Raw genomic sequence first — 57671 nt, forward strand, 5'->3', positions numbered from 1 at the left:
AACGAGTGAGCGGTCTGCCGGAATTTTATGCCTCAACCCTGGATTTGCCCTTTAACCGGGCCTGTCTCTACAGTCAATTTGTTCTGGAGAGTCCCACTGTTGATCCTGGTGGTATGGGTTATGGCCTGTTGCTGCGCGGCAATATGCTGTTGGTGGAAAAAACTCCGCAGAGCGCCAAGCTTCCTTATGGAGAATGGGGCGAGTATCCGTCAATCTACCTCGGCCTTTGGCAGGGCAAACCCTGTCGATTGATTGCTCTCGAAGGTGGCGTCCCCATACCTGAAGGTCTTGAACCCTTAGGTTTGCTGGATGACAAACCACTCCTGCCGATTGAGTTGCTTTCTCTCGGTGGTATAGGGCGCATGATTTTGCACTGGCGGGCGCGTAGCAGCTTTTGTGGCTACTGTGGCCAGCCGACTGATTGGATGTCTGGCGAGTGGGGGCGCAAATGTAATAGCTGCGGTGCACACACTTTCCCTGCCATCCATCCCTGTGCCATCGTTCTCGTTCGCAGGCCGGGGCAAGTCCTCTTGACCCGCAAAGCGGAGTGGGCGCCCAATCGTTACAGCCTGGTGGCTGGTTTTCAGGAGTTTGGTGAGTCTCTGGAAGAAACAGCGATTCGCGAGATTGCCGAGGAGACCGGGATTGTAGCCAACAATGTTCGCTATGTTGGCAGCCAGTGCTGGCCTTTCCCGAGCCAGGTGATGGTTGGGTTCGTTGCCGATTATGTCGGTGGAGAAGTCGAAGTCGATACGACAGAACTTGACGACGCGCGCTGGTTTTCTGTTAATAACCTGCCGGCGCTACCGCCCAAACGCAGCATCGCCCGTTATATCCTGGATACCGCGATGGAGCAGTCATGAGCCCGGACAAGGTGTTCAGCAAGCGTTATTTTCAGATGCCGCGTGCCGAGATCGGTCATCTGCGTTTCATTCTGGAAAGTTACGATGGCTTGGCTTTCGCGCGGACGCTTGATAACCAGCGTGCACTCGTGGAGATCGCCTATCCGCCAAGTCGCAGACATGATGTTGAGCCGTTGCTCGAGGCGCTTGCTGTTGAGATTGGTCTACAGGCAGTGGCTGCTCCAGCTGTTGTGCCGCCACTTTAAACCATTTTGAACCTGGTCCAGAAAGCTTTCAACACGGAGGCAAAGAGCACACAGGGAAAAGCATGGTCTTGGGCTTGCGAGAACGATCACTGTTTGCTGCGGAGAGCTGAGAAAACTAGAGTGTAATAAGCTCAATCTCCGGTGTGTCGAGCAGCGCTTTCTTGACCGCACACTGATCGGTGGCACGGATAATTGCGCTGCGGTATTTGTCAGGGAAGTCTTTCGGCAGCTGCATGGTGATTTCCACCCGGTCGAGTCTTTTTGTCTCGGCGTCGTGTTCGGCCGTCAGTTGCAGGCGCAGGCCCTCCGTTGATAGGTCCCGCTGCTGACAGAAACGCAGAGCGAAAAATCCGGCACAGGTGCCGAGGGAGGCGAGAAAAAAATCGAAAGGCGAGGGTGCCGAATTCTGGCCACCATTTTTTTCAGGTTGGTCCGTAGCGATCTCGAAACCATTGAATTGTGCATTAACCTGAACGCCGCCGGGAAAAGTGATTTCCATCATTGCTGTAAACCTCCGTGCCTATTACGATGGAGCCCTTCGTTGCTGTTTTGTGAAAAGTAATGCTAGTATGTCGCCATTCTAAATGCTGCCTCTGGTCCTTGTGCACAGATGCAAAGGCGCTGACTCGCTGATCTATCCAGGTAGACAGGTTGACTCATGAAGCCCATTCTTGATTTTTTCAGCTCGGTAAAACTGACCTTGGCCTTGTTGCTCGGTCTTTCAGCTGTTGCTGTTTTCGGTACGATCTGGCCGGTCGAGCAAGGTACGATACTGCGTTTCGAACTATATTTCCAGTCTCTATGGTTTCGTCTACTGCTAGGCCTCTTGGCACTTAACCTTTCAGCTTGTACCTGGCAGACATTTGTCCGGGTTTTGGGTGAGAAAAAACGGCTGCTTGGCCAGTTGAAAAACGCTGACCCTGCCATGCAAAAAACGGATCACGACCTTGTTTCTCAGGACATTGATGAGCTGTCCAGCCGCTTGCAGGAGCAGGGCTATAGCGTGACCCTCACGGGTGACAGGCTGCTCGCTCGCCGCGGTGTGATTGGACGTTGGGCTTTGCCGATCCTGCATCTCTCGATTCTGGTGATCATGGTCGGGGCTCTGGCGGCTCAACTCGGCTTTGTCGGTACCCTGAATCTCTATGTAACTCACCAGAGTGAAGAGTATTTTGATTGGGCGAGCGAAACGGATGTGCCGCTCGGTTTTACTTTTCGCCTTGATCATTTTGAGCCTCAATATTATCCGATTGATCTGCGTTTTGCCACCTACGACAAGAAAACCCGAAAGCAGCTGCAGGAGTTCACGACCCGTGAAGGGGAAAGGGTGGACATCTCTCCCGGGTTAAGTGTGCAGGTGCAGCGTTTTTTCCCTGATGAACAGCATCTTGTCCTCGGCGTTTTGCGAGAAGGTGTTCTGGTCGGTGAGTACCATAGTTTGAGCGGAGAGCGGACTTATCCCAACAATATTGATCTTGGTGTCGAGATCAAGCTGACAGCTTTCCGTGACCCACTGCTCAAGCAGTTGCACTGTGAAGTCTCCATTCTGGAGAATGACGAGGTCGTGCGGCAGGGGATTATCGAGGTCAATACACCTCTGGTTCACCGTGGCGTGGCGATTTACCAGACGGCTTACAGCCGTGATGCCTCTGGGTTCTGGACCTGTGGCTTCCAATTGTCCAAAGACCCGGGTGAACCCTTGGTCTGGTTGGGAAGCGTTGTCTTGACCTTGGCGATTCTTCTGGTTTTCTTTGCCCGCTTTTCTGCCGTGGGGGTTGTGCCGATTGGACATGCTTTTTGTTTGCGGCCTTTGGCGGGTTTTCGTGGCGAGGTTGGTCAGGAAAGGTTGCGCGGGTTGGCTGCTGCGATCGGACGGCAGGCTCCCAATGATTGAGACGGACATGTGAAGTGATTCGAGAGCGTCGGGCTGACCCGCCTCTATCCGCTGTAACGTAAAAGCGCCCCGAAAACTTCCGGGGCGCTTTTAATTTCTATATGTGTCTGTGCGATTCCCGTCGTGGGAATCAGTATCGGGTCACCCTGTTGCTGTGGCCCGTGTTTTGTCTAAGGTTTTTTGGATGGGAATTCCCTTGAGTAGCCTGGTGGATCAGAGATCAACATAAAATCTTCCTCCTTCTGTGTATCCAAGAGACCTCTTCCTTCATTTGAGGTCTCACTAACTATACCACATAAAAGGATCTGTAAGTCTATGTTTGGGAAAGATTTTTTTGTTGGTTACCACTTTTTATCCCCAGGGCCCAATCTCAGCTGCTCGGCACAAGCCTGGCCGAGGGCAACCGGATCGGTTGAAGCGAGAATGCCGATATTGGGAACGCTCGGGGCGTCGGAGTGGCCGTAACAGCCACAAGACGGAGAAACCCGGGCGATAAAATTGACAAAGAGAGCCTTTTTCTCTTTGCCGGTTATTACCCCCAGAGAATATTCCGCCATTTTTTTCGTTAGACGGAAAGATTCCCGTTATGAAGTGGTCCTACTGCCCTGTTTGTGATGTTTGCTTGCCAAGCTGACCATAAGCTTCAACTTTGCCGTTGACAATGTGAACATAGTAACGCTCCCAAAACCGGTTGGGAGGGATGTACCAAAGGTATTCTTCGCTGCCGCTGCCGGAGGCGTTGCTCGGTTTCCCCATTTGCTGCATGACTTCAGCTTTGTTCATGCCGAGTTCAATTTTGTGCATGCCGATCCACGGTGAACAGCCGCCAAGCAGCAGGAGCAGTCCAAGCAAAAGTATAAACTTGCGCATTCTTTTCCTCCCTCAAATGAGTACAAAGTGTACAGACAATGTCATAGATTTTCGGTGATGGCTTCCGTCTCTTCCTTGCGCAGGTAAACCGTTGTGCTCGGGAAGGCGATCTCCAGTCCCAACTCTTCCAGGGTGTCCATGATTTTCAGGCAAACGTCCTCGCGGGCATCAAGATAATCTCCCCAGACGGTTGTGGTGGTGAAGCAATAGACCATGATGTCGAGAGACGAGGCGCCGAAGTCGGTAAAGTTGACGAGGAAAAAATCTTGGTCAATGGCCGGGTGAGCTTTTAGTAGCTCTCGAATCCGGCTGATCGCTTCACGCATCTGACTGGGCGTGGTCTCGTAGGTGACACCGACGGTGAGTCGAATCCTGCGTTTCGGCATGCGGCTGAAATTGTCGAGAGCCATATTGGCGATAATGTTGTTGGGTACGGAAATCAAGGTCTTTGCGAAGGTGCGGATTTTGGTGGATCGAAAGCCGACTTCTTCTACAGTCCCTTCCATATCCCCGGCCTTGACCCAGTCGCCGACATGAAAAGGCCGGTCAAAGATGATCATCAGTGAGCCGAAGATGTTGGAGACCGTGTCTTTTGCCGCAAGGGCGAAGGCTAACCCGCCGATGCCGAGAGAAGCGATGATCCCGGTTACCGGGTAGCCAAAAGTCTGGATGGCCATGAGTGCGGCCATGATAACAATAAAAATGCGCAGGCTTTTCCGTAGCAGGGGGGCGAGATGGTCGTCGAGGGCCGACTCGGTGCTCTCGGCCCACTTTGTCAGGTAATGATCGACCATGTCGACAAGGTTGAAGAAGAACCATGCGACGTCGAAGATAACCAGTGCTTTGAGTATTGAGGTTGCCAGACCGTCGACATCAAAGGGCTTGCCGGGGAGTTGCAGGATTTCGACGGCGATGAAAAGCCCGATCAAAAAAATGAGAAATTCTGAGGGCTTCTGAAGGCAGATTAAAAAGCGGTCGTCAAGCTCTCGTTTGGTCTTTTGCGTTAGCGGCAGAATGACCTTGATAAGAAAATAGGCGAAGACTTTTTTTGCGATATAGGCAACCAGAATAATGCCAAACGCCGTGACATATTGGCCGATGGTGATACCCAGGATCTGATTGTTCATCCACTCTGGCATTGTGCCCTCCCTGAAGGCTAACAAATCAACTAATTCAAGGCCTTAAGCTATCAGATGAAATACTCAAAAGCAAGGTTGTGAAGACTCCCCTAAAAAAACTCCATGACGCAAGTGATTCTGTATGTTTATGGTAGAATGGTTACGATAGAAAATAGTGAATATTGTATATGGTTAGAGTGAAGGGAGAGAATACGTTATGAGTAACGACAGTTTGAACAGTTTTAAGAGCCGTCAAAGCCTCGATGTGGACGGTGCCAGCTACGAATATTACAGCCTCGAAAGTTTCGCTGCAAAACGCGGCGAGGTCAAGCGTTTGCCACTTACGCTCAAAGTGCTTTTGGAAAATCTTTTACGCAATGAAGATGGTGATTCGGTGACGGAAAAAGATATTAATGCCGTGGTCGACTGGCTCGATCAACGCAGCTCCGATCATGAAATTGCCTTTCGTCCAGCGCGAGTGCTGATGCAGGATTTTACCGGTGTCCCAGCGGTCGTTGATTTGGCCGCGATGCGCGATGCAGTGACTCGTGTTGGCGGCGACCCGCAAAAGATTAACCCCCAGATCCCGGTGGACCTGGTCATCGATCACTCGGTTATGGTCGACAAGTATGCCATGCCGGAAGCCTTTGCCTATAACGTTGATAAAGAGATGGAGCGTAATCGTGAGCGTTATGCTTTTCTGCGTTGGGGCCAGCTGGCCTTCGATAACTTCCGTGTTGTGCCACCTGGCACAGGTATTTGTCACCAGGTAAATCTTGAATACCTAGCCCGCACGGTCTGGTCGGAAGAGCGAGATGGTAAGAAGGTCGCTTATCCTGACACCCTGGTGGGCACTGACAGTCACACGACGATGATCAATGGCCTGGCCGTTCTCGGCTGGGGGGTTGGTGGTATCGAAGCCGAGGCGGCGATGCTCGGTCAGCCGGTGTCGATGATTATCCCCGAAGTCGTTGGTTTCCGTATGACCGGAAGTTTGAAAGAGGGTGTTACGGCAACGGATCTTGTCCTGACCGTGACCCAGATTTTACGCCAGTTCGGCGTGGTTGGGAAATTCGTCGAATTTTTCGGTGACGGTCTGGCGAAACTGCCTTTGGCTGACCGTGCAACGATCGCCAATATGGCTCCTGAGTATGGAGCGACCTGTGGCTGGTTCCCGATCGATGATGTCACTCTCGATTACCTGCGGCTTTCCAACCGTGATGATGCAACAGTGGCTCTGGTTGAAGCTTATGCTAAAGAGCAGGATTTGTGGCGTTACGAAGGCATGGCTGACCCTGAGTACACAGCCGTTCTTGAACTTGATCTGAATACAGTCATGCCAAGTCTTGCCGGGCCGAAGCGGCCCCAGGACCGTGTTGATCTCGAAGCGATGAAAGAAGCTACGCATGCTGTTATCCCGGCGGAGGCCGTGGCCAAGACAGCTCCTGTTGAGGATGCTGACTTTAGTTTGAATCAGGGAGATGTTGTGATCGCGGCGATCACCTCATGTACCAACACCTCCAACCCGGCGGTGATGATGGGGGCGGGGCTGGTCGCAAAAAAAGCGGTTGAAAAAGGCCTTGTCCAGAAGCCCTGGGTTAAAACCTCGCTGGCGCCCGGTTCCAAGGTCGTGACCGACTACCTGGAAAAAGCCGGCCTGCAAACTTACCTTGATCAGATCGGTTTTCACGTGGTCGGCTATGGGTGTACCACCTGTATCGGTAACTCCGGGCCCTTAACCGGACCGATTGCTGACGCGATCGCAGACAATGACATGACCGTCTGCTCAGTTCTTTCCGGCAATCGCAACTTTGAGGGTCGTGTTCATTCGCACACCAAGGCCAACTGGCTGGCGTCCCCGCCGCTGGTGGTGGCTTATGCCCTGGCCGGTAACACCTGCATTGACCTGACCAAAGACCCTCTGGGGCAAGATCCGCAAGGGAATGATGTCTATCTGAAAGACATCTGGCCAAGTGATGAAGAGGTGGCCGAGATGGTCAAGCTGGTTTCAGCTGACATGTTCCGCGAAAAGTACGCCGATGTCTTTGCCGGTGAAGAGAGTTGGCGTAGTCTGCCGGTCCCGGAAGGTGAGACTTATGACTGGGATGACAAGTCCACTTATGTCAGGGAACCCTCGTTTTTCGAGGTCCGCGACGAAATGGCCATCGGTCTGGAAAGTTTCTCCGGGGCACGACTTCTGGCCCTGCTCGGTGACTCGATCACCACGGATCACATCTCGCCGGCCGGCACAATCCTGGCGAGTAGCCCTGCCGGTGTTTATCTTCGTGAACGTGGCATAGGTCCGGCGGATTTCAACTCGTATGGCTCGCGGCGCGGCAATCATGAAGTGATGATGCGTGGGACTTTTGCCAATATACGTTTAAAAAATGAATTGGTGCCCGGCGTTGAAGGCGGCTTTACCAGGGCTTTGCCTGATGACGATCAAGTCAGCATTTTTGATGCTGCAATGACACATGCCGAGGCAAAGACGCCTCTGATCATTATCGCCGGCAAGGAATACGGCACTGGATCCAGTCGCGACTGGGCCGCCAAGGGCACCCTCCTGCTCGGCGTGAAAGCGGTGGTCACGGAGAGCTACGAAAGAATTCATCGATCCAACCTGGTGGGCATGGGGATTGTGCCGTTACAGTTCAAAAACGGTGACAGCCGCAAGACTCTCGCCATCGATGGCAGTGAAACTTTTGACCTCGTTGGTCAGTCTAACGAACTTGAGCCAGGACAGGATCTCACCTTACGTATCAATCGTGCTGATGGCAGCAGCCAGGATGTTGTTGTGACCTGTCGGATTGATACGGTGAATGAGGTGCAATATTTCCAGAGTGGTGGGATTTTGAATTATGTGTTGCGCAATTTGATGCAGTAGATGCGGTGTTGCGAGTGGAAGAACTTGCACTTGAGAATGGTATCGACAAGAAATGCAAGGGCAACAGGTTTATCGCCTGTTGCCCTTTGCCGTAGCGTTGTAGAAATTGATTACGCAGATAATCGATCGAGAAACTCCACAATCTTCGGCGTAAACTTCTCCGGCTCCACCAGGAATGAATCATGCCCGTATTCTGAATGAATCAGATGATACTCAGCTGGTTTGTTCTGTTTGTGCAGTTCCGTAATCAATTCTTCCGTCTGGTAGGGAGCATAGAGCCAGTCGGATGTGAACGCAAACCATAGTGATGGACACTCCAGGTTGCTTAATGCTTCTTCCAGGCTGTCGAAACCCCAGCTGATATCGTAAAGGTCGAGGGATTTGGCCAGATAGAGGAAGCTGTTGGTGTCAAAACGGTCAACAAAATTGCGACCGTTGTAAGTCAGGTAGCGTTCAATCTCAAACTGGCCGAAAAAATCAAACTGACCATCTCGGGCGGAGAATCTGCGACCGAACTTGAGGTTCATCGATGGGTCGGAGAGGAACGAGATGTGGCCCACTGCACGAGCCAGGGCCAGTCCCTCTGCAGGTGGATGTTCAGGCTTGTAGTTGCCTTTGCGCCACATGGGGTCGTTATAGATCGCCTGACGGGCCAATGCGTTCAGGGCAATGGCCATGGGCGAAGGCTTTCCGGTTCCGGCAATCGGTATAATGGAGCGAACCCGCTCGGGGTAGTGGACGCCCCACTCCATCGCTTGCATCGCGCCCATGCTGCCACCGACAACGGTGAGCAGTTTGTCGATGCCGAGGTGATCCAGAAGCAATTGTTGGGCACGCACCATGTCACGAACCATGATGACAGGAAACTGCAGATTATAGGGCTTGCCGGTTCTGGGGTTGGTGCTGGTCGGGCCCGTTGAGCCGAAACAGGAGCCGATAACGTTTGAGCAGATGATGAAATAGCGGTCGGTGTCGAGTACCTTGCCCGGGCCGATCATGTCATCCCACCAGCCTGGTTTGCGGTCTTCCTGGGTGTGACGTCCGGCAGCGTGGGCGTCTCCGGTCCAGGCATGGGCGACCAGGATGGCGTTGCTCTTATTGCTATTCAGCTGGCCATAGGTCTCGTAGGCAAGCGTAATCGGCCCGAGAAGGCGACCGCTCTCCAGCCGTAGTTCGACATCGAAGTTAACCTGATGCTTTTTAACGATGCCCAATTCGCTCATGTTCTGCCTGAAGTCATGCAAATAAAAAGGCCCCTTCCATAAAAATGAGAAGGGGCCAGCGGATACATTGAGTTGTGGTATCGCGGGCTCCGTCCTCATCTCCCCCACCGGAAAATTCCGACGAGTTGGATTTAGCACCTGACACCCCTTCGCATGTCGCTGCGACGGGTCGGTTGCTGTGGCTTCAAAGGGCCTGTCCCTCCACCACTCTTGATAAAGACGTGTTGCTATGTTGGCGAAACTCTAACGAAAAGTGTCTACTTTGTCAAACGGTTTGCTTCGTCAGTCCGGGTCAGGACTTGAAAGAGCCGATCTCCTTCTCCAGGACATGGGCCTGCTCTGTCAGGTTCTCAACCACCTTATCCAGCTCCGCGGTGCGGGCAGCGTTGCTTTCGGCAACCTGGCGAACCGCAGAAACCGCCGCGACAACTTGCTGGCTACGGGTCGACTGTGCTTTGGAAGCTTGGTCGATCTGCTGCATCATGGTGCGGATATTTTCCATGCTTGCGCTGATCTGATGGCTGCCCTTGGCCTGCTCACCGGTGCTGAGTTTAACCTGAGAAGAAATATCCTTCATCGATTCAGCCGATTGTGCCAGTTGCTGGATACCGTCTGACTGCTGTTTTACCGCCGAGGATATCTGCTGCAACATGTTTGCAACCTGGTTGACGGCTTCTGTGATCTGACGGCTGCCGCGAGATTGCTCCTGGGTGGCCCGGACAATGCTTTTAACCTGCTCGGAGGAGCGCAGTGAGCTTTCCGTCAGCTTATCAAGAGCGACTTCGGCGACCTTCGAGCGTTCTGCTTCTTCATGAACACGCTCGCTGCCAACCTGCATCGCTTTGACCGCTTCGACGGTTCCGGTTTGCAGTCGACGGATAATGGTTGAAATCTCCTGGGTCGACAGGGCCGTACGCTCTGCCAGTTCGCGAATTTCGTCAGCGACTACGGCAAAGCCTTTGCCATGTTCGCCGGCCTGGGCTGCAATGATCGATGCATTCAGAGAGAGTAGACGGGTCTGGTCGGCGACATCGTCAATAACGGTCAGAATCGTACCAATCTCACCGGATTGTTTGCCCAACTCCTCGATCGCCTGGCTGGCATCTTCGACGGTGACGCGAATCGCCTGGATTCCCGCAATTGTTTCTGCTACAGCAGTCTTGCCCATCTCTGCATCGCGGTTGGCCTGCTCGGAAAGTTCGTTGGTGTGCTGGGCCGTTTCCTCAACCTCTTTGATGGAGGCGTCCATCTGGGTGATCGAAGACGCCGTGACTTCGGTCGATGAGGAGAGGTTGTCGAGGTTGTCAGAGACCTGCTGACTTGATACCGACATTTCGGTGATTGAGCTGGAGACTTCTTCAATGGTGCTGAAGAGTCGATCCACCTGGGAAACAATTTCCTCAATGGTGGCGCCAAGCTCCAGGGTTGCGGACGATGAAATCTCGACCGCTTCCAAAAGAGCACTGATGCTGTTGGCAACCTCGATCGTTGATTCATCAATTCCCTGAATGGCCTGAAAGGAATCTTCCAGCGCTTCGGCCTGGTTGGCCGTGCCATTGCTGACATCCTGTGAGGTGTGGCGAATCTTTTCGGTCGCTGTGAAGATGTCGCTGGCTGCGGAACTGATGCGTAGAACCATTTCGCGCAGGCGTTCCACAAATTGATTGAAGTTCCCCGCCAATTCTCCGACTTCGTCGTTGCTGCTGATTTTCAGTGTCCGGGTCAGGTCGGCTTCTCCCTGTGCAATCTCCTTGAGGTTGTTAACAACCACAAGTAATGGCTTGGTCAGTGTTCGGGAAAATAGCAGGGCCAAAACGAAGACAATCGCGATGACGGCGGCCACCAGGCCGACCATCAGCTTGCGTAGTGATTGTTGAGCCTCAAGTGCACTTGCCAGGTCTTGTGCAATAATGAGTTGGAAAGAGGTGCCGGTCAGGTCTCGCACGATCGGCATGTACGGTTTGTCACCGAGTATGATTTCTTCACCTTGCAGGGAGTTGCCTGAACCTTTGAAATCTGGATGCGAAGCACCAACGACGCCTTGCGGGCCTACAAAGGCGACCTCTACGCCACCCATCTCCTTGACGTGGCTGGCAAACAGATCGTCCAGCAAGTAGGCTCCTACCAGGTAGCCGACAATGTTGTCCTGCAGGGCCACCGGAGTGGCGACGAGAATGGTCAATTTGCCGAGATAGCTGGTCAAGCCGGCCCGGGTAATGTTGCTCTCTCTTGCCTCGACGAGGAAAGGATGGCCTGTTTCGGGTTCTTCGGGGAGGGTGAGCCCTTCAGCGCTGACTCTCAAGATTGACTGTCCCGAAGTGTCCAGCACTTCAAGGATGTCCATATCGTATTGATCGTGAACGTTTTGGATCAGTTCACGCAACTGTTCGACATCCTGTGTTAGCGAGGCATAGTAGAGTGCGTTGACCAGGTCTGAAGAGCTGCTCAGCAGACTCAGGTAGTTGACCAGTTCTTGCTGGCGGCTGTCGGTACTGCGCTCGACAAAATTACTTGATTTCTCGGCAAACTGAACCATGCTGGTGCGAATCTGCTCTTTGGTAAAGTTGGAGAGAAAGGTCAGGCTGACAACCAGAGGCACAACGGCAACCAATAACAGAACGAGAAGTGTTTTACCGCGCAATTTCATATTTATCATCGTGAGAACCCCGAGTCGATGTAGGTTTGCTGAAGATTTAAATCACGCCATACTACATGAGCTTTGCTTTTGATGCTACCTCTGCCGGGATGGTTAAGCTCAGTTCGGCAGCCGCCCCTTTACTGGTTTTAAGAGAAACCTTTTTAGCTTCTCTGACTGGCAGGAGGTGGACCTGTTTGCCTTGCATCGTCTGCAGGGCATGAACGGCAACGAGTTTACCCTGCTCGTCCAGGTCGGCTTCGATGCCGATTAACGCTCCTTGTTCCACCAAACCGGGAATTTGTGAAAATACTATACATTTGTTGGCTTGGGCGGAGGTGATAATTGCTGAAGCCTGCAGGGCAACCGAGATGCTTTCAGTAAGAAAAAGAGCTTCAGTCTCACTGGACAGTTTTTTGCCGAGAGCTTGAGCTTCTTTAGGGTTGCGTGCATTCTCAGCTGCAACCTTGAATCCGAAAGCCTTCCCTTGCTCCTTGATTTCTGCAAGCTGTTGCTCAGAACCCTTTTCCCCTTTTGTATAGAGGACTCCAACTGTCTTCACTGGCTTGATTGCTACAAGGGCCTCTACCATTAAGCCAAGGTCGGTTTTACTGGTTGCGCCACTGGCGTCAGAGCCCGGAGCTGCGAGAGTCTTTACCACCCCCAGCGACACAGGATCGTAAACATCGGCAAACAGCAGAGGAGTGTCTTTTAGCGATTCTTTGGCGAGGCTGGTCGCCTGAGAACCGTAGGTGATAACCAACGTTGCACCTGCGGCTTCTGCGCGGCGGAGACTGTTGGTTAAAGACATCTTGTCAGCATTGGGGTTCTGCTTGAATATCTTTAGCTTGTCTTCGCCGAAGCCGCCGGCCTGCAGGACTTTGACCATAGACTCATGGACTTCCTGGTAGCGCGGCAGGTCGGCGGTGACGATGGCGGCAAGGATTTGCTGAGCACTGACAACCCCTGACGAGCTAACAGAGATGACAAGGCAGACGAGGGTCACTTGAATGATATTAAACACAAAGCGTTTCATAACAGTCCCTACCAAATTCGTGAGAGGCTGGCCATATAAGAGATGACCGAGCCATCGAAGATATTGCTGTCCTTATCATCGTAGTCATCGTAAGCAGCGTCAAAACCACAAGACCATTGGTCGTCGATCTGCCAGTTTATCCGAGCCTTGATGCCGTTCTGTCGAATGTCGATTTTGCTGATACTTTTTAACTCAGAGCTTGAAGCCGTTCCCGGAACAACAACAGGACCAAATTGTGTAAATCGAGTGAAATCAAGAGAAACGGTATCAAAGTCAGGCTCGTAATAGGCCTCTGAGCGTATGTGGTATCCCTCTGCACGAAAGGAGAGATTCTTTAGGGCCTGCCAGCTTGCACCTGCCGACAGGGTGTGTACCGTTTGCTCGTATTCGACATCTTCATTTTCAATAGTGAAGTTTAGAGCCTCATCCCCAGGTGCTGTATTCGGCTGAGCGCCGAAAAGCAGGTCCTGTTCTGTCTGGGTGGCAAGGTAGCCATAACTGAAATCAAGCGAGACGCCATCTGTGGGAATCAGCCAGCCGCCCAGGCTGACGTTCTGCTGCGTCCTGTCGCGGTCGAGGTCGAATTTTGCAAATTCATTGGGAGGGTTGTTGTCATCGAACTGCAAGGCAGTGCGGTCATCGTTTTTCTCGTCCAGCAGGTTTAGTGACGCACTCAGCCCCCAAAAGGGTGAAGGTGCATAGCGCGACGAGAGGAAAAGTTCGTAGCTGTCAGAAAACGATGTGCCGTAAGAAGGGTCGTCGCTGTGTCTAAGGCTGGCCCAGCCGCTGAGCTTGAGCGCGGATTTTTCCAGGTGGCGGCTGTGAAAGCCTATTTTCAGCTTGGTGATGCTTTCTTCATCAGGGAGTTGCCATGAGCTGTTTATCTCAACGGGGCTAGTTAATGAGCTGTGGTGTTCTTCAGGGAGGTCGGTGTTGTCGCGGTCAATGTCTTCCCGGCGCAACTCGGCTTTGACGGTCAGTCTGTTACTCGGTCTGTAGTTGCTGATGATTTCGTACCAGGCCCTGGTGAAATCGATCGAGTCGCGAACTTCAAGGTCGTTAGGGTTGCTTGTGCCGTGACCTGAGGCGGGGAAGCTACTGTTGTTGTCGTTGTCGACGTCCAGATAGCGATGCCGCAAGTTGATCGTCCAAGTTTTGCTTGGGGTGTAGGTCACGTTGGTCGAGGTTTTCCAGTAATCCATCTCTGCTTTAATCGGGTAGATGGAGGAGATGTCCGATTCGTTTTCACGCTTGCCGATGGTCAGGCTGGTGTTGGCGACCAGACCACCAGAAGGTGATGTGTTGGCATTGATAGTCACTTCCTTGACGGTGGATTCCGGGTCCTCAGTGTGCTCATACTCCCCGGAAGCCCTCCCGCGCCCATGGCCGCCGAACAAGTCCGTGGGAATGGATTCCCGGTCCTCGAATTCCCGGTAAAGGGCTATCGCCTCGAGATCGACGTAGCCAAAGTGGCCGTCAAGGCTGCCCTTGATTTCCCTGGTGACGCGATCGATCTTGCGGGTTCTGCTTTGCATGTGACAGCCGGTGCAGTTTTCGTCCGCGAAGCGCATCTGCTTTTGACCCGATTTTTCAATTTGCCAGTAGGCCAGGTTCAGGTGGGCCGGGTAGGTCGGCAGTTTTGCCCGGGCCTTCACTTCGTTGATGTCGATCTTTTGGCCGTAGTCTGCCATCGGGTCCTGATCCGTGTAGTAGGTTCGAACTTGACCGCTGAACACGCCGTCAGGGCGACTGCCTTTGACGGGCGCATGATCTGGATTCCTGTTGAAGCCGTCTCCGACGTTGCCGTTGTCGTATGGGATATGGTCGAGGTTGTGATAGAAGCGCTCTGTTCGCAGGTTCAGCCGTAATAGACTCCCTTTGTTGAGTGTGACTTCAGCGTTGAAGTCTTCATCACTGAGATAGTTGGAATCGACACTGAAATGACTTGACTGGTTGTCTTTGAAATAGTTCAAGCCAAAGGTTGGGCTCGAAGAGAAGCTCCTATATTCAGCAGCACGACCCGGTTCATCCCGGAGGCTGAAGGATTGGTAGCCGAGGGTTACCTTTGTTTCCTGAAAGACCATCAGGTCGTCGGCAATTTCGCCGGTGTCGGCAATGGCTTCGCCACACGAAAGCGATAGAGCGAAAAGAGACGTACAGAATAAAATGTATTTAAAAGGGTTCACAATGACCTCCTTGATTCCGATACATAAAAGACCTCTCGTCGATAATGGTTACAGTCAGCGCGAGAGGAAAGTGCCACGACCATGGACTGTTGGAACGTCGGTTCCGTGGATCGACGAGTGGCAGTCAGTACACCTGTTGTAGAACGCCTGCTTCATGGATGAGTTGTCGAGTGTCCCTTGGGGAGACAAGCGGCCCTGATGCCCGGAGTGGCATTGCATACAAAGGAAGGGCTGGGCGACTTCGAGTAGCGGGTCGTTGGGAGAGCCATGAGGCCTGTGGCAGTTGGTGCATTCTTCGGTTACGTCAGCGTGCTCATAGACGAACGGGCCCTGGTACTCCATGTGACAGCGGGTGCATAGGGCCTTTGTGGTAATCCCTTTGAGGTTTTTGTTGTTGGTCGAGTTGTGCGGATCGTGGCAGTCGGTGCAGGCCATCTTGTGCTCCGGCACCGGGTGATGCGAGAACTGGGAGAACTCCATCTTAACTTGTGTGTGACAGCCAGTGCAGAGTTCCTCCTGCTCGTGGCGATTGACTTTCTGCTGAGGTCCCTTGTGCAGCTTGTGGCAGTCAAAACAGCTCACATCATTCATTGCATGGACACTTGCATTCCAGCCGCTCAGGTTCGGGGTGGACGCCGCCGAATGACATTTCAGACAAATCATTGATTTGGCTTGGGAGGGGAACTCGGTAAGCGGAAGCAGGCTTTTGATGTCACAGGTCTTCTGCTCTGCAGCATGTTCGATGGCCTTGCTGCCCGGGCCATGGCAGGACTCACAGTTGACCAGAGGCAGGCCGGTCTCTTCCGAGATCTGGTCACCGTGAATCGAACGTTTGAAATCCGAGTAGACTTTGTCGTGCTTGTGGCAGCTGGCGAGACAGTTCTCGTCGCCCACGTAGTTGGCTTCCAGGTCACCAACCAGGATGGTTTCGTAGTCTCTGACCGGTGCAATCGGCTGAGAAGACTTTAAGGTGGCCACGTCGGTACAGGCGACGCTGAAGAGACTTGCCAGGAACAGATAGAGCAGTATTCGATGTTTCAAGATAGACCTCCTGATGAAAAATCCCGAACCTTTAATTTCATGATTATGTGTACAGATTAAAAGAATTCCCGAAGCGACATTACTAAAGCCAGCATAATAAATGAGCCCATTATGAGGTTTTTTGTTTTAAAATCAAGGCTCTTGCTCTGATTAAGGCTATTTAGTTAGGTTTTTGCAAAGTATGGGTGGCGGATTTTTAGAGAGGTTTTTTTCATTAACTATCTGAAATAACAGAGATATGGAAAACTTTAAGAGCGTTGCTGGTGCTTGTCGTGGGACGAGGTATACTTGAAGACAAGCAGAGTTACAAAATTCATCCGGGGAGTTGGACGCAGCTTCCCGCTTCGCCCTGGCAGACTTGCCCTCCTGGTCTCCAGGGTTTTTTTGTCTGCTGTGAGCTACTTGGTCGAGGTTTAAGAACTAACGGGGAGTTGGTCGTTTTTCTGTGCTGCCAGGCTGGCAAAGTCATAGCGTGACAGGGTGGCCATGAATTCTTTGCGAATCTGAGCCCAGGCACCGTGGACCGGGCAGAAGAACTCGCGTTCGCAGGAACCTTTTTCGATCAGGCACTGGTTAAGATAAACCGGGCCTTCCTGGGATTTGATAATGTCGAGGAGCGTGATCTCAGCAGGTTCCTTGGCCAGGTAAAAGCCGCCACCGACACCGCGTTGAGATCCGACGATACCGTCTTTGATCAGTGGTTGGAAGATCTTGGTCAGAAACGCCGGGGTGATCTCCTGTGCTTTGCAGATATCCTTCTTGTAAATAATCTCACCAGCGGGCTGGCGGGACATGTAAAGAATGGCGCGGATGGCATATTCTGTTGCACGAGTAATAATCAAGACTGTTTCCTCTTCTAGAGCTATACTTGACAATATTTGTAATAAAATAGTGTTCTTCATGAATCATGTCAATCTTTAATGCGAATGTTAAATCTGGAAGTCCTTTAGATCAATAGTGACGTGCATATAAGATGATCGACTTCTGATGTCTTTCCCTTCCTGAAAAGGTTCTATAACCAAAACTAAAGGCAGGGCAAGCCCAGGCTACCTAATTAATGCAAAGACGCGGAGACGCAGAGAGAGCAATAGTCAGAATTGAGCCATCTTTAAAACTTTGAAGCGTTTTTCCTCTACGCTCTTTGCACCTTATGCGTTAAACACTTTTTGGGGTTATAGAACCGTCCTGCAATTAAAACCCTGAGCAAAAAGCCACTGTTGTGGATTGACAGTCCCTTTTCGCTACAGGCATTATGCCGGTGTTCTAAAGCTGTTTCGGTTTATGAAAGGACTACGATGTCTGCAGAAAAGGTCGTCGGGCGTTTTGCGCCTAGCCCTACCGGGCCATTGCACTTTGGTTCACTGGTCGCCGCAGTCGGTAGCTACTGCCTGGCTCGCCGAGAAGGTGGCTTGTGGCTGTTACGTATGGAAGACCTTGATCCTCCTCGCGTGGTGCCAGGTGCGGCCGACGAGATTCTGTCCTCCCTGGAGATGTTGGGCCTGCATTGGGATGGAGAGGTTGTCTGGCAGAGTCAGCGCAACGAGGCATATCTTGCCGCCGTGGAGACGTTGCGGGATAAAGGGCTGGTCTTTGACTGCGCTTGTACACGTAAAGAAATTATCCTGAGTGCTCCTCATCCTGGTGAAGAAGGCCCCATCTACCCCGGCACCTGCCGCAGAGGACTAGCTGTCGGCCGCAAACCGCGTGCGCTACGGATTGAAGTGCCGCAGGAGCAGGTGTCATTTTCGGACGGTGTATTTGGCCGGGTACAGCAGGTGTTGGCCGATTCGGTGGGCGATTTTATCCTCCGGCGAGCTGACGGCCTCTTTGCTTATCAGTTGGCGGTGGTTGTCGATGATGCCGCCGCCGGCATCAACCAGGTCGTGCGCGGCGCCGACCTTCTCTCTTCAACGCCAAGACAGATTTTTCTGCATGCCTGTCTCGGCAACCCTGTGCCGAAATATGTTCACCTGCCGATGGTGTTGGGCAGTAACGGCAAAAAAATCAGCAAGCGTCACGGCTCGGCAGAGCTTGACTATGAGTTCAGGGCGTCAGCGTTGATCTCTCTGTCGCTCTCCCTGCTCGGTCAAACAATCCCTAAGGAAGTGCACGGCGCTCCTCCTGCAGAGCTTCTCTCCTGGGCGGTGAAAAACTTTGAGCCTCGAAACATTCCGGCGGCCAATGAGGGTGTTGGCGTCGATGAAGAAGTCTTGTAGAGGGCTTTGGCCTCTTCTGCTGAAGGCTGTCGGCGATCGTTTTATTCGTGCAAAAGAGCCGTGCAAAGAGTAGAGGGTTGGCTCGAGGCGATGAAAAAAAATCACCTAAGCCATTGACAGACCGGTGAAAAGCCGGTAAATAGGTTTATCGAAAGAGAGCGCTGCCTGCCTAATCAGTTGCCTGAGATAATTATTTTTCCTTTCATATAGCTTCCAACCTATGAGTACGGACTGACCTCAAACCTATTAGAAATTATTGAAAATATATGCGTGGGCTGCACAAAATTAATGGCTCGCAAAGATAACCTGCCAACACATCATAATCATTTCGGACCAGAAAACTCGGAGAACAAGACCTCTTACATTAACAAATGAACCAAGCGGCGATCGCGGCAACCTTTTGCCGTTGTAAGCTGTGCGCTATTCTGAGCCGGTAGACTATCAAGGAGAACCGATGAACCTGAAGGAATTGAAAGAAAAGAAGATTGCCGACCTTTCGGCGATTGCCAAGGACCTTGGCGTCGAAGGGGCTTCAGGTCTGCGCAAGCAGGACCTGATCTTCGCTATTCTCAACACGACCTCAGCCAAGAATGGAGCTATTTTTGGAGAGGGGGTTCTTGAGATCCTTCCCGATGGATTTGGTTTCCTGCGTGCTCCTGACGCTAATTACCTGCCAGGGCCCGACGATATTTACGTTTCTCCTTCTCAAATTAGACGATTCAGCCTGAAGACCGGTGACACCGTGTCCGGCCAGATCAGGCCGCCGAAAGAAGGCGAACGTTACTTCGCTCTACTTAAGGTCGCCGAGGTCAACTTCGAGAACCCGGCCGTTGCTCGTGAAAAGATCCTGTTTGATAATCTGACGCCTCTCTATCCCGACGAGCGCCTGATTCTGGAAAGCGAACCGGACAACCTTTCGGCTCGAGTCATCGATCTGGTTTCACCGGTTGGCAAGGGCCAACGTGCCCTGATTGTTGCCCCACCGAGGACCGGTAAGACGGTTCTGTTGCAGAACATTGCCAACTCGATTACAGCCAATCATCCGGAAGTCTACCTGATCGTCCTTTTGATCGACGAGCGGCCCGAGGAAGTCACTGACATGCAGCGCACGGTCAATGGCGAGGTCATCTCCTCGACCTTTGACGAGCCTGCTACCCGTCACGTCCAGGTTGCCGAGATGGTCATCGAGAAGGCCCGTCGGCTGGTCGAGCATAAGCGTGATGTTGTTATCCTTCTCGACTCTATTACCCGCTTGGCGCGTGCCTATAATACGGTTGTGCCGCCTTCCGGCAAGATCCTTTCCGGTGGTGTCGATTCCAACGCATTGCACAAGCCGAAGCGCTTCTTCGGTGCGGCCCGTAATATTGAAGAAGGTGGCAGTTTGACGATCATCGCCACGGCTCTGGTAGATACCGGTAGCAAGATGGACGAAGTCATCTTTGAAGAGTTCAAGGGCACCGGCAATATGGAGCTGCATCTTGACCGTCGTCTGGTCGAAAAGCGGTCCTTTCCAGCGATCGACATTAATAAATCCGGAACCCGTCGTGAAGAACTCCTGGTTGACGAAAAGAGCCTGCAGCGCATCTGGCTGCTACGCAAAGTCCTTTCATCGATGAACGTGGTTGACAGTATGGAGTTCCTGCGCGACAAACTCAGTGACGTCAAGACTAACCAGGAATTTCTCGATAGCATGAACCGCTAAGCTTGATTCTGCTTAAGCTCATTGTTGCTTCCGGTGACAGATCATCGGAAAAAGTTGCAATTGCTTATAAATAGTGGTATCAAATCACTCTTTTAAGGCCTTTAAGGCCCACTAAATCCGCGACCTGTACCAAGCCAGGTCAATAGGAGTTGAACGATGAAAGAAGGTATCCACCCGAGTTACGAGCCATCCACGGTTACTTGTCACTGTGGTAATTCATTTGAGACCAAATCGACCAAGGGCGACATTACGACGGAAATTTGCTCGTCTTGCCATCCCTTTTACACCGGCAAGCAGAAGCTGATGGACACCGCCGGTCGGATCGAGCGTTTCCGCAAGAGGTACGAAAAGAAAGACTAGAGTTCTGGGGGGCGGCCCTGTTGGGTCGTCCCTTTATTTTTGCTGCCGGGTTCGCCGGCACAATCTCTTCCGCGTCCCGTTCCGGGACACGGCCCGGTTCACCGGACGACGCGGTCTTATTTGGAAACGAAGGCCATGCACGTCCAACTTCTGTCACACACTCCTATTCCTGAACAGGTCGTTGCAGCTGCCGCGCGGCTTTGCTATTCCGAATCTTCCATTGAGCAATTGCTTGGTCAGGCACCAGAACAGATCGCCAAGATGTTGCAGAAGATCCTTGAACTAGGCCACTTCTCGGTCCTTGAACACGCATCTTTCACCTTTGGTATTGAAGGTATCAGCCGCGCCTGCTCCCACCAGCTTGTGCGACATCGAATCGCCTCATTTTCGCAACAGAGCCAGCGTTATGTTTCTCATGAACAGCAGTTCGAATTAATCGTCCCCGAGAGTATTCGCGAACACCAGTCTTTGCTAAAACGTTTTGAAACGCATATGCAGGTTACTCACGAGCTCTACAGAGACCTGATGGATGTAGGTGTTCCCGCTGAGGATGCCCGCTTCGTACTGCCCAACGCGGCATCTACCAAGCTGGTGATGACCATGAATGCCCGCGAGCTACATCATTTCTTCGCGCTGCGTTGCTGTCGCCGGGCCCAGTGGGAGATTCAGGCGCTGGCCAAAGAAATGTTGCAGTTGGCACGAGAGGCTTCATCTCTTCTCTTTGCTGAGGCCGGCCCCGGATGTCTGAAGCGGCCTTGCCCTGAAGGTGCTATGACCTGCGGTGAGATCAAAGCCGTTCGTGAAGAGTATTGGCAACTGTAAATCAACCCTGAACCTGTGATTTTTGATAATGCCAGGTTCAACATCAAGAACGATGACAGATCCCCATGCTGAATAAACTTGAAGAAGTCGCTGACCGTTTTCGCGAGGTAGAGGGCTTGCTCTCTGACCCAACGGTGTTGAACGATCAGAACCGTTATCGTGCACTGACCATAGAGCACTCTGAGCTGATTGATGTCGTTAAAGATTACGAACGTTGCTGTCGTATCAGAGAGGAAATTGCCGCTAGCCAGGAGCTTCTTAAGGATCCGGATGCAGAGGTTCGCGAAATGGCGAACGCAGACGTCTCAGAGCTCGAAACTGAACTAACTGAGCTTGAGGAGCAACTCAAACTCATGCTGCTGCCCAAGGATCCGAATGACCAGAGGAACGTCGTTCTTGAAATCCGCGCCGGTACCGGTGGTGATGAAGCGGCTCTGTTTGCCGGTGACCTTTTTCGCATGTACTGCCGATATGCCGACCACCAGGGTTGGAAGGTGGAACTTCTCAGTACGGCTGAATCGGAAGCGGGTGGTTACAAGGAAGTGATCGCCCTGGTCAGCGGTAAAGGGGTTTTCTCACGTTTTAAATATGAGAGCGGCACCCACCGGGTACAGCGGGTTCCGGAAACCGAGGCCCAGGGGCGGATTCATACTTCGGCTTGTACCGTAGCGGTGATGCCGGAAGCGGATGATGTTGAAGTCGATATTGATCCCTCCGATCTGCGTATTGACCTCTACCGGGCCTCCGGAGCCGGCGGGCAGCACGTCAACAAGACCGAATCGGCTGTGCGGATAACGCACGTCCCGACCGGGGTTGTGGTTGCTTGCCAGGATGAAAAATCCCAGCATAAAAATAAAGCCAAGGCGATGAAGGTTCTGAAGTCGCGAATTCTTGATGCCATGCAGGCTGAGCAGCACGCGAAGATGGCCGCTGATCGCAAGAGCCAGGTGGGCAGCGGTGATCGCTCCGAGCGGATCCGTACCTATAACTTTCCTCAGGGACGCTGTACGGATCACCGCGTTAACCTGACGCTTTACAAGCTTGAAGCCATCATGCAGGGTGATCTTGATGAAGTTATCGACACCTTGACGACCCATGCCCAGGCCGAATTGATGGCCGGGCAGGACAGCTGATTGCACAGGGAGTTCGCTTGACTGAGCGTTGGACGGTTCTCAAAATTCTGCAATGGACGGCAGATTATTTTACTGGCAAGGAGATCGCTTCCGCACGTCTGGAAGCGGAGCTGCTGTTGGCGGCCACGCTTGACCTGGACCGGGTCGGCCTCTATGTCAATTTTGAACGTCCGCTTGATTCGTCTGAGTTGGCGGCTTTTCGCGAACAGGTACAGAGGCGCGCCAAAGGCGAGCCGGTTCAGTATATCCTTGGTGAAACAGAGTTCTGGTCTTTGCCTTTCACGGTCAGTCCGGCAGTTCTGGTGCCGCGCGCGGATACGGAAGTTCTGGTCGAGGAAGCTTTGTCGCGGATCGAAGGGCCTGTTCATCTTCTCGATGTCGGTACGGGCAGCGGTGCTATCGCGGTCGCTATGGCTCACGAAAAGCCAGAAATTCAAGTTACGGCTCTTGATTGCAGTGAAGAGGCCCTGCACGTGGCTCGTGGCAACGCCGAACGCAACGGGGTGGCAGAGCGAGTGAGCTGTCTTGCCGGTGACCTGGCCGAGCTGCCACCTGGCCCCTTTGCAATGGTGGTGAGTAACCCACCCTATATCCCGACTGCGGATTGTGAGCAGTTGATGACGGAGGTTCGTGACCATGAGCCTCGTCTGGCTCTCGATGGTGGCAAAGATGGTTTAACCGCTTATCGTCAGCTTACGTCCCAGTCCGGGGAGATACTCCTTGCGGGGGGCTGGTTGCTGGTTGAGGTTGGTATAGGTCAGGCCGAAGACGTTGTCGCTCTGTTCGAGGCGGCCGGTCTTGCCGAGATCTCATCTCGTGATGACTATGCTGGCATTCCCCGGGTTGTCGCGGGGCGTAAAAAGCTTTAACCTTTCGGTCGCGTAGCCCTTTTCTTCGAGCCCTCTGCGGGCCCTGTGGTAAATAGATTACAAGAGGTAAGAAACTTTGGATAAGTTGATCATACATGGTGGCAAACGACTGTCCGGCGAGGTTGCTGTGAGCGGAGCCAAGAACGCTGCCTTGCCGCTCCTTTTTGCCACATTGCTCTCTCCCGGGCCGCATCGGTTGGGGAATCTCCCGCGTCTGCGTGATATCACGACTGCCGAGCGATTACTGGCAGAGCTTGGCGCCGAGGTGGATAGCAGTAACGGCACCTTGAAAATTGCGACCGAGCAGATCAACAGCATGGAAGCTCCTTATGAACTGGTGCGTACCATGCGTGCATCGGTTCTGGTTCTTGGCCCGCTGCTGGCTCGTTATGGTAAAGCTCGGGTCAGCCTGCCCGGCGGTTGCGCTATTGGCGCGCGGCCGATTAACCTGCATCTCAAGGGACTCGAAGCCATGGGCGCAGAGATTCATCTTGAGAACGGTTACGTCGAGGCCAGCGCTGCCCGCCTGGAAGGAGCCCGCATCCACTTTGATGTGCCGACCGTTGGTGGCACTGAAAATCTGATGATGGCGGCGACTCTTGCCCGGGGCACCACGATTCTTGAGAATGCTGCACGTGAGCCGGAAATTATTGATCTTGCCAACGCCTTGCAGGGTATGGGTGCCTCTATCGAGGGCGCCGGCACCGATACCATAACGATCGAGGGCGTTGACGATCTTTCGCCGATGGATTACCAGGTGATGCCCGATCGCATCGAGGCCGGAACCTTCCTGGTGGCGGCTGCCATGACCGGCGGCCGGGTTGGCGTTAAAGGTGGTTGTGCCGAACATATGGAGGCGCTGCTCAGCAAGCTTGAAGAAGCTGGCGCAACGGTGGCAGCGACGCCGGAAACCCTCTGGGTTGAAGGGCCGCAGGAGATTCAGTCAGTTAACATCAAGACCCAGCCGCATCCGGGTTTTCCGACCGATATGCAAGCTCAATTCATGGCGATGATGTCCCTCGGTAACGGCACCAGCATGATTACCGAAGCGGTTTTCGAGAATCGATTCATGCACGTCAGCGAACTGCAGCGGATGGGTGCAGACATCTCTATCGAAGGTCATACCGCTGCCGTTAAAGGGGTCTCGGCTTTACATGGCGCACCGGTCATGGCGACCGACCTGCGTGCCAGCGCCAGTCTGGTGCTCGCCGGGTTGGCTGCGGACAATACCACCGAGATCAGCCGCATCTATCACCTGGATCGCGGTTATGAAAACCTGGAAGAGAAGTTCCGCAGTCTGGGTGCGGATATTGAACGCGTCCCGGGATAAAATTAAAGTGACTTTGATGGCACTCACTAGGTACACTGAGTAGTTGTCGAACCTTCTGTTGATTACAGCCCGTCACCAACTGGATTAAAATATGAATGACTATTTGACCTTCGCCCTGCCTAAAGGGCGTATCATGCAGGACTCCATGGAGCTGTTTGCCAAAATTGGCATCACCTGTCCGGAAATGGATGATCCTGGTCGCAAGCTGGTTTTTGAAAATCGTGACGATAAATTGCGTTTCATGGCTGTGCGCTCCCAGGATGTTCCGACCTATGTCGAGCAGGGCTGCGCTGATATTGGTGTGGTCGGGAAAGACACTCTGCTGGAGCAGGATAAAGATCTCTACGAGCCGCTCGACCTTCAATTTGGTTACTGTCGCCTGGTGGTGGCAGAGCCCAAAGAACTGTGTCAGGATGATGATCCCGCCGGCTGGTCGAATATTCGGGTGGCTAGTAAATACCCCAATATGACAGAAAAATATTTCGCCGCAAAAGGTGTCCAGGTCGAGGTCATCAAGCTGTACGGATCGATTGAGCTTGCACCGTTGGTCGGCCTGACCGAGCGTATTGTTGACCTGGTGTCGACCGGCGGGACCATGCGCGAGAATGGCCTGGTAGAGGTGGAAACGATTGCCGAAGTCACCAGCCGCCTGATTGTGAATCGTGCCAGTCTCAAAACCAAGCATCGCCGGATTTCCAAATTGATCGAAGACTTGGAAAAAGTCATCGAAAATGGCCCACGTATTTCCGGCTGACCTGACCGCCCCAAGGAGATAACCATGATTCGGTTTCTGCGTTTTTCAGATGCCGGCTTTGCTGAAAACTTTCGCGAGATCAGTGAGCGTGGCGAGTCCACACCGCCCGGAGTGCTTGAAACGGTTCAGGAGATCCTTAACGATGTCCGGAAACGAGGCGACGCAGCGCTTTTTGAATATACAGAGCGCTTTGATCGTCTCAAGCTGGAGGCTGCAACTCTCGAAGTCTCTGCTGATGAGATAGCGCAGGCTCTTGCCGCCGTCGATAGCAAAACCCTGGCAACCTTGCAGCTGGCTGCCGATCGGATTGCAGCTTTCCACGCCAAGCAAAAAGAAGAGACCTGGCTCTCCGACGACGAACCTGATATCCGTTTGGGGCAGATGGTGACTCCACTTGACCGTGTCGGAATTTACGTGCCGGGCGGCAAGGCTGCTTACCCCTCATCGGTGCTGATGAACGCGGTGCCGGCCAAGGTGGCCGGAGTCGGCGAGATTATCATGGTCGTACCGATGCCTGACGGAGTGGTTAATCCCTACGTGCTCACAGCCGCCCATGTTGCAGGCGTCGACAGAATTTTCAAGCTGGGTGGTGCCCAGGCTGTGGCGGCTCTTGCCTACGGCACGGAGACGGTTCCGAAGGTCGACAAGATTACCGGGCCCGGCAATATTTTTGTGGCCACGGCCAAACGTCTGGTGTTCGGTACGGTCGACATCGACATGATTGCCGGACCGAGTGAAATTCTGGTCATCAACGACGGCAGTGGCAACCCCGCGCACATTGCCGCGGACCTGCTCTCGCAAGCCGAGCATGATGAGTTGGCTGCGGCTCTGCTGATTACGACCGACGAAACTTTTGGTCGGCAAGTTGCCGCGGAGTTGGAATCTCAGCTTCAGGAGCTGTCACGTGCAGCCATCGCCCGTCAGTCGATCGATAACTTCGGCGCAATTATCCTTGCCCGTGATCTGGATGAAGCGGCTGCCTTCAGTAATAAAATTGCTCCAGAGCACCTTGAGCTTGCGGTTGATGAGTCCTTTGAACTACTGCCGAAGATAAGACATGCCGGTGCGGTCTTCCTCGGCCACAACACCCCGGAAGCTGCCGGTGACTATCTGGCCGGGCCGAACCACACCCTGCCAACCGGTGGCACGGCGCGTTTCTTCTCGCCGCTTGGTACAGAAGACTTCGTCAAAAAATCGAGCTTGATCTCCTTCAGCGCTGAAGGGCTGAATCGGTTGGGTGCGGATATTGTTAAAATTGCCGAGCTTGAAGGGCTGGAAGCTCATGCCAGATCAGTTTCGATTCGGCTTGATAAAAACTGATCATAAAGTACTGTACGAGTTTGTTGGTCTGTTAACCACGAAGAGCACTAAGACCACGAAGATAAAATTAACCTTAGCAGGCTTTCTTCGCGTTCTTCGTGTCCTTCGTGGTGCAAAACGCCAAGATTATTGTTGGTTGTAAAAGAGGCAAAAGCAAGTCAGTCAATTTCTGATGGAGGAACCCATGGCAAGGACAGCTACGATTAATCGTAGTACCAAAGAGACCAGCATTAAATTAACTCTCGAGTTGGATGGTCGCGGGGAGCACCAGGTTGAATCCGGAGTGCCTTTCTTCGATCATATGCTGACCCAGATCGCTCGCCACGGTTTTTTCGATCTGCAACTCGACGCAAAAGGCGACCTGGAGATAGATGCCCACCATACGGTTGAGGATGTCGGGATCTGTCTCGGTGAAGCTTTCAAAAAAGCGCTTGGTGACAAGACCGGGATCCGTCGTTACGGCCGAGGGACCATGCCGATGCATGAAGCGCTGGCAGCGGTTATCCTCGATTTCTCGGGGCGTCCATTCCTGGTCTTCAATGTGCCCCTGCCGAAAGCGCAGGTTGGTAACTTCGAACTGGAGCTGGTCGAAGAGTTTTTTACCGCCTTCTGTAACCACTCCGGTGCCAATGTGCACGTGAACCTGGCTTATGGCGACAACCTGCATCATATTGTCGAAGCGGTTTTTAAGGCCTTTGCACGAGCTCTTGATGATGCAACCCAGTTTGACTCCCGTATTGAAGGAGTCCTTTCTTCAAAGGGCTCTCTTGAGTAGAGATGGGCAAGTACGATTAGGAACAAAGAATGATCACGATCATCGATTATGAAATGGGGAACCTGCGCAGCGTCGAAAAAGCTTTTGAAAAGCTTGGCTATGCAGCCAGGGTCAGCAGCAACCCCGCAGACCTTGAGCATACGGACAAAATCGTTCTGCCCGGTGTCGGCGCTTTCCGCGATTGCATCAACAATCTGCGTGCCGGCGGTTTCGTCGAGCCGTTGCTGCAGCATGTAGCGGCTGGCAAGCCGTTGCTCGGTATCTGTGTTGGTATGCAGATGCTCTTTGATGAGAGTGAAGAGTTTGGTCGTCATCAGGGTTTGGGGCTGGTCCCCGGCAAAGTGGTTCGCTTCCCGGCAGGAATGGAAGAGGCTGGCGAGCGCCTCAAGGTGCCCCATATGGGCTGGAACACTATTCAGATCAAGCAAGACGCCCCGATTTTTAAGGGCACTGCCGAAGGCAGCTACGTCTATTTCGTGCATTCCTATTATTGCTCTGCCGATAATCAGGATGATGTGGCGGCGAGCTGTCGCTACGGTGAGATCGAGTTTTGTGCTGCAATCTGGCGTGACAACCTTATGGCCACCCAATTTCATCCCGAGAAGAGCCAGGACATCGGCCTGAACATATTTAAGAATTTTGGAGAGCTGTAAATGATCATTCTCCCGGCAATTGATCTCAAGGAAGGCCGCTGTGTCCGTCTGGAGCAGGGCTTGATGGATAAGGATACTGTTTACAACGACAACCCCGGCGAGCAGGCGCGCATCTGGCAGGACCAGGGTGGCGAACTGCTGCACATCGTTGATCTGGATGGTGCTTTCGCCGGGGTGCCGAAGAATAAAGAGGCGATCAAGGCGATCGTCGATGCTATCGACATCCCTTCGGAACTGGGGGGTGGTATCCGTGATATGCAGACCATTGAAGCCTATCTGGAGTTGGGTATCGACCGGGTGATTCTCGGAACAATCGCCAAGGAGAAGCCGTCGCTGGTCGAAGAAGCCTGCAAGAATTTTCCGGGCCGGATCGTGGTCGGCATCGACGCCAAGGACGGCCTGGTGGCGATACGCGGCTGGGCAGATGTCACTGAGAAAAAAGCAACCGAGATGGCCAAGGAGATGGAAGGCTTTGGTGTCGAGGCGATTATCTATACCGATATTGCCCGCGACGGCATGATGCAGGGGCCGAATATCGAGGCGACCAGGGCACTGGCCGAGTCAATCAATATCCAGGTGATCGCTTCAGGTGGCCTCTCGACTCTTGATGATATCCGCCGTTTGATAGCGATTGAGTCCTCCGGGGTGACCGGAGTGATCACCGGCAAGGCGATTTATTCTGGTGCCATTGATTTGCGTGAAGCTGTGGCCTTAACCAAAAACAATTGAAACACGAAGAAATTGAAGGCCACGAAGTGAAACAAAGACGAGCTCCACTATTGTTAAGGTTTTTCTCAGTGTTCTTCGTGGTAAACGATTTTGAAATGATTGGTAACCAATGCTAGCAAAACGAATTATTCCCTGCCTCGACGTTAAGGACGGCCGGGTTGTCAAAGGGGTCAACTTTGTCGGCCTGCGCGACGCCGGAGACCCGGTTGAAGCCGCTGAGGCTTACTGTGAGCAGGGCGCCGACGAGCTGACCTTCCTCGACATCACCGCCTCGAGCGACAAGCGCAATATCATCCTCGATGTGGTTCGCGAGACCGCTGAGAGGGTGTTCATGCCGCTGACCGTAGGCGGCGGGGTGCGCGAAGTCTCAGACATTCGCAACCTGCTTAACGCCGGAGCCGATAAGGTTTCGATTAACACGGCTGCCGTGCATCGCCCGGAGTTTGTTCGCGAAGCAGCTGAGCGTTTTGGCTCGCAGTGCATCGTTGTGGCGATCGATGCCCGTCGAGTGCCGGACAGTGACCCGCTGGCGTGGGAAGTCTACACTCATGGTGGCCGTAACCCGACCGGAATTGACGCCCTGGAATGGGCGGAACGGATGGCTGACTATGGCGCCGGAGAAATTCTTCTCACGTCCATGGATTGTGATGGCACCAAGGATGGTTATGACATCCCCCTGACCCGCGCGGTCAGTGATCGTGTCGAAATCCCGGTGATCGCTTCAGGTGGCGTGGGGAATCTTGAACATATTCGTGAAGGGTTGGTTGAGGGCGCTGCCAGTGCGGCCCTTGCGGCAAGCATTTTCCATTTTCGGGAGTACACGATTGGGGAATGTAAGGAATATCTCAAGAAAAATGATGTGCCCGTGAGACTTTAAGATTATTGATGAACCACGAAGAGCACGAAATGCACGAAGAAAACTTAAAAAATGTTTTTAAAAGCTTTACTCTCTGGGCTTCGTGTCCTTCGTGGTGAACAAAAAGGGTTCAAATTATGAAAGAACGTAACGATATTTTGGCTGCCGTCTACCAGGTGGTCCAGGATCGTAAGCAGAATCCGTCTGAAAAATCCTACGTGGCATCACTTTACGCTAAAGGCCTTGATAAGATTCTCGGCAAGATCGGTGAGGAGGCTACGGAAGTTGCTGTGGCCGGTAAGGGTGGCGAGGTCGACGAAGTGGTCAGTGAAGTGGCCGACTTATGGTTCCATACCCTGGTGCTGCTGAGTTATTACGATTTGCCCCCTGAAAAAATTTATGCAGAGCTGGAGCGCCGTTTCGGCCTGTCCGGTCTGAAAGAAAAAGCCAGTCGTAAAAGCTGACACTTTTGGCAATTAAGGGGCTCTTCTCATCAAATTCTCTGAGCCCTCTGTGTCTCTGTGGTAAGGCTTTTGCCAGGCCCTATACTTAAAAGCTTTAAGGAGATAGCAAGGAATGAGTATCCAGGATCAATTGCTTGATGCGATGAAGGTGGCGATGAAGGCGAAAGACAGCTTGCGTCTGACCACGATTCGTATGGCCCGTACCGCTTTGAAGAACGTTGAGATAGACACGCGTCAGGAGCTTGATGAGGCCGCTGCGATCAAGGTTCTTTCGACCCTGGTCAAGCAGAGGCGGGAGGCAGCGGAAGCCTACCGCGAAACGCGCCCGGAGCTGGCTGAAAAGGAAGAGTTGGAAGTCGTGATCCTGCAGGAGTTTCTGCCGGCTCAGTTGAGCGAGGCCGAGATTGAGGCGTTGGTGGCCAAGGCGGTCGCCGAAAGTGGTGCTGGTTCCATGAAGGATATGGGTGCGGTTATGAAACTGGTTACCCCACAAACCACCGGTCGAGCCGATGGTAAACTGGTCAGCAACCTGGTTCGCAAACTTCTGGCGGGGTAAGCCAAAGGAGCTGTTTCTTATATGAACGGCATTGATATTGCCATCCTTGTCATCCTCTGCGGCTTTTTGCTGAAGGGGTTGCTGCGCGGCCTGCTCAAGGAAGTTTGTTCTTTGGCAGGCCTTTTTGTCGGTGCCTTTCTGGCTTTTCGCTATCATGGGCCTTTGGCCGATGCTCTGCTGAAGTCGGTCGACCTGCCTGCTCAAATTGCTGTTGCCATTACCTTTACCGTTCTGTTTTTGGTGACCATGGTGTTTTTCGTCGTCCTTGGTTTCCTGCTCTCACGGTTTATCAAGTTGCTCTTTCTTGGCGGTTTCAACCGATTGCTCGGTGGCGTCTTCGGTTTGTGCCAAGGGGTCTTGTTGCTGGCCGTGGTGCTCTTTGCCCTCTCGTTACGTCCCATGCCCTGGGGCCTGGATCAGTCAATGAAAGAAGCTTCCCTGGCGCCACCTTTTGTAGAGCTGGGTAATGCTGCACTGGAGGGGAGCCAGCGCGTATTGAAATGACAGCGGAGAAAGTAGCTTCCAAAGAAAAAACCATGGCAGACAGCCTGGTGCAACTTGAGTTTGCCAAGGTCGTCAAGCTGGTGGTGGCTAAGACCCAGACAACCTACGGTCGAACCCTGGCAGAGGACCTTTACCCTCTTCATGAGCGTCCCAGGATCGAAGAGGCTCTGTGTGAAGCAAAGGAGGCCGCTCAGCTACTTCAGGAAGATGGGCCTTTAGCTCTTGGCTCCGGAGATGACCTCCTGCCCCACCTGGCGCGCCTGAAGACAGAAGGTCTGCGCCTGGAGGCCGAGGTCTTGCGTGATGTGCAGGCGGCCCTCGAGGCCGCCCAGGCGTGTCGACAAAAACTTCTAAAAAGTGAAGTCTGCCCCTCTCTTCAAGGCTTTGCGAGACGCTTGACCCCGTTCCCTGACCTTGCTGCCGAGATCCGACGCAGCATCGGTCCGCGGGCTGAAATTCTTGATTCGGCTTCTTTCGAATTGGCCGATTTGCGAGATGGCCTCAAGGGGGAGCGTAATCGCGTCAAGCGTCAACTGGATCGGTTGCTGCAGGACGACGGATTGCAGGGTGTTTTTCAGGAATCGTTGATTACTGATCGCAACGGCCGTTATGTTGTCCCGGTGCGGGCGGATCACAGCGGTCGCCTGAAGGGCTTTGTGCACGACATCTCTGCCAGTGGTCAGACCCTCTATGTTGAGCCTGCAGCGACTTTAGAAAACAACAACCGGGTTCAGACCCTGTTGCACAAGATCAGTCGTGAGGAAGAACGCATCCTGGCCAGACTGACTGCCAGTGTGCGTGAGGTTCGAAAGCCTCTGGCAGAGAACCAGGCTATTCTGGCTCGCCTTGACCTGCGCCAGGCTATTGCACGTCTGAGCGTCGAGCTCGAGGCGATTGTTCCGGTGCTGGAAGAAGAACCTTCTCTCTTGCTGCACGATGCCCGTCACCCCTTGCTGGTTGCGGCGAAGATAAATAATCTTGAGGCCCCGAGCGTGGTGCCCGTTGATCTGCGCTTGCCACAGGAGTGTCACTCCCTGATTATCAGCGGGCCGAACACCGGCGGCAAAACGGTGACGCTCAAGACGGCCGGGTTGCTTGTCTTGATGGTGCGTGCCGGTTTGCCGATCCCCTGTGCGCCAGGCAGCCGAATTTTCCCCTTCGCCCCGGTGATGGCGGATATCGGTGATGAGCAGAGTGTCGAAGAGAGTCTTTCAACCTTTTCCGGACATCTGCTGCGGTTGCGTCACATCCTGCAGGAAGCGGATAGCCGGAGCCTGGTTCTGATGGACGAGTTGGGTACCGGCACCGATCCCGGTGAAGGCTCGGCTCTGGCTCTGGCGGCGGTTGACTGCTTGCGCGATCTCGATGCGCGGGTGATGGCGACGACTCATTTGCATATCATCAAGGGCTACGCTCAGCTCGAAGCCGGGGTGGAAAACGCCGCCGTGGAGTTTGATGCCGAAACCCTGCAGCCAACCTATCGCCTCCACTACGGCATTCCCGGGGCCAGCCATGCTTTTACCATTGCCCGGAGGATCGGGTTGCCGGGGAAGCTCTTAAGCGCAGCAGAAGAGTACCTGGGACAAGGGGAACGGGAAGGTGTGGCCATTATTGAACGGCTGCAGACTTTGCGAGCAACTCTGGACGAGGAGCTGTTAGTTGCCCAACGGCTGAAGATTCATGCTGAAGAGGATGCTCAAAAAGCACGCCGAGAGCTGGGTGATATTGAGTCCAGGCGCACGCTAATTCTCGATGATGCACGCCAACAGGGTGTTCGCTTGCTGGCCTCTGCTGAAGAGCGCCTGCAGGAGCTTTTCCGCCAGGCTCCGAAGGACAGTGCTCAGCCGAAACAGCGCGCAGAATTGACGAGTGCAGTCAGGGCCCTGCATGAAACTTTACCGCAACCTCTCCCGGTGGGGCCTGAGCAGGTCCCCGAAGACGTTGTCTCCGGTGAGAAGCTCTATGTGCCCGCCCTCGGGGTTGAAGCTGAAGTTGTCGCTGTTGATGGCTCCCGGGTGGAGTTGCTCGCTGGTGGTAAAAAGTTGCGTCAGCCGCTGTCAGCATTACGCCAGTTTCAGCCGAGACGCTACGTGTCACAACAGAAGGTCACACCGAAGATTCGCGACCGCGTCGAGCGTAAGGCTTTCCTGCCGCGCCTGGTTCTGGTTGGCAAGCGGGTCGAGGATGCCAGCCTCATGCTTGATCGTTTTCTTGATGACGCCTTGCTGCACGGCGAGCTGAATCTGGAGATTGTGCATGGCTCCGGCCAGGGGATACTGCGCAGGGCTGTCCGGGAGTTTTTGGCCGGACGTAAAGAGGTGGCGATTTTTCAGGCCGCTGCTGCTGAGCAGGGCGGAGATAACGTAACAATAGTGGAGTTGCGACACTGATGGGACGTATTGCAGACGAAAAAATTGATGAGATTCGCGAACGGACCGATATTGTTGAGGTCGTTTCGAGCTATCTGCCTCTCAAGCGTTCTGGTGTTAATCACCAGGGTCTCTGTCCTTTCCACCAGGAAAAGAGTCCCTCGTTCAATGTCAATTCGGCCCGGCAGATCTTTCACTGTTTCGGTTGCGGAGTCGGTGGCAACGTCTTCTCTTTCTTGATGCGCATGGAGGGGCTGAGTTTCCCCGATGCCGTGCGCAGGCTCGGTGAAAAGGTCGGTGTCGAAGTCGAGGAAGAAGCCGTTTCTCCCGAAGAGGTGCGGCGCCGCGATGAGCGCGAACGGATCTTGCGCATCAACGAGGTTGCCGGCGAATTCTATCAGCAGCTGCTTCTGACTGATGAAGAGGGCGCCCCCGGTCGGCGCTATCTGCGCCAGCGCGGCTACGAAAGTGAAATCGTACGGACTTTTCAGTTGGGTTTTGCACCGGGCGGTTGGGAATCGCTGGCAAAGCATCTGGCCGGAAAAAGCTTCTCCAGTGAGGACTCTCAAAAGGCTGGCCTGGTGCGGCCCGGCAAGCAGGAGCGCGGAGATTATGATCTGTTCCGCAATCGTCTGCTCTTCCCGATTCATGATCTGCAGGGGAGGATGGTTGCCTTCGGCGGTCGCGTTCTGGATGACAGCCTGCCCAAGTATATCAATTCCCCTGAAACAGCTGTTTATCACAAGGGACAGACTCTTTATGGCCTCTATCAGGCGCGGGATGCCATGCGACACAGTGGCGAGGCGTTGGTGGTCGAAGGCTACTTCGATGTCCTCGCGCTGCATCGAGCTGGTTTTCCCGGCGCGGTGGCGACCTGTGGCACAGCCCTGACCGCTGATCATGCCCGGCTGCTGAAACGGTATGCTGACAAGATCCTGCTGATCTTCGATGCAGATGCGGCCGGTCGGCAGGCAACTTTTCGCGCCATGGATGCCCTTGTGCCGGCGGGATTGTCGGTCAGCGTGGTCACCATGCCTGTCGGCGAGGACCCTGATTCATTGCTCAAGGAGAAAGGCGAGGAAGGCTTTCGCCTTTGCCTGGATGCCGCGCGTCCGGTTCTGGAGGTCTTCATCGAAGATCAGCTGCGCGTCAATGATGAGAGTGTTGAAGGTCGTGCGCGGGCAGCAGAACAGGTTCTGGAACGCATCAAGCGTCTGCCGGGAGACCTTGAACGCAGCCTCTATGTGAAGCGTCTGGCAGAGCTAACCGGCCTCGATGTTGAGCTGCTCAAGTCGAAGGTTCGTGGTGGCGTGCCAGCATTGAAGCAAGGTCGAACTCCAGCCCAATCGAACCCGGTGCGAAAACCTGCTGCCGAGACAGGGCAGACCCAGAAATACCTGCTACGCTTGATGTTGATGGATGATCAACAGCGCCGCCTGGTCCGCCAGGAAGGGACATCTGACCTCTTCATTGACGATCTTTATCGGGAACTTGCCGATTATCTGCTGAGTCGGGAAGATGAGCAGGGCAACCTGCCCGACGATTTGATTGATGCGGCTCTTGATGCAGACCAGCAATCCTTGTTGACCAGCCTGACTTTTCAAGAAGCTGGTGATTGGGCAGATAACGCGGACAAGATTTTTACCGACTGTCGCCGGGCTGCCAGCAACTACGCTTTGAAAAGGCGGCTGAAAGAGATTTCCAGCCTCGAAGACGAGGCGCGCAACAACAATGATGAAGCAGGATTGACAAAGTATTTGCGTGAGCGTGTGGAAATCAACCAGAAACTTAAAAAAAAGCTTTGATAAATACAAGATTGTCCATATAATCCAAAGCTTGTCCAAAAAATGCCGGTGCCAGCTTCGAATGAGCATCCTGCGGGGGAGTTTTGATGGCCAAGAAAACCAGTATTGAAGAAGTTCAACAGCTGATTGATCTCGGTAAGGAAAAGGGTTTCCTCACTTACGAGGAGGTCAATGATATTCTGCCAGCCGACATGGTTTCTTCTGAACAGATTGAAGATGTCATGACCATGTTCGGAGAAATGGATATCGAAGTGGTTGAGTCGGAACAAAAGGCGACGGCAACCAAGGCAAAGCAAAGTGACTCTTCCGATAGCGATGATAGCGACGACGAACCGGAATTTGACGCAGACGTGATGGGCCGCACCAGCGACCCCGTCCGTATGTATCTGCGTGAAATGGGCCAGGTCTCGCTCCTTACCCGCGAGGGTGAGGTTGAGATTGCCAAGCGCATCGAAGAGGGTGAGGCACTGGTCGCACGTGTCATCGTCAAAACACCGATCGCGTTTATGGAAGTTGTTAACCTGGGTGAGCGCCACCATAAAGGCCAGATCAGCATCGCTGAAATCACCAAGGACTATGACGAAGAAGAGGGCGCCGAGGCGGAAGAGCGCCATCGTGAACGCGTGGTTGCCCTGATCGCCGAGATCAAGGTGCGCTATGATCGCTTCATGGAGCTGCGTGATGAGGCTGCTGGGGCAACCAAAACGGCTCGTAAGCCTCTCGATAAAGAGATGGAATTCCTGAAAGTGGAAATGGGCGATCTGATGAACCAGGTCCGCCTCAAGGATTACCAGATTGCAAAAATCGTCGACCGGCTCAAAGAACTTGCCAAGCAGGTAAAAAAAGCCAAGCAAGAGGTCAAGGCCTGCGAGGAAGCTCTCGGGCGTCCTTACGCAGAAGGCGTCAGGCTTCTGCGCAAGATGCGTAAGAGTGAAAACGATGCCCGCGCCGTAGCCGAGGAACTCAACCGACCAATGGATACCCTCCTGGTCGTTGAAAAACGCCTCAAGGGTACGGAGCGCAAGTTTGCCAAGGTCGAAGAAGAGTCCGGGTTTGCTCCTGAGGAGCTGCTTGAGTCTCTCAAGGAAGTTAATAAAGGCGAGTGGCGAGCCAAGCAGGCCAAGACCGAACTGGTCGAAGCCAACCTTCGCCTGGTCGTTTCTATTGCCAAGAAATATACCAATCGTGGCTTGCAGTTCCTCGACCTGATCCAGGAAGGCAACATTGGCCTCATGAAGGCCGTCGATAAGTTCGAGTATCAACGTGGTTACAAGTTCTCGACTTATGCCACCTGGTGGATTCGCCAGGCGATTACCCGCGCTATTGCTGACCAGGCTCGCACCATCCGTATCCCTGTCCATATGATCGAAACGATCAACAAGCTGATCCGCACCAGCCGCCAGCTGGTTCAGGAAATTGGCCGCGAGCCGGTTCCCGAAGAGATCGCTGAGCGCATGGAGCTGCCACTGGAAAAGGTTCGCCGGGTGCTGAAGATTGCCAAGGAACCGATCAGCCTCGAAACGCCAATCGGTGAGGAGGAAGATTCCTCTCTGGGTGATTTTATCGAAGACAAAGGTGTTGTCTCGCCTCTTGAGGCAGTCATCAAGGGCAACCTCTCGGATCAGACGGCCAAGGTGTTGGCCACTCTGACCCCCCGTGAAGAGCGGGTTTTACGTATGCGTTTTGGTATTGGCGAAAAATCTGACCATACTCTCGAAGAGGTTGGACAGGATTTTGCCGTTACCCGCGAGCGTATTCGCCAGATCGAAGCCAAGGCTCTGCGCAAGTTGCGTCATCCGAGCCGGGCAAAACGTTTGAAGAGCTTTATGGAGACAAACAGCAACAACTAGTCGTTTGCCAGAGGCGAGCGGGGTTGCTGAGACGTGTTGTTTAGAAAAGAACCCGGGCACTGGAAGGTGTTTATCAGATCAGATTACGCAACATATGCTTTTGACTTAAACTCTTGCGGGCCCATAGCTCAGTTGGAAGAGCCACCGGCTCATAACCGGTCGGTCCCAGGTTCGAACCCTGGTGGGCCCACCACCCGCCAGAAAACCATGATTGAGATGTATTGGTTCAACATAGATCTTCAGAGTTAAAAAGAGTGCAGCCAAAAACCAGGCTGCACTCTTTTTACGTGAGGCCATAGATCAAACGGATAGGAATAAATGGTTAAGCAGGGACAGCGCATACAGGATCTGGTCGGGCTTATTCATAAGCTTTATGCTCCTGAGCTGGCTGAAGATTGGGACAATGTCGGTCTGCAGGTCGGCGACCCGGGCAGGGCTCTGGACCGGGTCATGGTCGCCCTGGATCCTGGTCTTGAAGCGGTTGAAGCTGCTCGCGATGCAGGCGCTCAGGCTCTTGTCACTCATCACCCTCTGCTCTTTAAACCGGTCAAGCGTCTAACCCCTGATGATGCTGTTGGAAAAGCCCTTTGGGCCGCGGTCCGTGATGACGTCGCCATTATCAGTGCCCATACCAACCTGGACTGCGCCGTCGATGGTCTGAATAGCTGGTTGGCTCAGAAAATGGGGGTCGAACAGGCTATTCCTTTGCAAGCGGTTGCCGGCGATTACCTGAAATTGGTTGTCTTCGTCCCTGTTGGCCACGAAGACGCCATTGCCGATGCTCTCTTTTCAGCGGGTGGCGGACAGATAGGTGCTTACGATCAGTGCTCTTTCCGTAGCAGCGGTGAAGGGACGTTTCGTCCCGGGGCTGGAACACAGCCTTATATCGGTACGGTTGGGCAAAGAGAAAAAGCCGAGGAAGTTCGCCTCGAAACGATTATTCCCAAACGTAAGCTGCTACGTGTTTTGGAAAAAATGCAAAAAGCCCATCCCTACGAAGAAGTTGCTTACGATTTGTTGCCTCTGCAAAATCAGGTCCCTGGTGCAGGTTTGGGTCGGATCGGCAGGTTGGCACAGTCGGTGAGCTTGGGCGAGTTCGCTGCCAGGGTTAAGGAATCTCTCGGTTGTGATCACCTGCGCTTGATCGGTGCAGACCAGATGCCGGTCCGCAAGGTCGCGCTCTGTGGTGGTAGCGGCGCGTTCCTGCTGCAAACTGCTCATAGACAGGGCGCTGATGTTCTGGTCACGGGTGATGTCAAATATCATGAAGCCCGTCAAGCTGAAGAGCTTGGCATAGCATTGATCGATGCCGGGCATTTTGCTACAGAACAGCTGATGATTGAACAGGTAACACAGTCGCTGCAGGCGGCGGCCAGGCAACTGAATTGGGGGGTTGCTTTTGAGGCTTACACCGGAGAAGAGGATCCTTTCCGGTTTTACTAACCCCGTATTCGTGGGAAAAGGTGGTCTGTTGCATGCCGCTGGCTAACACGGATTCAGCCAAACAAGCTCGATCGATCAACGGTCGATACAAAAGAGATTTTTATAGGGAGGCGTTTATCGTGCAGAAGCAGTTACAGTTACTGCGAGATTTGCAGGAGTTGGACACAGAGAAGAAGGTTGTTGAGGACGAGCAAAAGGCCGCGCTAAGTGAGCAGCAGACTCTTAAGGTAGAACTTGATCGTCTGCAGGGAATGGTTGACAGTCTTGCTGGTGAAATCGGTGTCCTTGAAGCTGAAAAACGCGAACTTGAAAAAGCCATGATCCTGGAACAAGAAAACATAGAACGTTCCGAGGGTCGACTCCCCCAGATCAAGACGCAGAAGGAATACGTCGCGGTTCTCAAGGAGGTCGACACGGCCAAGAAGCTAGCCAAGGAACTGCAGGCCAGTATCGACGCCAAGAACGAAATCCTTTCGTCCCTTTCTGCGGATAAGGACGAGAAAGATGGCGAGTTGGCAGCGAGTACCGAGCAGGCGAATGCTCGCTGCGCTGAAATTGATGCGGCCATGGTCTCGGTGAATAACAAGTTTGCCAAGATGACCAGCCAGCGTGAGGCTCTTCTGGAAGAGTTGCCCAAGTCCCTGCGCAAGCGCTACAAACTCCTGATGAGTCGTCGTGCCGGCGTGGCCGTGGTAGAAGCTCGTGACGGAGCCTGCACCGGGTGCCACATGCACCTGCCGCCGCAGATGTACAACAGTCTTTTCGTTGTCCAGGAAATTCAGCCCTGCCCGCATTGCAGCCGTTTGTTGTTTGTCACTGCCCCGGATTGATGCGCTGATTTTTTTAAAGTGGTTGGAGACAACCAGACGATCGCCGGCCCATGTCTGTGGGCGGGAGGAAAGTCCGGGCTCCACAGGGCAGGATGGTCCTTAACGGGGACCGGGGGCGACCTTAGGGATAGTGCCACAGAGAGAAGACCGCCCGTCATCGTTTTTGCGATGGCAGGTAAGGGTGAAAGGGTGAGGTAAGAGCTCACCAGTGTCGGCGGTGACGTCGGCAGCTAGGTAAACCCCATCCGGAGCAAGGCCAAATAGGGGAGTGCTTGAGGACGGCCCGTCCGAAGCTCCCGGGTCAGGCTGCTTGAGGCCGTCGGCAACGGCGGTCCTAGAGGAATGATCGTCACTCTGCAGGGGGTAACCGCTACAGAGGACAAAACCCGGCTTACGGTTCTCTCCGACCACCTTTTTATGATTCTGAATGATAATGGCACCTGCGCTGATCGTCTGGTGCCGTTTCTTTTTTGCCTATGCGCGATACTCCTGACAAGCTCAACCTGGACTGGCCTGCTCTGCTAAAGAGAATAACGCTTGAGCTCAACGCTTTGGGTGCCGACGAGAAAGCGTGGCTCAGAGAGAGGCTATCTGCCATTGCAGCGACCCAGGTCGAACTGGATGAGCTCTTTCACAAAGCTGATGGGCTTGATGCCTGTGCCGGCTGCGACGGAGCCTGCTGCGGTTGTGGTCGACACCATGTGACATTGACCAACCTGCTGGCTTATCTGCTCGCAGACGAAACCCCTCCTTCCCCTGATTTCAGCCGAACCTGTCCCTATCTCGGTGAGAGAGGCTGTCTGCTGACTGTCGATCGCCGTCCCTACAATTGCATCACCTTCTTCTGTGAAACCCTTGAAAATCAGCTGGGTGACGATGATTGCGAGAGACTGAGGAGTCTGGACCGACGTTTACGCAACGAGTACCTGCGGATCGCCGCGCGCTATCCGGCTGCCAGCCTGCGTGGCCTCTGGATTGCCCTGCAGCGCTTTGGCGATGGCGCATTGTTACAATCAACCGGAAAAGACATGATAGAATAGTTGTTCACTCTTCAGCGTCAAATTCTATGAAGGATTCTGCTATGGATATCAGTTTTAAGAAAACCAACGGCCCCCTTGACGATCTGCTCAATGAAATTCTCTCTATGGCCGAAGTCAACCATCCGGAGATTATCCGGGAGATGCTGATCAGCGCCTTGAAGACCGGCCAGGAGAATGACTATCTCGCTGATTTGAAGATGTTACGGACCACCATGAAGGAGATGCGCTACACCAGCAAGATGTTCGGCCCGTACCGGGATCGCAAGAAAGTGACTATCTTCGGCTCGGCTAGAACCGCTCCTGATGAAGCAATCTACCAGAAATGTGTGACCTTCTCGCGGCAGTTGGTGCGGCTCGGTTACATGGTGATTACGGGTGGTGGCCCCGGCATCATGCAGGCGGGGAATGAGGGCGCTGGTGCGGAGAATTCTTTTGCCGTGAATATCAGGCTGCCTTTTGAGCAGGGAACCAACCCGGTCATGGAGAACAGCGGTCACTCGATCACCTACCAGTATTTTTTCAACCGTAAGGTGGCCTTTTTGAAGGAAGCGGATGCGGTGGTGCTGTTCCCTGGTGGTTTCGGGACCATGGATGAGGCGATGGAAACCCTGACCCTGATTCAGACCGGCAAGAATCCGCCGATACCCTTGGTTCTGGTTGACGATGATGATGGCAGTTACTGGGAGCCCTGGTTTGATTTTATCAAGGAGGTCATGCTCAAGCGGGGTCTGATCTCCGGTGAGGATTTCAGTCTCTTTACCATCACCCGGGACCCTTTTGAGGCCGCACAGGTCATTCACGACTTCTACAGGATCTATCACTCGAGTCGTTGGGTCGGTTCAACCTTTGTCATTCGTCTCAACAAGACCTTGAGCGCGGAGAACCTGACAACCCTGGAAGGGGAGTTCAGTGAAATTCTGGAGGCCGGCAGTCATCTGGAATTGACCAGTGCCTTACCGGAAGAGAAGGATCAACCCGATCTTGTCGATCTGCCGCGTCTGGTTTTCAAATTCAATCGGCGTAACTACGGTTTACTCAAGGCGTTTCTGCGAAGACTGAATGCCTTCTGATCGAGTAGCTTTCAAGAAAGGTTTTTTCTGCCTTTCTTCTTGATCGGTGGCCTTAACTCTGCAGTCAGGTCGATGAAGGTTGCTCTACGCGCCGAGGATGTTCTTTCCTTGCTCAGGATGAACCAGAAAATGACTCCCAGCAGCGTCAGTAATATAAGGACTTCAAACATGGGCTCTCACCACAGACGGGTCTTTCAGCAGAAGTGGCTCTGACTGATAGTGCTCAGCCTGTCTCCGGGTGTTATTGGCTTCAGTAGCCAGCCATCACCAGCTTGCTGCTTTCGTGAGTCATGTCATTGCCATCGACTGGCACACAGGTGGCACACACTTGTAGCGATTTTTGTTCCTCGTAGCCGTAGCGCGCTCTCACGAGGGTGCGCCGCGAGCACTTGTCGCATTTGCCAGGCCATAAAGGTTTTAACAATTTCAGCATCTTAGCTCTCCTTGAGTCGCAAAGTCCCCGCTTGCTATAAGGATGAGTATTTCAATGACCGTGCCAAGTGTGATGCGGCCCTGTTTTGGCAAAGCTCCTTTCTGTTCGATAGTTATAAAGTGTATGTAACAAAAAAGAGGGCGCCTTCTTGGCGTCCTCTTTTTTTATGCTCCCTGGTTGAATGAATTTTCTGTTGGGGTCAGGCGTGTACCGCCTTGCCAAAGGCACCGAGGGCCGCTTCCTTGAAGGCTTCGCTGAGCGTCGGGTGGGCGTGCATGGTCAGTGCGATGTCCTCAATGCTACCATCGAAGGACATGATGGTGACAGCTTCACTGATCAGTTCGGAAGCGAAAGGCCCGATGATATGGACACCGAGGAGTTTGCCGCTCTCCGGGTTGGCCAGAACTTTTACGAAGCCGTCGACGTTATCCATTGCCCGGGCCCGGCCACTGGCCATAAAGGGAAAGCGGCCGACTTTGTAGGGGGTTCCCTGCTCTTTGAGTTGTTCTTCTGTTGCGCCGATAGATGCTGCTTCAGGATGCGTGTAAACAACCCCCGGGATCAGGTTGTAGTCGACAACAGGATGTTCTCCGGCCAACTTCTCGACCAGGACAACGCCTTCATCCATCGCCTTGTGGGCGAGCATGGGACCGTGAATCAGGTCACCGAGGGCATAGATGTTCGGTATATTGGTCTGATAGTTTTCGTTAACCGCGATACGTCTGGTTTCGTCCAGTTTGACCCCTGCTTCATCGAGGCCAAGCCCCTCGGTGCAAGGCTTCCGGCCTGCGGCCACCAGCACCTTGTCGCAGGTCAGTGACTGATTCACTTTTCCTTCAAGTGTCAGGGTGACGCCCTGGTCGGTCGATTCCATCCCCGAGACCCGGGTCCCGGAATGGATCGTCATCCCTTGCTTTTGCAAACTCTTCAATAGCGCCGCAGTGATCTCCTGGTCGGATGTCGGCAGCATCTGCTCAAGCATCTCAACCACGGTAACTTTGGCCCCTAGGCGGAGCCAGACCGAGCCAAGCTCAAGGCCGATGTAGCCGCCGCCGATAACCACCAGGTGTTCAGGGACGGCAGTGTATTCGAGGGCGTCGCGCGCCTGGCCGACGCGTTCGCCATCCTGGGGTAAGCCGGGGATGTCGTTGGCGACACTGCCAGTCGCGAGAAGTACGCGCTTGCCCTGCAGTGTCTGCTCGCCTTCTGCTGTTGTGGCGATGACCTGGAGAGGCCCTTCAGAGCCCGGTTTGGTGAGACGGCCGCTGCCTGTAACCAGAGTGATCTGGTTCTTCTTGAAGAGGCTGGCGATACCGCGTGTCAGCCGCGTGATGATGTCTTCCTTACGTTTCATCATCTTGTCAAGATCGAGGCCAGGCGGGTCAACGATGATGCCGTGACCGGCAAACTTGTCGCGGGCCTGGACAAAGAGTTCACTTGAATCAAGCAAGGCCTTGCTCGGGATGCAGCCTTCGTTGAGGCAGGTGCCGCCAAGGGCGTTGCGTTTTTCGATCACAGCAACACTGGAACCGAGTTGAGCGGCACGAATCGCGGCCACGTAGCCGCCAGGGCCGCCGCCGATGATAATCAGGTCATAGGTTTCACTCATTTAAAACTCCGGAAAATAGTGGCGAAAGAACTCATCAGAGTTCTAGAAACAACTCAGAAGGATCCTCAATATACTCCTTGATCAACTTGAGAAAGCTGACAGCTTCACGACCATCGATAAGACGATGATCGTAGCTCAGAGCCAGATTCATGATCGGTTTGATGACAATTTCACCGTTTACGACGACTGGTCGATCCTGTATCGAGTGCATGCCGAGTACGCCGCACTGGGGCGGGTTGATGATCGGTGTGCTCAGCAGCGACCCATAGACGCCACCGTTGGTGATGGTAAAGGTCCCACCTTCAAGGTCGGCCAGAGTCAGTTTGCGGGCGTTGGCCTTGGTGGCGAGATCGGCAATCTGTTGCTCGATTTCGGCAAAGGTCAGCTGGTCTGCGTCACGCAGAACCGGCACGACCAGACCGCGGTCGGTGCCGACTGCGATGCCGATATCGTAATAGTGGTGATAGACAATATCGCTGCCGTCGATGCTCGCATTGACCGCTGGAAATTCCTTGAGGGCTTCGATGCAGGCTTTGACGAAAAAGGACATCATGCCCAGCTTGATGCCATGTTTTTTTGTGAATTGCTCCTGATGTCGTTTGCGAATCTTTTTGACCCACGACATATCCGCTTCATTAAATGTCGTCAGCATGGCGGTTTCTTGGCGGGCCTGAAGCAGGCGTGCCGCAATGCGTTGTCGAATCGGGGTCATGGCCTGACGGGTAATCGGCCGGTCGTCGCCATCTGTTTTTGCCGTTACCCTGGAGTTCTCCGGCTCTTTGGGTTCAGCTTGCGAAGCAGAGGGTTTGTTGTGGGCGAGGACATCATCCAAAATGACCCTGCCATCGCGACCACTGCCGGCGACCTTTTGCAGGTCAATGCCACGTTCTTCGGCTTGTTGGCGGGCCGCGGGGTTCGCAGGGGTTTGCGACTCCTGCTCCTGTGCGGCCGTGTCCGTTGCAGTAGGTGCAACCGGCTCAGTTTTTTCTTCAGCCGCAGGGAGAGGTGCGGCCACCTCAACGTCTCCTTCTGCGAGGGTCGCAATGACCGTGCCGATCGGCACGGTCTGGCCTTGTGGAATAACAATGCTCAGGATGCCGGAAGCTTCCGCGGTCAGTTCAACGTTGACCTTGTCAGTTTCCAGTTCGCAGATGATGTCATCTTTGGCAACGGCGTCGCCGTCCTCCTTAAACCAGTTGGCGACCAGTGCTTCGAGAATCGATTCGCCAATTTCAGGGATTTTGATCTCCATTTATCTTTCCTTATGGTTAAGAATCAGTTGAGTTGCCAAGGGCTGCGTCAATGATCTGTTGTTGTTCTTCCTTGTGGCGACGGTGTGATCCGACCGCGGGCGCTGCTGCAGCCCGACGTCCGCAATATTCAGGATTTCTGCCTATGGCCCGGCCCAGTCGGTATTGCAGGTGGGGCCAGGGTCCCATATTCTTCGGCTCTTCCTGAACCCAGACAATGCGTTGAGCGTCGCTATATCGATTTACTGCTTCCTGTAATACCTCCTGATGGAGAGGATAAAGTTTCTCTATGCGCAACAGGCCGATGTCCTTCCTGTTCTCAGCGTCAACTGCGGCCTGGAGCTCGTAGTAAATTTTACCGCTACAGAGAAGCAGTGTCTTAACTTGTTCCGGCGGTGTGCTACAAGGCAGAATCGCCTGAAAAGAACCTTCGCTCAACTCTTCAAGAGTGCTGCTGCAGGCTGGAAAGCGCAGGAGACTTTTCGGGGTGAAGACGATTAATGGCCGACGGTAGGGGAGTTTGCACTGCCGGCGCAGGAGGTGAAAAAGTTGTGCCGGGGTACTTGGATAGGCGACGTGCATATTGTTGTCGGCACAGAGATTCATGAAACGTTCAATGCGGGCGTTTGAATGCTCTGGTCCCTGGCCTTCGTAGCCATGCGGTAGAAACATCACCAGACCGCTGGAGCGGTCCCACTTGGTGCCGCTCGTACCGATGAACTGGTCGATGATGACCTGGGCGCCGTTGGCAAAGTCACCAAACTGGGCTTCCCAGATTGTCAGACCGTGCGGCGTTTCCAGTGAATAACCGTATTCAAGGCCCAGCACAGCAGCCTCAGAGAGCATGCTGTCGTAAATCTGGATTGCAGCCTGGCTTTTTCCCAGGAAGGCCAGAGGGACATAAAGTTGCCCGTTTTTCTGGTCAACCAGGGTTGAATGTCGTTGGTTGAAGGTGCCGCGACGCGAGTCCTGTCCCGAGAGGCGTACAGGGGAATGCTCAATCAATAATGAGGCAAAGGCGAGTGCTTCAGCGTTGGCCCAATCGATACCTTCCCCTTTGAGGAGGCTCTCTTCGCGGCGTTTGAGAAGACGTGCAATTTTAGGGTGAGCGTTGAATTTCTCCGGCAGGCTTGCCATCCGCGAGCCCAGTTTTAAGAGGGTTTCCGCGTCAACCTTGGTCTCCGGCTCTTCCCGTGAATATTCGCGTTTTATGCCCGTCCACTTTGCCTGGAAACCTACATCGGTTTGTGGCTTGGTTTCTCCTTCAAGGGCCTCTTCGAGGCGCTGAGTTATCTTGTCGACACGTTCCTTGACCAATTGAGGCTCAAGGCCACCTTCAATCAATTGTTGTGCGTAAATTTCATGTAGTGGGGGTCTTTGGCGAATCTTCTCGTACATGAGCGGTTGTGTGAAAAAAGGCTCATCTCCTTCATTGTGACCATGGCGACGATAGCAGATGACTTCAACGACCACGTCTTCACCGAACTCTTGGCGATATTCCAATGCCAGGTTGGTCGCATAAACGGCTGCTTCAGGATCTTCGCCGTTGATATGAAAGATAGGCACCATGAGCATTTTGGCGATATCAGTGGCGTAAAGGGTCGAACGTGCGTGGGCTGGGGCGGTGGTGAAGCCGATCTGGTTGTTGATAACCAGATGAAACGTGCCGCCCGACTGGTAGCCATCAAGCTGGGAGAGGTTAAGAACTTCCGGCACCAAGCCTTGACCGGCAAAGGCGGCATCGCCATGAAGCAGTACCGGCAACACTCTTTTCTTGCCGCCAGGTCCGTAGCTGACATGTCGGGCTCGACACCTGCCGATTACCACGGGGTCGACAGCTTCAAGGTGGCTCGGGTTGGCCGCTAGACTGAGATGAATATTGTGTCCGGAGGGGAATGATCGGTCAGTAGAGTACCCCTTATGATACTTCACATCGCCATCGCCAACAAATGCCAGTTCGAGATTGTCCTGGAATTCGGCGAAGATATTCTCCAGCGGTTTGTTGAAAATATTGGCCAGCACGTTGAGGCGGCCACGATGGGCCATCCCCATAATCAGATCACTGACCCCTCTTTCTGCGGCCTGCATCAACAAGGTGTCCAAGAGTGGAATGATGGCCTCCCCACCTTCCAGTGAGAAGCGTTTCTGACCGAGGAACTTGCGATGAAGAAATGCTTCGAAAAGGGTCGCTTCCTGAAGTTTCTCAAGGATGTGCAGTTGCTCGTCGCGAGCCAGGTTGGGTTGATTGCGGTTTTCTTCCATACGCTTCTTCAGCCAGGTCCGTTTTTTCGGATCCTGAATGTGCATGAACTCCACGCCAATTTTCCCGCAATAGGTCTCTTTGAGCAGGTCAATAATTTCACGAAGGGTGGCTTTATGTTTTGGGAAGCGTAGCGGGTAAAAGGTTCGGTCGAGGTCGTCTTCAGTGAGACCGAATGCCGCCAGGTTCAGTTCTGCGTGTTCGGCCTGTTCGGGTGAGAGAGGATCCGTGCTGGCCTGCAGGTGTCCGAGGTCGCGATATCGGTAAATCAGGGAGTCGACAGAAGACGTTTTGGCCGCCAGGTCGCAATCGGTAGCCGGAGCTTGACTGGCAAGCTCGAAGCCTTCGAAAAAAGCCTGCCAGTCGGCCGAAACCTGGTCAGGATCGGATTTCCATAGTTGAAATTGCTCTTCTAGCCACTGAGGGCTGACATTGCTGGCTATACTCATCGATACCCCTGTTGATGATGATCTGTTATGCGTTTTAACGCTACGGAGAAAGAAGCCTTCCCAAAATTGCCCTTGCTGCGTCCCTATTTCAACACAACATGCGATTCATGGATACTGAAGGCCGGGAAAAATGAACTGCGCAAATTATATCAAGGGGTTGGCGTTCAGGCAAACGGGTCGGAGCTTAGAGGGAGGGTTTTTGAACCCTTGACCGAAGATCCTTTCCTGCCCCCTGTAGCCGGGAAACTTTAAGGCTGCGCTTTTGGCTTGCAAACCCCCTTTTTGCATGAGAGCTCCGAGTCGTAAGGAAGGTCATCGAGAAAGCGCTCAGCCTGTATCGCTGCCATGCAACCGGTCCCTGCCGCGGTCACCGCTTGACGGAATTGTTGGTCCTGAACGTCACCTGCAGCAAAGACTCCGGAGATATTGGTCTCCGTGCCGTTTTTGGTGAGCAGGTAACCTTCGTTGTCCATCTCCAGTTGACCTTCGAAGAGAGAGGTGTTTGGTCGATGGCCGATGGCGATAAAGATGCCATCGCAGTCCATCTCAGTTTCCATGCCGGTTTTAAGATTTTTGATGCGGGTTCCGGTTACGCCGCTTGTGTCAGTGAGAATCTCTGTGAGCTCGGAGTCCCACTTGAAGTTGATCGCTTTGTTGCCCAGCGCCCGGTCAGCGAGAACTGGTGTCGCCCTTAGAGAATCACGGCGATGAACAACGGTTACTTTCTTGGCAAAGCGGGTCAAAAAGACAGCCTCTTCCATTGCAGTATCGCCACCGCCAACGACAACGACTTCACGGTCGCGATAGAAAAATCCATCGCAGGTTGCACAGACTGATACTCCCTTGCCGTAGAGCGACTCTTCGTTGCCCAAGCCGAGAAGCTTTGGCGAGGCCCCGGTCGTGATGATCAGAGAGAGGCAGCGGTAGAGCTCTTCTCCCACCCAGAGTCTGAAAGGACGTTCCTGCAAGTCGACCTTGGTGACGTCACCCTCGACAAATTGAGTGCCGAAACGCTCTGCCTGAAGTTTCATCTTTTCCATCAATTCAGGGCCGTCTATGCCTTCCGGGAAGCCGGGAAAGTTGTCGACCGCCGTCGTGGTGGTCAATTGCCCGCCAGGCTGAAGACCGTGGATCATCAGGGGGCAGCAACGGCTGCGCGCAGCATAGATGGCGGCGGTGAGGCCTGCCGGGCCTGAGCCGAGGATGATCGTTTCGTAAATCAGGTCAGGGTTGCTCATCGGAATCTCCCTCGAATTGTTCTGCAGCGTGATAGGAAGAACGCACCAGCGGCCCTGCTTCGACATGGGCGAAGCCGAGTTGCAGGCCAATGTCTCGCAAACTCGAGAATTCTGAAGGTTCGACATAGCGAACCACCGGCAGGTGGTGACGGGTTGGCTGGAGGTATTGTCCCAGTGTCAGCATGCGGCAGCCTGCTTTCTGGAGGTCTTGCATGACAGTGGGAATCTCACCCATGGTCTCCCCCATGCCGAGCATCAGGCCCGACTTGATTGGAATGTCGGGAGCTGCCTGCGCGGCTGCAGCGAGCAAGTTCAGAGAGCGCTGGTAGTCGGCGCCAGCCCTGGCAAGAGGATAGAGCCTGGGAACAGTCTCCAGATTGTGGCCGAAGATGGCCGGTTTGGCCATGAGGATCGTGCTCAAGGCTTCGTGGTTTCCCTGCAGGTCGGGCACAAGCAATTCAACCCGACATTCCGGACGGTAATCATGAATCGCGCGGGTCACGGCTGCAAACTGGGCGGCGCCACCATCTTCGAGATCGTCACGTGTGACCGATGTGATCACTGCGTGATTCAATTCCAGTTCAGCAACAGCTCTGGCGACTTTGTCCGTTTCCTGTGGATCGACAGACAGAGGTTTTTCGTGGGTAACATTACAAAAACGGCAATCACGGGTACAGTGGTCACCCAGGATCATGAAGGTTGCCGTGCCCTTTTCCCAGCATTCTCCCTGGTTGGGGCAGGCCGCGCTGCGGCAGACGGAATGCAGCCCCTGCTCGCGGTGCAGGCGATCGATACGGGCGTAGTTCGGTCCTGCCGGAAAACGAACTTTGAGCCAATCGGGTTTACGTGGTGGGCGGGTCTTCATATTCATTGCCAAATCAGAGGTCGTAAGGGCTTAAAAACAGTGAATTTAATAATAACTGATAGAGTGCCGGGAGGCTATGGTTATCGAGAGGATTTTATCGAAAAGAGCTTCGGGGCAGCAGGATTACTGCACTAACGAATGGCCATGCAGGAAGAAACTGCCTCAGGGTTGATGGCAGCCAGCTCTTCACGTTGTATCAGACGTCCCGGTCTGAGGGTCGACCGGGACGCCGATTCTGACAAACCTCAAACCCGTTTATTGTTTCTTGCTATTCAGGCTGGGCGTTTAACTTTGTCGCTTAGGCGGCTTCGAAATTGCTTTTATCTGCACCACAGAGGGGGCAGCACCAATCCTCAGGCAGATCTTCGAAAGAGGTGCCGGGGTCAATGCCGTTGCCGGGATCGCCTTCAGCCGGGTCGTAGATGTAGTCACAGATTACGCAACGAAACTTGGTCATGATGTACTCCTTGAGAATTTAGTAGTTGGCCAAAGCGGCCAAAATATCCAGACCATTCTAGTGCAAGAATGAATTCTGACAAGTGTAGATTTGAGAAAATGGTTCTATAACCCAAAAAATGTTTAACGCAAAGGCGCAAAGAGCGCAGAGGGAAAAGGCTTCAAAGTCTTAAAAATGGGTCAATTCCGATTATTGATCTCTGCGTCCCAGCGTCTTTGCGTTAATAAATAGCCTGAGTTTGCCTTGTCTTTGTTTTGGTTGAGGTCCGAAAAAAAGCAAATGCTTTTAATCAGGTGCAAGTAATTGCTCAGTCAATCATCCCGATCAGAGCCTGAACGGTTTTTTCGATGCCTTCAGCAGCTTCTGAAATCCTGCCGGCAAGCATGTAAGCCGGGCTTGAAACCAGCTTATTGTCGCGATCTATGACAAATTCTTCAACAGGACACTGAATATGCTCTGAGCCAAGCGCAGCGAGTGCTGCTGCGGTTCCCTCATCGTTGCCAATCGTTAGTTTGGGCGAGATGTTTTCGTCACCCAGGACCTTGGAAAGGACTGCCGGGGCGATGCAGACAGCAGCAATCGGTTTCTTTGCAGCGTACATTCCCTTGAGCAGGCGAGCTGTCTCAGCATTGACTTCACAGTCAGCGCCAGCGACAGCGAAGTTGCAAAGGTTCTTCGCGGCCCCAAAACCTCCGGGCAATATCAACGCGTCAAGATCAGAGGCCTGAACCTTTGCCAGGTCTTGAATCTTGCCCCGGGCGATGCGAGCAGACTCAATCAGTACGTTTCGAGTTGCGCCGGCTTCAGGCTCTCCGGTCAGGTGATTGATGACGTGCATCTGGGGAATATCCGGAGCCATGCAGACGGCTTCAGCGCCGGCGCGATCAATGGCCAGTAAGGTGATGACTGCTTCGTGGATCTCGCTGCCGTCGTAGACGCCGCAGCCGGACAGGATGACACCGATACGCTTTGCCATAAGACTCCTCCTGAAATTGTGATGATGGCTATCTTTTTACAAGGTTATGTCAAGATTAAAGAAAAATTCAGGCATGTCAAGATTGTTGAAATTTGTTCTGCCTCTTGCCTCAATCATGCTTATCTCTTCATGATACCTGATATGGGAGGTCAGTGAGTATGGCGGCGGCGTAAAAGTTTTTATAAATGTCAGAATTGAGCCCTTAACTCTTTTCTCGAGAGTTGCCGGTCCAGATTGACTTAAACGCTTGTTTTCGTTACTGTACGAAGTTGTAAAATAAGGGCTCGCACTTTTTCTCTTAAACCTGTTGCTCGATAGGGCCAGTGAGCCGCTTGGTAGAACAGCTTCGCAGAAGACTTGATCCTTTGTACGCCACGATCGACCCTGTCGTTGTCGTTCGATTGATAGTCAGGACCCGGGTGTCTTCCACCCGATAGAAATATATGCTCACTCCAAATGTGGAGGTCTCATGGCCAAACTGGTAGACAATCCTAAACTGGCATTTCGTTTAGCCCGTGCCATCGTCTCGGATATCGCCCTTTACAATCAGGAGAAGGTGAAGGAAGGGATCAAAAATGACTCGATTTTTGAAGTCCTGACCGAAGAACTGCAAGAGGGGCGTGATCACTTCTATGGTCGGGTTTCTCCTGACCTGGACGATCGAGCTCATCTTTATGATCGGGCAATCGTCGATGTCATGATTAAGCAGGCCGGCAAGATCGAAAGTTCGATCTGGTAGATTGCATGCCTGAACCCCGCTGCTTTCAGGTCAGCCCCGATGATGTTTCGGTGCGCCTGGATCGTTTCCTGGATGACAACCTGCCGGAGGTTACCCGCTCGCAGATCAAGCGTCTTATCGATGAGGGTGCTGTCACTCTGGATGGGGCCACGAGTAAGGCAGGCATCAAGTTGCGGGGGGGCGAAGAGATTCGCGTGGTTTTGCCTGAACCTGTTGCGACAGCAGCTCAGGCCGAAGCTATTCCATTGGCGGTTCTTTACGAGGACTCCGCCCTGATCGTTGTTAATAAACCGGCTCATTTTGTGGTGCACCCGGCACCGGGCCACCAGAGCGGCACGTTGGTCAATGCTTTGCTGCATCACTGCCAGGATCTCTCTGGTGTTGGTGGGGAGTTGCGGCCCGGCATCGTTCATCGTCTCGACAAGGACACCTCCGGTGTGATGGTCGCCACCAAGGATGACCAAACCCACCAACATCTGGCCAGCCAGTTCAAAGACCATACGATTCAACGGCGCTATCGGGCCTTGGTCCATGGTGTGGTGGCAGCAAATAAGGGCAGTATTGACCAGGCGATTGGCAGGCATCCGGTGCATCGTAAGAAGATGTCTACCGATGCCCGTATCAGTCGTACTGCTGTGACGCACTGGAAAGTTTTGCGTCGCTATGAGGAGGATCGCCTGACACTTGTCGATCTGCTGCTGGAGACGGGCCGAACCCACCAGATTCGGGTCCACCTGACCGGGATGGGCTCTCCGGTTGTCGGCGACCCCCTCTACGGCGGAGCCAGTCGCGCCAAGTCAATCAGCGACACTGTGCTACGGAAAATGATCGTCCATCTGGAACGGCAGTTCTTGCACGCCTGGCAACTTGGCTTTGCTCACCCTGATGGCAGGGCCATGCTGTTCCAGGCCGCTTTACCGAAAGAGTTGCAGGAGATCCTCAGCTACCTTGAGGAAAAATATCACTACGAACCTGCCGCACTTGCGATCGAAGCATGTGCGGGTCCGGTTGAAACGGCTTATTGATGAATACTGTTAAGCAAGGCAAAATTCACTATCTGCAGCCTGATTGGGTAGGTCAGAACCGCTTGGTCGCAGGCTTTACCACGCGTAACGGCGGCTGTAGCCGGCCCCCTTTTAATTCCCTCAACCTTGGCTTCAATTCCGGTGACCAGATGTCACAGGTAGAAGCAAATCGTGCCGCAGTGGCCAGAGCCTTTGACCTGGAGCCGCATCTTTTGCTGACGGTTAACCAGGTTCACGGCACCGAGATTCTGGTTATTGACGAGTCGAACCTGGAAGTCTCTCATTTCCAGCGCGTCGCAAGCGATGCCATTATTACCAATCAGCGTAATATTCTCATTGGTATTCTTGTGGCTGACTGTTTTCCGGTTATTCTATACGATCAGAAAAAACAGGTAGCCGCGGTGGTTCACCTCGGTTGGCGTGGCACGTCCGCCGGCTTGTTGGGCCGCACCGTAAAGGCCATGCAGGAGATCTTTGGTTGTCTGGCGACGGACCTTTGTGCTGCTATCGGCCCGGGCATTGCGGCCCACAGGTATGAAGTTGATCGTCCTGTGCGTGATGCTTTTCGACAAGGGGTTGGTCAGTGGCAGAGGATCGTCAAGGAAGTTACTCTCGGCCATTGGCAGCTTGATCTGCAGAAAAGCGTTATGTTGCAACTCGATGAAGCAGGAATTAGCCGGTCGGTGATTGATACGGTTGCGGAATGCACCTGCTGTCACAAGGAAACGTTTTTCTCCTACCGGCGTGACGAAGGACGAACCGGCCGTCAAATGGGTTTTGCCTTGTTACGTTAACATCTTTTGAAAGGAAGTCGCTTCATGGATAACCCCCACATCCTTATCATCGAAGATGATTCCAGCGTCTGTGAGCTTCTTTTCGCCTGTCTGAGCAAGGCAGGATATCGTGTCTCCATTGCCCAGAGCGGCGAGGCAGGCCTGTCGCAAATCGAAGAAGATCCTCCTGAAGCTATTGTTCTTGATCTCAACCTGCCCGGTATGAACGGGTTGGATGTGTGTCGCGCAATGCGCCGCGATCCATGGATGAGTAGAATCCCTGTCCTGATGTTAACCGGTCAGGCCGAAGAGGATGATGTTGTCGCTGGCTTGGAAGTCGGCGCCGATGACTACATGACCAAGCCGTTTTCGCCGAAGCTTCTGACTGCGCGGGTTAAGTCCTTGTTGCGTCGTCGCAGTAGCAAGCCAATCCCTGCAGATGGTACGGTCTCCGCTGAAAACTCACCGGAATCTTTGATGGTGAAAACGCTGGGCCGGTGTGAGTTGCGTGTCGGTAACCGGAGTTTGTCATGGACCGACGAATTCAGCCCAGCCCAACGTCAGCTGATGGCCATGTTGGTTGGATCCTCTAGCGGCAAGATCTCTCAGGAAGAGGTTCAGGTCTCGCTTTGGCCGGACAGCACGTCCACGCGAGCTCGTTCGAGCTTCGATTCCCTGCTGTCAAGAGTGCGTCGCACTCTTGATCAGACTTTGGCGCCTTTTGACAGCAAGAAGTATCTGGTCGTCAAACGCAGCTATCTCTGCCTTGAACATTCACTCATAGACGCGCACGAATTTCGCCGCTTGATACGCAAGGCCAACCTGCAAATCTCTGCAGGTGAATGGTGGCCGGCTGAAATCACCTTTTCGTCGGCGTTCAGCCTCTGGAGAGGAACTTTTGTGCCGGGAGATTTCGGCAGTGATGCGGCCATAATTTTTCAGGATGAACTGGAGCAACTCTATCTCGACAGCAGTCAGACTTTTGCTCGTTTGTTGGCACAGAATGAACGCTACGAGGAAGCTGCGAAACTATTGCGAGACGCCTTGCGCTATGAACCGACCAATGATGGCGTTGTTCGACTGCTTTATTCGCTCTGCCTTGCCCAGGACAGCCCGGGGAAGGCCAACCAGGTCATCAAACAATACAGCGAAGCCCTGGTCCGTGAGAATTTCCCGGCCCATGACATAGAGGATGCGCTATTGGATTTTCCCAAGGAGAAGCCTGCCCAGGGTTGGCTGAATCACAGTTAAAAAATTAAAAAACAGCCAAACAGGCATTTTTTTCTTTGTCAACACCCGGATGTGAGAGATTTGTGAGAAGCCATGTGTATACTGCAGACAATCTTTCGAATTTTTGTTTGAGTTTGCAGGCTATAAAGAGTGTTACAAAACGAAGAGTTTTAATTTGATTTATTAGGGGGGCCCCCATCCATCGGATGGGGGCCATTTTTTTATTGAATATCATTCAAAAAGTGAGCTCTGCTGGTTGTGAGAAACTTGTGAGTGGTAGTGTGCTACAAGTTGAATCAGAATTAATCTTCTACCTCCGAAACAAAGAAAAGAGCCCGGGTCTTCGACCCGGGCTCTTTTCTTGTTTGAACAAGCAACCGGGCTGTTTATCGATCAGGTTCCGTTGTAAAACCTGTCCAACTTTCAATAACCTGCTTCAGGGTGTCCCGGTAACGCTTTCCACCAACAACAAAGCCATCGTTGTGGCCGGCCTCAGGAATCCAGAGGAGCTGTTTCTCTTGCGGCGCCCTTGCGTAAAGTTCTTCGGCCATGCTGGGTGGGCAGATGCTGTCGTTCTTGCCGTGGATGAGCAGTAGTGGCGCTTCAAGATCTGCAATCTTTGCCAAATTGTTGTACTTTGCGCCGATCAGCCAGCCGAGCAAGCTGCTGAGCAACGGGTAGTGGTGGCGACCCATCGCCTCTATCGAGGTAAAGGGGGACTCCATGATCAGTCCGGCCGGAGTTCTGTGCAGGCTGCCTTCAAGGCTGACTGCAGCGCCGAGTGAGCGGCCAAAGAGGATGACGCGCTCAGCAGGCCAGCCGCGCTCGTTGAGAAAGTTCATGGCGCCGGCAAGGTCACTGTAGGTTCCTGTTTCGCTGGCTCGTCCCTTACTTGTGCCATATCCCCGGTAATTAAAGATGAACACGGTGACGCCGAGTTGATGAAGTAACTGCAGGGTTTCAAGGCGATGCGAGATGTTGCCTGCATTGCCCATGCAGAAGAGCACAGCGGGTGCCTCAGCCTGTCCAGGGACCAGCCAACCCTGGAGTTGAGTAGCATCTGTGGCCGAGAAGTTTATCTCTTCGTAGCCAAGGCTAACTCTCGCCGGAGTCGCCATATGAAAAGGTTCGGGGAAATAAATAAAGTGTTGTTCGAGAGCGTTACGAAGAGGCATGGTAAAAACCAGGGCAGCTACCAGGTAGAGCAGGAGCCGGTAGCGAAATTTGCTGAAGAGGACAGTTCTCTTTGCAGAAGCCATTGGCCGATCATTTTCGCCAGAAGCTCGGGAAGACCAGAACCAGCACGGTAAACAGTTCCAGTCTTCCCAGGAGCATGCAGAAGGCAAGGACCAGCTTGCCGATGGCCGGGACATGGGCAAAGTTGTCAACAGGGCCAACACTGCCAAGGCCGGGGCCGATATTGCTCAGCGTTGCGATGACCGAGCCCCCCGCCGAATTGAGATCCATGCCGGTTGCTGCCATGACGAACGAGGCGGCGACGAAAACACCGAGATAGAGCGCAAAGAAGCCGAGAATCGATTGCATGACGTCTTTGTCGACCGGGCGATCGCCGAGCTTGACCAGGCGTACGGCGCGGGGGTGAATCAGGCGGTAAACCTGCACCTGGGCGTGTTTGAAGAGCAGCAGGATACGCGCGACTTTCATGCCTCCGCCGGTGGACCCTGCGCAGCCACCGATAAACATGAAGAAAACCAACAGGTACTGACAGAGCACCGGCCAGAGCTCATAGTCGGCCGTACCGAAGCCGGTGGTGGTGATGATCGAGACGACCTGGAAGGCACTGTAGCGCAGGTTGTCAAGAAAGCCCGGGTAGGTGCTGCCCATGTTGAGCATGGTGATCAGGGCCGCGCCGACAATGACCAGGGAACTATAGAAGAGGAACTCTTCATTGCGAATAAAATCGCCAATCTTGCCACGCAAGGCAAGGTAGTGCAGGGAGAAGTTGACCCCGGCCAGGAACATGAAAATAGTGATGATCCAATCGATGTAGGCACTATTGTACGCGGCAACAGAAGCGTTGCGCGTGGAGAAACCGCCGGTTGCCATGGTGGTGAAAGCGTGATTGAGACCGTCGAAGAAACTCATGCCTCCGGCCATCAGCAGCAGGATTTCGATGCAGGTCAAAAGGACGTAAACACCCCAGAGCAGTTTGGCCGTATCCTGGATGCGTGGTTTCAGACGGTCTGTGGTCGGCCCCGGAACTTCGGCTTTGAAGAGCTGCATGCCCCCGACGCCGAGCATGGGTAGAATCGCCAGCGAAAGCACTATGATTCCCATGCCGCCGAGCCATTGAGTCAGGGAACGCCACAGCAGCAGGCTGGGCGGCATGGCCTCAATGTCAGTGAGAATGGTCGAGCCGGTGGTTGTGAAGCCGCTCATGGTCTCGAAAAAAGCGTTGAGATAGGAAGGGATGGCTCCGGAAAAGACAAAAGGCAGGGCACCGAAAAGCGCAAAAAAAGTCCAGCCGAAGGTGACAATGGCAAACCCTTCGCGCACAGAAAGGTCTTTCTCCGAGTTGAACTGGCTGAACAGAATCCCGCCGCAGACCGCCGATATGATTGCGGACAGGATAAAGGCCCCCGAAGCACCATCACCGTAAATCCATGAGAAGGGCACCGGGAAGAGCAGGGCTATGGCCAGAAAAAGCAGCAGGGCACCGAGTATGCGCAGGGTCAGGGTGATGTTCATCTACTCGAAGAACCTTTCGACCTTGGCCAGGGCTTCCGGGAGAGCGAAGACCAGCACCCGGTCGCCGACTTTGATGCTGTTTTCGCCATCGGGGATCTCGTAGCTGTTTTTATGGACGATCGCACCGATGATAGCTCCACGAGGAAAGTTGAGGTCTTTGAGCGGTGTGTCGAGAACCTGACTCGTGCTCTTGATCTCGATTTCAAGCACCTC

The 57671-nt window shown here is 53.5% G+C and carries 53 protein-coding genes, 1 tRNA gene, 1 other RNA gene, 1 pseudogene and 1 riboswitch (2 of these 57 only partly in view); of the genes and pseudogenes, 34 read left to right on the forward strand and 22 right to left on the reverse strand.

Annotated elements, in window-relative coordinates; translation table 11 throughout:
- The 3 genes in view from P9J64_09735 to P9J64_09745 are tightly spaced (each overlapping or abutting the next) and all read left to right on the forward strand, a layout consistent with a single transcriptional unit that may run on beyond the window.
- Positions 1–9, forward strand: partial view of an NUDIX hydrolase gene (locus P9J64_09735; protein MDG5468596.1) — the end only. The gene continues 528 nt to the left of window position 1, outside the view; 9 of the gene's 537 nt are visible here — the last part of the coding sequence; the start codon falls outside the window, past its left edge; the stop codon is at positions 7–9.
- On the forward strand, positions 6–863 hold the full coding sequence (gene nudC, locus P9J64_09740; GenBank protein ID MDG5468597.1) for an NAD(+) diphosphatase: 858 nt from the start codon (positions 6–8) through the stop codon (positions 861–863). The genes P9J64_09735 and nudC overlap by 4 nt, the downstream gene beginning before the upstream one ends.
- Positions 860–1108 carry a DUF4911 domain-containing protein gene (locus P9J64_09745; GenBank protein MDG5468598.1) on the forward strand — a complete coding sequence of 83 codons (249 nt, stop codon included), beginning with the start codon at positions 860–862 and terminating at the stop codon, positions 1106–1108. The genes nudC and P9J64_09745 overlap by 4 nt, the downstream gene beginning before the upstream one ends.
- Before the next feature lie 115 nt (positions 1109–1223).
- Here P9J64_09745 and P9J64_09750 read toward each other — a convergent pair whose 3' ends face one another.
- Positions 1224–1610, reverse strand: coding sequence for an OsmC family protein (locus P9J64_09750; protein MDG5468599.1), 387 nt, complete (start codon positions 1608–1610; stop codon positions 1224–1226).
- Positions 1611–1766: 156 nt separating this feature from the next.
- Between P9J64_09750 and P9J64_09755 the strand changes: the two genes are divergently transcribed.
- A complete protein-coding gene (locus tag P9J64_09755; GenBank protein MDG5468600.1) occupies positions 1767–3002 on the forward strand; it encodes a cytochrome c biogenesis protein ResB in 1236 nt (411 codons plus the stop codon).
- A gap of 341 nt (positions 3003–3343) precedes the next feature.
- Here the strand turns inward: P9J64_09755 and P9J64_09760 are convergent.
- The 3 genes and pseudogenes from P9J64_09760 to P9J64_09770 all read right to left on the reverse strand — a co-directional run bounded on the left by P9J64_09760 (position 3344) and on the right by P9J64_09770 (position 5011).
- Positions 3344–3562, reverse strand: a pseudogene (locus P9J64_09760) (DUF362 domain-containing protein).
- A 37-nt stretch (positions 3563–3599) separates the two neighbouring features.
- Positions 3600–3872 carry a hypothetical protein gene (locus tag P9J64_09765; GenBank protein ID MDG5468601.1) on the reverse strand — a complete coding sequence of 91 codons (273 nt, stop codon included), beginning with the start codon at positions 3870–3872 and terminating at the stop codon, positions 3600–3602.
- A gap of 41 nt (positions 3873–3913) precedes the next feature.
- On the reverse strand, positions 3914–5011 hold the full coding sequence (locus tag P9J64_09770; GenBank protein ID MDG5468602.1) for a mechanosensitive ion channel family protein: 1098 nt from the start codon (positions 5009–5011) through the stop codon (positions 3914–3916).
- A gap of 196 nt (positions 5012–5207) precedes the next feature.
- Between P9J64_09770 and acnA the strand changes: the two genes are divergently transcribed.
- The gene (acnA, locus tag P9J64_09775; GenBank protein MDG5468603.1) at positions 5208–7874 is read left to right on the forward strand and encodes an aconitate hydratase AcnA; all 2667 of its coding nucleotides are present in this window, start codon (positions 5208–5210) and stop codon (positions 7872–7874) included.
- A gap of 110 nt (positions 7875–7984) precedes the next feature.
- Here acnA and P9J64_09780 read toward each other — a convergent pair whose 3' ends face one another.
- From P9J64_09780 to P9J64_09805, 6 genes are all read right to left on the reverse strand, one after another.
- On the reverse strand, positions 7985–9097 hold the full coding sequence (locus P9J64_09780; protein ID MDG5468604.1) for a homoserine O-acetyltransferase: 1113 nt from the start codon (positions 9095–9097) through the stop codon (positions 7985–7987).
- A gap of 92 nt (positions 9098–9189) precedes the next feature.
- Positions 9190–9317, reverse strand: a riboswitch (SAM riboswitch).
- 72 nt (positions 9318–9389) lie between these two features.
- Entirely contained in the window at positions 9390–11753 is a 2364-nt protein-coding gene (locus tag P9J64_09785) for a methyl-accepting chemotaxis protein (protein MDG5468605.1), read from the reverse strand.
- Between the two features lie 52 nt (positions 11754–11805).
- Positions 11806–12768 (reverse strand): ABC transporter substrate binding protein, encoded by a 963-nt coding sequence (locus P9J64_09790; protein ID MDG5468606.1) that lies wholly within the window; start codon positions 12766–12768, stop codon positions 11806–11808.
- 8 nt (positions 12769–12776) lie between these two features.
- Positions 12777–14954 (reverse strand): MtrB/PioB family outer membrane beta-barrel protein, encoded by a 2178-nt coding sequence (locus P9J64_09795; protein ID MDG5468607.1) that lies wholly within the window; start codon positions 14952–14954, stop codon positions 12777–12779.
- A gap of 54 nt (positions 14955–15008) precedes the next feature.
- Positions 15009–15995 (reverse strand): DmsE family decaheme c-type cytochrome, encoded by a 987-nt coding sequence (locus P9J64_09800; GenBank protein ID MDG5468608.1) that lies wholly within the window; start codon positions 15993–15995, stop codon positions 15009–15011.
- Positions 15996–16408: 413 nt separating this feature from the next.
- The gene (locus P9J64_09805; protein ID MDG5468609.1) at positions 16409–16837 is read right to left on the reverse strand and encodes an Rrf2 family transcriptional regulator; all 429 of its coding nucleotides are present in this window, start codon (positions 16835–16837) and stop codon (positions 16409–16411) included.
- A 453-nt stretch (positions 16838–17290) separates the two neighbouring features.
- On the opposite strand from P9J64_09805, the gene gluQRS reads away from it, so the two are divergent.
- The 25 genes from gluQRS (at position 17291) to P9J64_09930 (ending at position 41445) form a co-directional block, all read left to right on the forward strand.
- Positions 17291–18211 carry a tRNA glutamyl-Q(34) synthetase GluQRS gene (gene gluQRS, locus P9J64_09810; protein ID MDG5468610.1) on the forward strand — a complete coding sequence of 307 codons (921 nt, stop codon included), beginning with the start codon at positions 17291–17293 and terminating at the stop codon, positions 18209–18211.
- Positions 18212–18665: 454 nt separating this feature from the next.
- Positions 18666–19913, forward strand: a complete 1248-nt coding sequence (gene rho, locus P9J64_09815; protein MDG5468611.1) for a transcription termination factor Rho — start codon at positions 18666–18668, stop codon at positions 19911–19913.
- A gap of 156 nt (positions 19914–20069) precedes the next feature.
- Positions 20070–20273, forward strand: coding sequence for a 50S ribosomal protein L31 (gene rpmE / locus P9J64_09820; protein MDG5468612.1), 204 nt, complete (start codon positions 20070–20072; stop codon positions 20271–20273).
- A 135-nt stretch (positions 20274–20408) separates the two neighbouring features.
- Complete coding sequence (thyX, locus tag P9J64_09825; protein MDG5468613.1) at positions 20409–21095, forward strand: FAD-dependent thymidylate synthase; 687 nt, start codon at positions 20409–20411, stop codon at positions 21093–21095.
- A 65-nt stretch (positions 21096–21160) separates the two neighbouring features.
- A complete protein-coding gene (prfA, locus tag P9J64_09830; protein MDG5468614.1) occupies positions 21161–22228 on the forward strand; it encodes a peptide chain release factor 1 in 1068 nt (355 codons plus the stop codon).
- A gap of 17 nt (positions 22229–22245) precedes the next feature.
- Positions 22246–23097, forward strand: a complete 852-nt coding sequence (gene prmC / locus P9J64_09835) for a peptide chain release factor N(5)-glutamine methyltransferase (protein ID MDG5468615.1) — start codon at positions 22246–22248, stop codon at positions 23095–23097.
- A 76-nt stretch (positions 23098–23173) separates the two neighbouring features.
- A complete protein-coding gene (gene murA, locus P9J64_09840) occupies positions 23174–24427 on the forward strand; it encodes a UDP-N-acetylglucosamine 1-carboxyvinyltransferase (GenBank protein ID MDG5468616.1) in 1254 nt (417 codons plus the stop codon).
- 91 nt (positions 24428–24518) lie between these two features.
- Positions 24519–25181: an ATP phosphoribosyltransferase gene (gene hisG, locus P9J64_09845; GenBank protein ID MDG5468617.1), complete on the forward strand. Its 663-nt coding sequence runs from the start codon at positions 24519–24521 to the stop codon at positions 25179–25181.
- Between the two features lie 24 nt (positions 25182–25205).
- Positions 25206–26501: a histidinol dehydrogenase gene (gene hisD, locus P9J64_09850; GenBank protein ID MDG5468618.1), complete on the forward strand. Its 1296-nt coding sequence runs from the start codon at positions 25206–25208 to the stop codon at positions 26499–26501.
- 184 nt (positions 26502–26685) lie between these two features.
- On the forward strand, positions 26686–27276 hold the full coding sequence (gene hisB / locus P9J64_09855) for an imidazoleglycerol-phosphate dehydratase HisB (GenBank protein ID MDG5468619.1): 591 nt from the start codon (positions 26686–26688) through the stop codon (positions 27274–27276).
- Between the two features lie 29 nt (positions 27277–27305).
- Complete coding sequence (hisH, locus tag P9J64_09860; GenBank protein ID MDG5468620.1) at positions 27306–27929, forward strand: imidazole glycerol phosphate synthase subunit HisH; 624 nt, start codon at positions 27306–27308, stop codon at positions 27927–27929.
- The gene (gene hisA, locus P9J64_09865) at positions 27930–28658 is read left to right on the forward strand and encodes a 1-(5-phosphoribosyl)-5-[(5-phosphoribosylamino)methylideneamino]imidazole-4-carboxamide isomerase (GenBank protein ID MDG5468621.1); all 729 of its coding nucleotides are present in this window, start codon (positions 27930–27932) and stop codon (positions 28656–28658) included.
- A 109-nt stretch (positions 28659–28767) separates the two neighbouring features.
- Positions 28768–29535 carry an imidazole glycerol phosphate synthase subunit HisF gene (gene hisF / locus P9J64_09870; protein MDG5468622.1) on the forward strand — a complete coding sequence of 256 codons (768 nt, stop codon included), beginning with the start codon at positions 28768–28770 and terminating at the stop codon, positions 29533–29535.
- Between the two features lie 116 nt (positions 29536–29651).
- Positions 29652–29978, forward strand: a complete 327-nt coding sequence (locus P9J64_09875) for a phosphoribosyl-ATP diphosphatase (protein ID MDG5468623.1) — start codon at positions 29652–29654, stop codon at positions 29976–29978.
- 112 nt (positions 29979–30090) lie between these two features.
- Complete coding sequence (locus P9J64_09880; protein ID MDG5468624.1) at positions 30091–30534, forward strand: GatB/YqeY domain-containing protein; 444 nt, start codon at positions 30091–30093, stop codon at positions 30532–30534.
- 21 nt (positions 30535–30555) lie between these two features.
- Positions 30556–31038: a CvpA family protein gene (locus tag P9J64_09885; protein ID MDG5468625.1), complete on the forward strand. Its 483-nt coding sequence runs from the start codon at positions 30556–30558 to the stop codon at positions 31036–31038.
- A gap of 32 nt (positions 31039–31070) precedes the next feature.
- Positions 31071–33428 carry an endonuclease MutS2 gene (locus P9J64_09890; protein MDG5468626.1) on the forward strand — a complete coding sequence of 786 codons (2358 nt, stop codon included), beginning with the start codon at positions 31071–31073 and terminating at the stop codon, positions 33426–33428.
- The gene (gene dnaG / locus P9J64_09895) at positions 33428–35212 is read left to right on the forward strand and encodes a DNA primase (GenBank protein ID MDG5468627.1); all 1785 of its coding nucleotides are present in this window, start codon (positions 33428–33430) and stop codon (positions 35210–35212) included. The genes P9J64_09890 and dnaG overlap by 1 nt, the downstream gene beginning before the upstream one ends.
- Positions 35213–35298: 86 nt before the next feature.
- Entirely contained in the window at positions 35299–37062 is a 1764-nt protein-coding gene (gene rpoD, locus P9J64_09900; protein ID MDG5468628.1) for an RNA polymerase sigma factor RpoD, read from the forward strand.
- Positions 37063–37179: 117 nt separating this feature from the next.
- Positions 37180–37255 (forward strand) — tRNA-Ile (locus tag P9J64_09905).
- A 125-nt stretch (positions 37256–37380) separates the two neighbouring features.
- The gene (locus tag P9J64_09910; protein MDG5468629.1) at positions 37381–38505 is read left to right on the forward strand and encodes a Nif3-like dinuclear metal center hexameric protein; all 1125 of its coding nucleotides are present in this window, start codon (positions 37381–37383) and stop codon (positions 38503–38505) included.
- Between the two features lie 32 nt (positions 38506–38537).
- Entirely contained in the window at positions 38538–39335 is a 798-nt protein-coding gene (locus P9J64_09915; GenBank protein MDG5468630.1) for a C4-type zinc ribbon domain-containing protein, read from the forward strand.
- Positions 39336–39359: 24 nt separating this feature from the next.
- Positions 39360–39744: RNase P RNA component class A (gene rnpB, locus P9J64_09920), an RNA gene on the forward strand.
- 67 nt (positions 39745–39811) lie between these two features.
- Positions 39812–40375, forward strand: a complete 564-nt coding sequence (locus P9J64_09925) for a hypothetical protein (GenBank protein MDG5468631.1) — start codon at positions 39812–39814, stop codon at positions 40373–40375.
- A 41-nt stretch (positions 40376–40416) separates the two neighbouring features.
- On the forward strand, positions 40417–41445 hold the full coding sequence (locus tag P9J64_09930; GenBank protein ID MDG5468632.1) for a TIGR00730 family Rossman fold protein: 1029 nt from the start codon (positions 40417–40419) through the stop codon (positions 41443–41445).
- A gap of 11 nt (positions 41446–41456) precedes the next feature.
- Here P9J64_09930 and P9J64_09935 read toward each other — a convergent pair whose 3' ends face one another.
- The 9 genes from P9J64_09935 to elbB all read right to left on the reverse strand — a co-directional run bounded on the left by P9J64_09935 (position 41457) and on the right by elbB (position 50982).
- On the reverse strand, positions 41457–41615 hold the full coding sequence (locus P9J64_09935; protein ID MDG5468633.1) for a hypothetical protein: 159 nt from the start codon (positions 41613–41615) through the stop codon (positions 41457–41459).
- A gap of 80 nt (positions 41616–41695) precedes the next feature.
- Positions 41696–41878, reverse strand: a complete 183-nt coding sequence (locus tag P9J64_09940; GenBank protein MDG5468634.1) for a hypothetical protein — start codon at positions 41876–41878, stop codon at positions 41696–41698.
- A 199-nt stretch (positions 41879–42077) separates the two neighbouring features.
- Complete coding sequence (lpdA, locus tag P9J64_09945; protein ID MDG5468635.1) at positions 42078–43487, reverse strand: dihydrolipoyl dehydrogenase; 1410 nt, start codon at positions 43485–43487, stop codon at positions 42078–42080.
- A 34-nt stretch (positions 43488–43521) separates the two neighbouring features.
- A complete protein-coding gene (gene odhB, locus P9J64_09950) occupies positions 43522–44739 on the reverse strand; it encodes a 2-oxoglutarate dehydrogenase complex dihydrolipoyllysine-residue succinyltransferase (GenBank protein MDG5468636.1) in 1218 nt (405 codons plus the stop codon).
- A gap of 16 nt (positions 44740–44755) precedes the next feature.
- Entirely contained in the window at positions 44756–47446 is a 2691-nt protein-coding gene (locus tag P9J64_09955; GenBank protein ID MDG5468637.1) for a 2-oxoglutarate dehydrogenase E1 component, read from the reverse strand.
- A gap of 248 nt (positions 47447–47694) precedes the next feature.
- Complete coding sequence (gene trxB / locus P9J64_09960) at positions 47695–48684, reverse strand: thioredoxin-disulfide reductase (GenBank protein ID MDG5468638.1); 990 nt, start codon at positions 48682–48684, stop codon at positions 47695–47697.
- Positions 48671–49555 carry a lipoyl synthase gene (lipA, locus tag P9J64_09965; protein ID MDG5468639.1) on the reverse strand — a complete coding sequence of 295 codons (885 nt, stop codon included), beginning with the start codon at positions 49553–49555 and terminating at the stop codon, positions 48671–48673. The genes trxB and lipA overlap by 14 nt, the downstream gene beginning before the upstream one ends.
- A 292-nt stretch (positions 49556–49847) precedes the next feature.
- Positions 49848–50006 carry a rubredoxin gene (locus P9J64_09970; GenBank protein MDG5468640.1) on the reverse strand — a complete coding sequence of 53 codons (159 nt, stop codon included), beginning with the start codon at positions 50004–50006 and terminating at the stop codon, positions 49848–49850.
- A gap of 307 nt (positions 50007–50313) precedes the next feature.
- Positions 50314–50982, reverse strand: coding sequence for an isoprenoid biosynthesis glyoxalase ElbB (gene elbB, locus P9J64_09975; protein ID MDG5468641.1), 669 nt, complete (start codon positions 50980–50982; stop codon positions 50314–50316).
- Positions 50983–51451: 469 nt separating this feature from the next.
- Between elbB and P9J64_09980 the strand changes: the two genes are divergently transcribed.
- From P9J64_09980 to P9J64_09995, 4 genes are read left to right on the forward strand one after another with little or no spacing between them, the layout of a single operon-like run.
- The gene (locus tag P9J64_09980) at positions 51452–51721 is read left to right on the forward strand and encodes a hypothetical protein (GenBank protein ID MDG5468642.1); all 270 of its coding nucleotides are present in this window, start codon (positions 51452–51454) and stop codon (positions 51719–51721) included.
- Positions 51722–51726: 5 nt separating this feature from the next.
- On the forward strand, positions 51727–52746 hold the full coding sequence (locus P9J64_09985) for an RluA family pseudouridine synthase (protein MDG5468643.1): 1020 nt from the start codon (positions 51727–51729) through the stop codon (positions 52744–52746).
- On the forward strand, positions 52746–53540 hold the full coding sequence (gene pgeF, locus P9J64_09990; protein MDG5468644.1) for a peptidoglycan editing factor PgeF: 795 nt from the start codon (positions 52746–52748) through the stop codon (positions 53538–53540). The genes P9J64_09985 and pgeF overlap by 1 nt, the downstream gene beginning before the upstream one ends.
- 24 nt (positions 53541–53564) lie before the next feature.
- A complete protein-coding gene (locus tag P9J64_09995; GenBank protein ID MDG5468645.1) occupies positions 53565–54770 on the forward strand; it encodes a response regulator in 1206 nt (401 codons plus the stop codon).
- Between the two features lie 365 nt (positions 54771–55135).
- Here the strand turns inward: P9J64_09995 and P9J64_10000 are convergent, their stop codons facing one another.
- The 3 genes in view from P9J64_10000 to trkA are tightly spaced (at most 7 nt apart) and all read right to left on the reverse strand, a layout consistent with a single transcriptional unit that may run on beyond the window.
- Complete coding sequence (locus P9J64_10000) at positions 55136–56008, reverse strand: alpha/beta hydrolase (GenBank protein ID MDG5468646.1); 873 nt, start codon at positions 56006–56008, stop codon at positions 55136–55138.
- 7 nt (positions 56009–56015) lie between these two features.
- The gene (locus P9J64_10005) at positions 56016–57458 is read right to left on the reverse strand and encodes a TrkH family potassium uptake protein (protein ID MDG5468647.1); all 1443 of its coding nucleotides are present in this window, start codon (positions 57456–57458) and stop codon (positions 56016–56018) included.
- Positions 57459–57671: the final stretch of a Trk system potassium transporter TrkA gene (gene trkA, locus P9J64_10010; protein ID MDG5468648.1), read on the reverse strand. The gene runs 1140 nt beyond the window's last position; the window shows 213 of its 1353 coding nt (coding positions 1141–1353); its start codon lies off the right edge, out of view; it ends in the stop codon at positions 57459–57461. It lies immediately after the preceding gene.

It is taken from the genome of Deltaproteobacteria bacterium IMCC39524 (genome assembly GCA_029667085.1).
Classification (GTDB): Bacteria; Desulfobacterota; Desulfuromonadia; order Desulfuromonadales; family BM103; genus M0040.

Coding starts and splice junctions, on each gene's coding strand:
- P9J64_09745 (MDG5468598.1), top strand. CDS start 860: ATGAGCCCGGACAAGGTGTTCAGCAAGCGTTATTTTCAGATGCCGCGT.
- P9J64_09750 (MDG5468599.1), bottom strand. CDS start 1,610: ATGATGGAAATCACTTTTCCCGGCGGCGTTCAGGTTAATGCACAATTC.
- P9J64_09755 (MDG5468600.1), top strand. CDS start 1,767: ATGAAGCCCATTCTTGATTTTTTCAGCTCGGTAAAACTGACCTTGGCC.
- P9J64_09765 (MDG5468601.1), bottom strand. CDS start 3,872: ATGCGCAAGTTTATACTTTTGCTTGGACTGCTCCTGCTGCTTGGCGGC.
- P9J64_09770 (MDG5468602.1), bottom strand. CDS start 5,011: ATGCCAGAGTGGATGAACAATCAGATCCTGGGTATCACCATCGGCCAA.
- acnA (MDG5468603.1), top strand. CDS start 5,208: ATGAGTAACGACAGTTTGAACAGTTTTAAGAGCCGTCAAAGCCTCGAT.
- P9J64_09780 (MDG5468604.1), bottom strand. CDS start 9,097: ATGAGCGAATTGGGCATCGTTAAAAAGCATCAGGTTAACTTCGATGTC.
- P9J64_09785 (MDG5468605.1), bottom strand. CDS start 11,753: ATGATAAATATGAAATTGCGCGGTAAAACACTTCTCGTTCTGTTATTG.
- P9J64_09790 (MDG5468606.1), bottom strand. CDS start 12,768: ATGAAACGCTTTGTGTTTAATATCATTCAAGTGACCCTCGTCTGCCTT.
- gluQRS (MDG5468610.1), top strand. CDS start 17,291: ATGTCTGCAGAAAAGGTCGTCGGGCGTTTTGCGCCTAGCCCTACCGGG.
- rho (MDG5468611.1), top strand. CDS start 18,666: ATGAACCTGAAGGAATTGAAAGAAAAGAAGATTGCCGACCTTTCGGCG.
- rpmE (MDG5468612.1), top strand. CDS start 20,070: ATGAAAGAAGGTATCCACCCGAGTTACGAGCCATCCACGGTTACTTGT.
- thyX (MDG5468613.1), top strand. CDS start 20,409: ATGCACGTCCAACTTCTGTCACACACTCCTATTCCTGAACAGGTCGTT.
- prfA (MDG5468614.1), top strand. CDS start 21,161: ATGCTGAATAAACTTGAAGAAGTCGCTGACCGTTTTCGCGAGGTAGAG.
- hisG (MDG5468617.1), top strand. CDS start 24,519: ATGAATGACTATTTGACCTTCGCCCTGCCTAAAGGGCGTATCATGCAG.
- hisD (MDG5468618.1), top strand. CDS start 25,206: ATGATTCGGTTTCTGCGTTTTTCAGATGCCGGCTTTGCTGAAAACTTT.
- hisB (MDG5468619.1), top strand. CDS start 26,686: ATGGCAAGGACAGCTACGATTAATCGTAGTACCAAAGAGACCAGCATT.
- hisH (MDG5468620.1), top strand. CDS start 27,306: ATGATCACGATCATCGATTATGAAATGGGGAACCTGCGCAGCGTCGAA.
- hisA (MDG5468621.1), top strand. CDS start 27,930: ATGATCATTCTCCCGGCAATTGATCTCAAGGAAGGCCGCTGTGTCCGT.
- hisF (MDG5468622.1), top strand. CDS start 28,768: ATGCTAGCAAAACGAATTATTCCCTGCCTCGACGTTAAGGACGGCCGG.
- P9J64_09875 (MDG5468623.1), top strand. CDS start 29,652: ATGAAAGAACGTAACGATATTTTGGCTGCCGTCTACCAGGTGGTCCAG.
- P9J64_09880 (MDG5468624.1), top strand. CDS start 30,091: ATGAGTATCCAGGATCAATTGCTTGATGCGATGAAGGTGGCGATGAAG.
- P9J64_09885 (MDG5468625.1), top strand. CDS start 30,556: ATGAACGGCATTGATATTGCCATCCTTGTCATCCTCTGCGGCTTTTTG.
- P9J64_09890 (MDG5468626.1), top strand. CDS start 31,071: ATGGCAGACAGCCTGGTGCAACTTGAGTTTGCCAAGGTCGTCAAGCTG.
- dnaG (MDG5468627.1), top strand. CDS start 33,428: ATGGGACGTATTGCAGACGAAAAAATTGATGAGATTCGCGAACGGACC.
- rpoD (MDG5468628.1), top strand. CDS start 35,299: ATGGCCAAGAAAACCAGTATTGAAGAAGTTCAACAGCTGATTGATCTC.
- P9J64_09910 (MDG5468629.1), top strand. CDS start 37,381: ATGGTTAAGCAGGGACAGCGCATACAGGATCTGGTCGGGCTTATTCAT.
- P9J64_09915 (MDG5468630.1), top strand. CDS start 38,538: ATGCCGCTGGCTAACACGGATTCAGCCAAACAAGCTCGATCGATCAAC.
- P9J64_09925 (MDG5468631.1), top strand. CDS start 39,812: ATGCGCGATACTCCTGACAAGCTCAACCTGGACTGGCCTGCTCTGCTA.
- P9J64_09930 (MDG5468632.1), top strand. CDS start 40,417: ATGGATATCAGTTTTAAGAAAACCAACGGCCCCCTTGACGATCTGCTC.
- P9J64_09935 (MDG5468633.1), bottom strand. CDS start 41,615: ATGTTTGAAGTCCTTATATTACTGACGCTGCTGGGAGTCATTTTCTGG.
- P9J64_09940 (MDG5468634.1), bottom strand. CDS start 41,878: ATGCTGAAATTGTTAAAACCTTTATGGCCTGGCAAATGCGACAAGTGC.
- lpdA (MDG5468635.1), bottom strand. CDS start 43,487: ATGAGTGAAACCTATGACCTGATTATCATCGGCGGCGGCCCTGGCGGC.
- odhB (MDG5468636.1), bottom strand. CDS start 44,739: ATGGAGATCAAAATCCCTGAAATTGGCGAATCGATTCTCGAAGCACTG.
- P9J64_09955 (MDG5468637.1), bottom strand. CDS start 47,446: ATGAGTATAGCCAGCAATGTCAGCCCTCAGTGGCTAGAAGAGCAATTT.
- trxB (MDG5468638.1), bottom strand. CDS start 48,684: ATGAGCAACCCTGACCTGATTTACGAAACGATCATCCTCGGCTCAGGC.
- lipA (MDG5468639.1), bottom strand. CDS start 49,555: ATGAATATGAAGACCCGCCCACCACGTAAACCCGATTGGCTCAAAGTT.
- P9J64_09970 (MDG5468640.1), bottom strand. CDS start 50,006: ATGACCAAGTTTCGTTGCGTAATCTGTGACTACATCTACGACCCGGCT.
- elbB (MDG5468641.1), bottom strand. CDS start 50,982: ATGGCAAAGCGTATCGGTGTCATCCTGTCCGGCTGCGGCGTCTACGAC.
- P9J64_09980 (MDG5468642.1), top strand. CDS start 51,452: ATGGCCAAACTGGTAGACAATCCTAAACTGGCATTTCGTTTAGCCCGT.
- P9J64_09985 (MDG5468643.1), top strand. CDS start 51,727: ATGCCTGAACCCCGCTGCTTTCAGGTCAGCCCCGATGATGTTTCGGTG.
- pgeF (MDG5468644.1), top strand. CDS start 52,746: ATGAATACTGTTAAGCAAGGCAAAATTCACTATCTGCAGCCTGATTGG.
- P9J64_09995 (MDG5468645.1), top strand. CDS start 53,565: ATGGATAACCCCCACATCCTTATCATCGAAGATGATTCCAGCGTCTGT.
- P9J64_10000 (MDG5468646.1), bottom strand. CDS start 56,008: ATGGCTTCTGCAAAGAGAACTGTCCTCTTCAGCAAATTTCGCTACCGG.
- P9J64_10005 (MDG5468647.1), bottom strand. CDS start 57,458: ATGAACATCACCCTGACCCTGCGCATACTCGGTGCCCTGCTGCTTTTT.